Raw genomic sequence first — 55,121 nt, 5'->3', positions numbered from 1 at the left:
AGCCACGCCCAGGTCGACAAGGCGGCCTGGCTGGGCTTTCTCGATCTGCTGAAAAAGCAGCGCGCGCGCCGGCCGATCGATGGCGCTTTCATTGCAATCAGCCTGTCCGACCTGTTGCTGGGCAGCGACGCCGAACGTGCTGCCCATGCTGCGGCCATCCGCTCGCGTATCCAGGAGTTGTACAGCCAGCTGGGCGTGCGTTTTCCGATTTACCTGATGCTGACCAAGCTCGACCTGGTGCCGGGTTTCATGGAGTTCTTCGACACCCTGAGCAAGGAAGAGCGCGCTCAAGTGTGGGGTATGACCTTTGCCCTGGACGACGACAAGTCGGTCGAAGGGCCGCTGGCGCAGTTCCACAGCGAGTTCGCCGGCCTTGAGCAACGCCTCAACGAGCGCCTGGTCGAGCGCCTGCAGCAGGAGCGCGACCCGGCGCGGCGCGATCTGGTTTACGGCTTTGTCCAGCAGTTCGCTGCCTTGCGCTCCAACCTGCAGGGCTTTCTCGACGGCGTGTTCAAGCCCAATGCCTATGAAGAACGCGCCCTGTTGCGCGGCGTGTACTTCACCAGCGGCACCCAGGAAGGCAGCCCGATCGATCGCCTGATCGGCGCCATGGCCCAGAGCATGGGCCTGGACCGTCAGCATCTGGCACGCCAGAGCGGCACCGGGCGCAGCTACTTCATTGAAAAACTGTTCAGCGCCGTGGCGTTTGCCGAGCGCGGGCTGGTCGGGGTCAACCCGCAAGTCGAGCGCCGGCGCAAATGGCTGGCCCGTGCTGCACTCGCCGCCAGCGTTGCCCTGGTAGTGCTGGTCGGCAGCGTGTGGGCGCTGAGCTATCGCGCAAACCAGGCTTACATCGCCCAGGTCGAGCGTAAGCTCGCGCCGCTGGGGCCAGTCCTGCAAACCTTGAGCCCGGCCCAGCGCGATGTACTGGCGGTACTGCCGTTGCTCAATGCCGTGCGCCATCTGGCCGAGGATCCGCCCAGTTGGGCCGAGGGGTTGGGGCTGTACCAGGGCGACATGCTCGAAGCCGAGTCGGCCAGCGTCTACCGCAAGTTGCTGATTGCCGTGTTCGCTCCGCGCCTGGTCACCCGTATCGAAGAGCAACTGCACAGCGGCGGTGGTTCGGACTTTCTCTACGAAGGCCTCAAGGCCTACCTGATGCTGGCTGACGGCGAGCATTACGACCCGGACTTCATCAAGGCCTGGGTCAGCCTCGACTGGGAGCAGAGCCTGCCTCGCGACCTGGCCCCGGAGCAGCGTGCGGCATTGGGCGAGCATCTGCAGGCGCTGTTTGAAAAGCGTCCGCCGAATGCGCGCCTGGATGCCAACCTGATCGAAGACCTGCGTCGCCAATTGCAGCAGTTGCCGGTGGCCCAGCGCGTCTATGACCGGGTCAAACGCCAGCAGTTGCCCAACGGCGTCAGCGATTTTCGCCTGAGCGAAGCGGCTGGCCGCGACGCCGCGCTGGTGTTCAGCCGCAAGAGCGGCAAGCCTTTGGGTGAACCCTTGAGCGGGCTGTTTACCCTTGATGGCTATCGCAAGGCGTTTCTTGCCACCAGCCTGCAACACAGCAATACCCTGGCTGAAGAGCGTTGGGTGCTGGGCCGCGAGCAAGCCGATGAAGGTGATGTGACTAGCCTGGCCGCCGACGTGCGCCGTTTGTATTTCGCCGACTACATCCGCCACTGGGACGCGCTGCTGGCCGATATCGACTTTGTGCCGATCACCAGCGTGGCCCAGGCCGCCGATGTTCTGCGGGTGATTTCCGGGCCGACCTCGCCGCTGAAAAAGCTGCTGAGCGCCGTGGCCAAGGAAACCAACCTGCAACAGCAGGACCCGCTTGCCGCGGCCCAGGCCAAAGCCAGCGAGGCTGGTGTCGACCAGCTCAAGCAGCGCCTGGGTAACTTGCTGGGCCAGGATGCTCCGGCCGATAGCCGCCAGGCGCAGCAAGACCAGGACCCGGTCACTGCGCACTTTGCCGACCTCGCCAGCCTGGTCAGCAAGGGCGAGGGCGAGCCGGCAGCCATCGACGGCCTGCTCACCGACATGAACGCCTTGTACGTGCAGGTCAGTGCCATGGTCGGTGCCAGTGGCGACGCCCTGCTCGGCGAGGCCAAGAACCAGGCCACTGCCGCCGCCAACCGCGTCAGCCTCACCGCGCAGCGCCAGCCGCCGATGGTTCAGGGCCTGGTCAAGTCGGTGGTCAACTCGACCACCAACACCATGATGGGCGGCGTGCGCAATCAACTGAACGCCGCCTGGACCAGCGAAGTGGTCAACGTTTATCGCCAGTCGCTGAGCGGTCGTTATCCGCTGGCAGCGGGCAGCTCGCGGGATGCCACGCTGGACGATTTCGGCCAGTTCTTCGGCGTCGGCGGGGTGATGGACAGCTACTTTCGCAAGTACCTGCAGCCGTATGTCGATACCTCGGCCAACCCTTGGCGCTGGCAGCCGGGCGCGGCGCAGAAGCTCGGCATTGGCTCTGGCGTGTTGCACACCTTTCAGCGTTCGGCGGCGATTCGCGATGCGTTCTTCCGCTCGGGCGGCATGCAGCCGACCGTGCGCTTCGAGCTCAAGCCGGTGGCCATGGACGCCTCGGTCACCCAGTTCTTGCTCGACCTCGATGGCCAGCAGATCAGCTATGACCACGGCCCGAGCCGCCCGGTTGCGATGCAGTGGCCAAACCCCAACAGCATCGGCGTGGTGCGCCTGTCGATCATGCCGCCATCGGCCAGCGGTCGCTCCGGCCTGACCCTGGAAGGGCCGTGGGCCTGGTTCCGCTTGCTCGATCAATCCGACCTGGTGGCCGGCAACGGCCCGGATCGCTTCAGCCTGCGCCTGCGCGTCGATGGCGCCAGCGTGTCGTACGAGCTGCGCGCCAACAGCGCCTTCAACCCGTTCAAGAGCCGCGTGCTCAGCGGCTTCAGCCTGCCGGAGCGGTTGTGATGGCGGGCGTCGGCTTCTACGGCAAGCTGGCCAGCCGCGGCGACTTTGTCAGTCGCGGATTGCCGCAGAGTTTTATCCAGCCCTGGGACCAGTGGCTGGCGGCCGGGCTTGTGGCCAGCCAGCAGCAACTGGCCGAGCGCTGGTTGCCGGCCTATCTGGTCAGCCCCTTGTGGCGCTTCGCCCTGGCCCCGGGAGTATGCGGGCCCGACGCTGTAGTGGGGGTGTTGATGCCCAGCATTGACCGGGTAGGGCGCTATTTCCCTCTTATCCTGGCCCAGGTTCTGGCGCCGGATGAGTCGCTGGCGGCAGTGGTGAGTGGCCCGGATAACTGGTTCGAGCAGTGTGAAGCCCAGTTACTGGCAACCCTCGAGCCGCAAGCCGCTTTTGAGGCGTTCGATGCAGCAGTGCAGGGCATTGATGCCCCTCGTAGTGCTGTTGTTTCAAGCCCGGTTGTGGGTGGGTTGCAACGCTTTGCAGCGGTGACCTCGCAGGCGCGCCAGGCAGCCTTGGCCGAAAGCGCCTGCGCCGGCATGAGCCTGTGGTGGGGGCGCGGCTCGGAGCATATCGAGGCGGGAATGCTGCGCTGTGCGGGCCTGCCGCACAGTGAGGATTTCGCCAGTTTTCTTTTGGGTAGTGAGGCGGCGCGCTAGATGACGGCTTTGCATTACACCGCAGCCAGCTACAGCCATGTCGGCCTGGTGCGCAGCATCAATGAAGACGCTTGCCTGGACCTTGCCAGCGAAGGCCTGTGGGCAGTTGCCGATGGCATGGGCGGGCATGCGGCGGGCGACTACGTCAGTTGCCTGATCGTCGATACTTTGCGCCAGTTGCCGACCACGGCGTCCCTCAATGACTTCGCCCAAGTGCTGCGCCAGCGGCTGTCGGCGGTCAACGCGGCAGTGCGCGAAGAAAGCGCCCGGCGTGGCGTGGCGATGATGGGCAGCACCCTGGTGCTGCTGGCGGTGCGCGCTGACCAGGGTATCTGCCTGTGGGCCGGGGACAGCCGCCTGTATCGCCTGCGCGACGGGCGCCTGGAAGGTATCTCGCGCGATCACAGCTACGTGCAGGAACTGCAGGACAGCGGCCTGCTCAGCGAGGCCGAAGCGCGGGTGCACCCGCGGGCCAACATCGTCACCCGGGCAATTGGCGTCGAGCCCGAGCTCGAACTTGAGGCCGTGCACCTGCAGGTCCTCCCTGGCGATACCTATCTGCTGTGCAGCGATGGTCTGAACAAGACCGCCGAAGACCATGAAATTCGCGAAGTGCTGGGCCACAGCGACCCCTACCAGGTGGTCCGCAGCCTGGTGCACCTGGGCCTGACCCGGGGCGCCCCCGATAACATTACCGCCGTCGTCATCAAGGCCGGTTGAAGACCAAGCACATGGACAAAGTGATCCCCGGATACGACATCGACGGCGAGATTGGCGAAGGCGCCATGGCCACCGTCTACCTTGCCACCCAGCGCTCGCTGGAGCGCAAGGTGGCCTTGAAGGTCATGGCCGCGGCGCTGGCTGCCGACCCGACCTTCTGCGAGCGCTTCCTGCGTGAAGGCCGCACCCTGGCGCGCTTGTCGCACCCGCACACGGTGACCATCCACGACATCGGCAATGTCGGCGAGCTGTACTACATGGCCATGGAGTACCTGCCCAACGGTACGCTCAAGGAGCGTATCGCCGCCGGGGTCACGCCGGAGCAGGGCCTGCTGTACATCCGCCAGATCGCTTCGGCGCTGGGTTATGCCCATGCCCAGGGCCTGGTGCACCGGGATGTGAAACCGGCCAACATTCTTTTTCGCGCTGACGGCACTGCGGTGCTGTCGGACTTCGGCATCGCCAAGTCGCTGGATGACCGCACCCAGTTCACCCAGGCCGGGTTTGCCGTTGGCACCCCCAGCTACATGAGCCCGGAGCAGGCGCGCGGCCAGGAAATCGACGGCCGCGCCGACCTCTATGCCCTGGGCGTGGTGTTTTACGAGATGCTGGTTGGCAAACTGCCCTACAGCGGCAACGACGCGCTGTCGACGGCCTTGGCGCATTTGACCGAGCCGTTGCCGGAGCTGCCGATCGAGCACGGCCGCTATCAGGACATTCTCCGTGGCCTGCTGGCCAAGGACCCGGCCGAGCGCTTTGCCGATGCCGAGACCTTGCTGGCGGCGCTCGACCGGCTACCCGTGCAAGACACCGAAAGCACCCTGATCCAGCCGCTGCCGATTGCAGCGCCGGTGCCACCCCTAGCCGTAGAGCCTGCACCGCCAGCGCCGAAACCAGAACCGGTCACCAAGGCCTCGCCACCTGCAGCTGCGCGCAAGCGCCCGACACCGGCCTTGCTCGCCATCGCCGTTGCTGCCGCGCTGGGCCTGGGCGGGATTGGCTACTGGGCCATCAGTGGCGACGAACAGGTAGTGGAGGCGCAGCCGGTACAAGCCCGCGAGCCAGTAGCGCCGACCGTTGCGACTGCGAGCAACGACAGTGACCGACCATTGCTGATGGCCGGCAAGCGAACCCTGTTTCAGCGCGTGCTGAGCCGGCCGGGCGCGCAGGTCGTCAAGCAGCCGGGCGCCACGCCCAGTGATACCTTGCCGGCCTTTACCGTGCTCTATGTCTACCAGCGCCAGGACGTCAACGGCAGCCCTTGGCTTGAGGTCGGCACCGCCAGTGACGGTCGCCGCGACGGCTGGTTGCCGGCCTCCCAGGTCAGCGACTGGAAGCAGAGCCTGGTATTGAAGTTCACCGAACGCTCGGGGCGTGCGCCGGTGATGTTCCTGCGCCAGGCCGATGAGCTTGAGCGTTTGCTTGGCGACACTTCGGCCGCCCGTGCCGAGCTGCTCAAGGCGCAGAACAACCCCGACGAAGTGCCGCAAGTGATGGCCCTGGAACCCAGCGCCAGCGCCGTGCCCCAGGAGCAGTTCTACCTGATGCCGATCTTCGAGGCGCGCGAGAGCTTCGACGAAAACGGCCAGCCGCTGCAGCTGCTCAATGTCGCCTCCATCGACCCGGGCAACAGCGCACCCGCCGGCGAAGCGAAAGCCGCCGGCATGGCCACCTCAGGCGACGCCTTCCGTACCGCCGTGGTGCTGGTGGTGGATACCTCGGTATCGATGCAGCCTTATATCGATCAGGTCCGCCAGGTGGTGCACGAGCTGCACGGGCAGATTTCGCGCCGTGGCGAGCTGGACAACGTCAGCTTCGGCCTGGTCGGCTTTCGCAACAACACCACGCGCACGCCTGCCCTGGAGTACCTGACCAAGACCCTGGTAACACTCGACGAAGGCCGCGATCCCGAGCGTTTTTTGAAGCTGGCCGAGCAGGTGAAAGCCACCAACGTCTCCAGCCATTCGTTCAACGAAGACGCTTTTGCCGGGATCATGCAAGCGGTCGACGGCATGGACTGGTCCGGCTACGGCGGGCGCCTGATCCTGCTGGTCAGCGACGCCGGCTCCCTGCGCAAGAACGACCGCTACAGCAGCACCCAGATGAACGAAGCCGAAGTACGCCAGGCGGCCTTGAGCAAGCAGATCAAGATCTACGCCCTGCACCTGCGCACCGAGGCCGGCAAGAAGAACCACGCCTACGCCGAGCAGCAGTATCGGGTGCTTACGGCCGATGCCAACCCGCAGATCGGCGACCTGTATGTATCGGTACCCGGTGGCGATGTGCACAAGTTTGGCGAGCGGGTGCGCGAGATCGGTTCGACCTTCGCCGACCTGGTCCACCAGGTGCGCAGCAACACCGCGCAACCGGCGCCGCTGCTGGCGGCTTCGCCGAGCATCGCCGACAAATCCGCCGCCATCGGCTATGCCATGCACATGGATTTTCTTGGCCGCAAGAGCGCCAGCCAGGCGCCGCAACTGGTCAGCGCCTGGACCTCAGATCGCGACCTGACCAACCCGGCGCTGCCGACCCTGCAGGTCTGCGTGATGCTCACCAAGCTGCAACTCAACGACCTGCAGCAGTCGCTGAAGCTGATCGTCGATGCCGCGCGCAAGACCCGCACTTCGCCCAAGGATTTCTTCCAGGAAATCGCCAGCGCCAGTGCCTACATGAGCCGCGACCCGGCCGCCCTGCGCAAAGGCGCCAACCTCGCCGAAGGCGGTGTGCTGGGCGAATACCTGGAGGGCCTGCCGTACCGCAGCAAGTCCCTGAGCATGACCCAGGACCTATGGTTGTCGCTCAGCGTTGGCGAACAGGAAGACTTCATCGACGAGCTCGATTCGAAGATCCGCCTGTACGAAACCTTCCACAACGACATGGCCAACTGGGTGCGCTTCGGCAATGCCGAGCCCGGTGACGCCTTGTACCGTGTGCCGTTGTCGACGCTGCCATGATGATCAACCTGCACGCGCTGCGCAAAACCCGCGGCCTCGGCAACCAGCGCTACAGCCTGGAGATCGAGCGCCTGGAGCTGCGTGCCGGTCAGCAGCTGGCGCTGGTCGGCCCCAGTGGCTGCGGCAAGAGCACCTTGCTCGACCTGCTGGCCTTGGTGCTGCAGCCCGATCAGGCCGAGCGCTTTGTGTTCAGCACCGACTCGCACACCTACGACGTTCAGCAGCTGTGGCGTGAACAACGCCAGGAGCACCTGGCGCACCTGCGCCGCCGGCATCTGGGCTATGTGCTGCAAGCGGGCGGCTTGCTCGGCTTTCTCGATGTGCGCAGCAACATCGCCCTGCCGCGCCAGGTGCTTGGCCTGGGCAATGACGGCAGCGTGCAGCGCCTGGCCGAACAACTGGAGATTGACGATCAGCTCGACAAGCAGCCAGGCGCCTTGTCGGTCGGCCAGCGCCAGCGGGTCAGCTGCGCCCGTGCCCTGGCGCACAACCCTGATTTGCTCCTGGCCGATGAGCCGACCGCGGCCCTGGACCCGCTCAATGCCCAACGGGTAATGCAACTGCTGCTGCGCCAGGCGCAAGCACGGCAGGTGACCTGCCTGATCGCCACCCACGACGAGGCGCTGGCCCGTGATGCCGGCTTGCAGGTGTTGCGCATGGTCTGCCGCCGCGATGCCGACGGTGGTGTCACCGCCACGCTGGAGGGCCAGCCGTAATGCGCCCGATGCTGATCGCAAGCCTGGCCTGGCGCGACTATCGCAACGACGCGCGTCTGTCCGTTTGCAGCGTGCTGGCCCTGGTGGCGGTGATTGCGCCGTTGCTGGTGCTGTTCGGTCTGAAATTCGGCCTGGTCAGCAGCCTTACCGAGCGTTTGCAGCGCGACCCGGCCGTGCGGGAAGTCATCCCCTTGGGTGGCGGTCGTTTCAGTGCCGACTTCGTCGCTGAACTGGCGGCGCGTAACGACGTCGCCTTCGCCTTGCCGCGTACCCGGCAGATTGCCGCGACCGCCGACCTGGTGCTGGCTGCGCGCAAGGTCGTGGTCAATGTCGAGATGATCCCCACTGCACTTAACGACCCGTTGCTGCAAGGGCTGGCCGTTCCCGGTGCGGTCGACCAGATCGTCCTCAGCCGTACGGCGGCAGAAAAGCTTGGCGCGAAGGCGGGTGATCAGCTTGATGCTTCGTTCAGCCGCCAGCTTGCCGGGCAGATCCAGGCCCAGCGCACCACCTTGAAGGTCGTCGCCGTGCTGCCGCTGGAAGCCTTCGAGCGCGATGCCTTGTTTGCGCCGCTGGCGCTGCTGGAAGCCGCCGAAGACTACCGTGATGGTCGCGCCGTGCCCGCTTTCGGCTGGGAAGGTGAGCGCCATACCGGTGAGGTGCAACGGGTTTATCCGGCCTTCCGGCTGTACGCGCGCAACCTCACCGATGTCGAGCCGCTGCGGCGTTTTTTTGCCGATCGCCAGTTGCTGGTCTCGACCCAGGCCCCGGCGATTGCCCAGGTGCAGTCGCTGAGCCGCAACCTGACCCTGGTGTTCTGGATCATTGCCGCGCTGGCCGTGTCGGGCGCGTTTGCGGCGATCTGCGCCGGCGCCCTGGCGGCGGTCGAGCGCAAGCGCCGCGAGCTGTCGGTGTTGCGCCTGCTCGGTTTCAGCACCGTTGCCTTGCTTGCATTTGTCGTGCTGCAGGCGTTGTACAGCGGGGTGTTTGCCGCTGTCATCGGCGCGGCGCTGTACGCCCTGGCCGAAAGTGGCCTCAACCAGTTGTTCATGCAGATGCCCGGCGAGTACGCCAGCCATCTGCTCCCGTCGCATTACCTCGTTGCCTTGCTCGCTGTGCTGCTGGCCAGCGCGGCCGCTGCCGCCCTGGGGGGCTGGCGCGTGGCACGAATAGACGCTTGTGAAGGAATTCGAGATGTTTGACCGCCGCTTACCCGCCCTGGCGCTGATCGTCGCCGCCCTGAGCCTGGTGTCCTGCGCCCAGGCAGAGGACGACAGCAAGCCTGCCAGCAATAAACTGGACAACCCCAAGCCACTGGCCGACGACATCAGCCTGCCGCTGCCGTGCGACGGCGAGATGGTCTTCCGCCACGTCTACGTGCTGGCCCAGGGCAGCCTGGACGACCGTGAGGTGAACCTTGGCTACCCCTTCAGCGAAGGCGAAGCGGGCTACAAGCAGTCGTTCATTTCCGGCTATCGCCGTGACTTTATCAACGGCCAGTTCAGCCTCCAGGACCTGTCTGCCGACTGGAAAAAACGCATTGGTCCGAGTCTGCCGAAGACCGACGCCGGCAGCCCGCTGAAGCCGATGATGTACTTCATCGGCAAGTACGAAGTCACCGCCCGCCAGTACGCTCAGGTGATGGCCCAGGCCCAGTCGCTGGCCAGCGGCGAACCGGCGCCGGCCTGTGAAGCACCGAGCGGCATGGCCGGGCGTTTGCCCAAGGTCAAGCTGTCGCGCTTTGAGGCCGAGCGTTTTTCCGCGGTGTACAGCGCCTGGTTGATGAAGAACCACCGTGACTTGCTGCCGGTCAGTGGCCGTGGCAACAAGGCCGAAGACGGCGGTGTCGGCTTTGTGCGCCTGCCCACCGAAGTGGAGTGGGAGTTCGCTGCCCGTGGCGGCTCCGCCGTCAGCCGCCAGGAGCTGGAAGGGCGGCTGTTCCCGCGCCGCCTCGAGGGCAGCGAAAGCGACGGCCCGCTGGCCGACTGGGCGGTGTTCAACCAGGTCGCCGGCGGCACCGGCCAGGCCGCGCGCCTGACCCCGATCGGCACCAAGCTGCCCAACCCGCTGGGTATGTTCGACGTACTCGGCAACGCCGCAGAGATGGTCCAGGAATCGTTCCAGCTGGTGCACGCCGGGCGGCGCCAGGGCGCTTATGGCGGGTTTGTGGTCAAGGGCGGTAACTACCTTGAAGGCGAGGGCACGCTGTTTACCGGCATGCGCCGCGAGTACCCGCTGTTCGGCGCCGATGGTACCGAGCAAAGCAACGAGACCACAGGTTTTCGTGTCGCCATCGGCGCGCTGTCGGCGCCGCGTTCACGTTATGAAGAACTGTTCGAGCAATGGCAGAAAGAGGGCCGCCTGGCCGCGCTGACCGACGCCATCGACGACGCCCAGGACCCGACCAAGCGCCTGGACAGCATCATCGCCGCCAGCGTCGACCCGCGCCTGCAAGCCGAGCTTGGCCTGGTCAACGAAGAGCTCAAGCGCAACGTCTCGCTGATCGCCCAGCAGCGCGAAGAGGCCGCCGGCAATCTGATCCAGTCGGCGGCGCTGGTGGCCGAAACCATCAATAACTACAACATCCGCCTGACCAACCTGCAGAAAACCCAGCAGCAGGCCAAGGCTTCTGGTGACGACACCAGCGCCAAGCTGTTTGCCGCTGCCATCAACAACGGCCGCAGCGCCCTCGACGGCGCAGTGGCGATCTACATCGACAACCTTGCCACTGGCACGCGCTACACCGACGCGGTGATCCAGGCGCAGTTCCAGCGGGTCAAGGAAGAGCTCAATCGCAAGCCGGTGCTGGGCAAGAGCCTGCTCAGCCGCGCGACCCTGTTCGTCCGTCATGTCGGGGACTATCGCCAGCAACGGCGCGCCGACCCGGCGACGATTTTGAAAGAACTGCTCGCATCAGCCGCCCCGCAACCTTGAGCGGCTGTCGAGCGAGCATCGGAGTGACCGGGGCGACATGAGGTTGTCCCGGGCGTGTTTAAACAAAGAGAGAACCTGACCATGCTTTCAACTCGCAAGCCCTTCTTCACTGCTTCCAACGGCCGGGCCGCGCTGCTGCTGGCGGCCGGTTTCAGCACCGTCCTGCTGACTGGCTGCGCCAGCTCGCCGGCGTCCAAGGTCGGTGCGACGACCAAGGTCGAGTACTACCCGAGCTGCTACGAGCCGGTGCAGCACCTGCGCGCCACCGATTCGGACATGACCAAGTCGGTCGCCACCGGTGCCCTGATCGGTGCCGTCGGCGGCGCGCTGACCGGCGCCCTGACCGGCAACTCCGACAACCGTGGCCGCAATGCTGCCATCGGTGCTGCCGGTGGTGCTCTGGTCGGCGGTGCAGCCGGTTACTACACCGAGCGCCAGAAGCAGATCAGCGACGACAACCAGCGCATCGGCTCCTACGCCACCGACATCAACAAAAGCGCGGCCGACATGGACCGCAGCACCGCTTACGCCAAAGCCTCCCAGGCGTGCTACCAGCGTGAGTTCGCCAACCTGATGGACGGCCGCAAGAGCAACAAGATCAGCGATGGCGAAGGCCGCAAGCGCCTGGCGGAAATCATCGCCGGCCTGCAGGAGTCGAACAACCTGATCACCGCGGTCAACGGCCGTCTGGGTGAGAACCTCAACAACTACACCCAGGCTTACGAGCAAGACCTCAAGCAGGTCGGCGTACCGCGTAACGACGTGGTGATCGTTGCCGAAGCCCAGGCGCCGGTGCTGGCCACCGGTAACGCCAAGAAGACCAACACCGGCAAGACCAAGACCCCGCCACCGGCGAAGAAAAAGTTGCCAGAGGTACCGAAGGAAGCCGTCGCCACCGAGAAGACCCTGCAGGACGCCAACGCCAAGAAGGCTGAAAGCCAGAAGGTTGCCAGCGCCGGCCAGAGCCAGGTCAACAACATGTGCAAGAACCCGGACATGGGTGACTGGGCACCGGTGCCTTGCCCTAACGTGTAAGGCTTGAGCAGCGTGGTTGCCCGCTACCTTTATGCAAGGTGGCGGGTGACCTGCGCTGCAGGTTCAAGGAAGCGAATCAATGAGCAGCGCCATCCCCCGTTTTGGCTACATCGATCCCCAGTACAACGCGCGTCAGCGCATCCAGAGCTCCATCAACCTGCCCAGGTTGTTTGCCGCCATCGACGCCGATCCATCGATTGTCGGTTCTGGTGTTGTGTATATCGACTTGGACTACAACGTCGTGGTCCTGCGCGAATTCCAGCCGATTTGCAGCATCCGCCCCAAGCGCATCATCCTGCGTGAGCTCAAGCGCTACCAGACGCCCGACCAGTACACCCAGCAGCTACAGACCAACCCGCGTGAATCCCAGGCGCTCAAGGAAGGTGCAAACACTACCTTGTCGTGCTTTGGCGCAGTGCTGGGCTGGATGGTGGTGGTCAGCGGCACCATTGCCGCGCCGTTCTCCGGCGGTACCAGCATGGTTGTGACCTATATCGGCGCCGCTGCCGCCACGGCCAGCAGCGTACAGTGCGGCATCGGCATCATGCGTACCGTGCGCGAAGCCAACAACCCTGGTGCCAACGACGCGCTCGACCAGGAAGAGTGGTACCAGAATGTAAGCATGGTGCTGGATGCGGTGTCTTTACTGGGCGTCGGCACCTCAGGGCTGACCACCTTCAAATACCTGCAGATGCACAAGGCCGCCACCGGACGTAAATGGTTGGAGCTGAGCAAGGGCTTGAGCCGTCAGCAGCGCAAGGCGCTTACCACTGAACTGCTGTCGGTCAAGCACCCGTCGCTGACTGCCAAGCAGCTCAAGTTGCAGCAGAGCGCAGGTTTGCTGACCAAGCGCTACACCCCCACCGAAATCAGTCATGCGACCAAAACCTTGCTCAAGGACTCGGTCGGTGCCGGCTTTGGTCTGGCGGGCAGCTCTTCCGTGCAGGGTGTTGTAACCTCCGCGAGCAGCGAGATTAAGACCATCGCCATCGGCCTGTACGAGGAATTCTGAGCATGAGCGCCAGCCAGGATTACGCCGCGTTCATGACGCGTTACTTTCCGACCTTTATCTGCACGTTTTTTCTGTCGTTGATTTCCCTGGCCTGCGCGGTGACCTTGTGGACCGACACACACCTGCGCAACCACCCCGATAACCCGGCCTACAGCGTCGGATTGATGGCCGGTAGTATCGTGCTGCTGTGCCTGGGCAATTTCCTGATCATCCGCGGCAGGGCCTGGAGCATTTGGATTGTCGTGCTGTTGCTGGTGCTGAGCTTGCTGACGGTGATCAGCCTGTTCGATGAGCGAATCAACAAAGGTCTGTTTGCCTTTGCCTTGTTACTGCCGCTGCTTGCCGGGCTGATGCTCAATGGTAAGCGCCAGCGGCAGATGCGCGAGTACCTGGTCGAGCTTCGGCAAAAACGCCAGAACCATTGACCCTGGTTAATATTTGCACAATCACCACCCTCTAAACTGAGGACTCTGCACCCTCAAAGGGGGACATGGCATGACCATTATCGTCACCGGCGCCGCCGGTTTTATCGGTAGCAACCTGGTTCAGGCCCTCAACCAACGCGGCGAAACCGAGATCATCGCGGTCGATGACTTGAGCGATGGCGACAAGTTTCGCAACCTGGCTGACAGCGAAATCGCCGACTACCTGGACAAGGACGACTTTCTTCAGCGCTTTGGCCGCGGCCAGTTTGGCAAGGTGCGCGCCGTGCTGCACCAAGGCGCTTGCTCGAGCACCGTCGAAGGCGACGGGCGCTTGATGATGGACAACAACTACCGCTACAGCCGCGACCTGCTCGACGCCGCTCAAGGCCTTCAGGTGCCGCTGCTGTATGCCTCGTCGGCGGCGGTGTATGGCGCCGGGCGCGACTTTCGCGAACAGCGCGAGTGCGAGCGGCCATTGAACGTATATGGCTACTCGAAATTCCTCTTCGACCAGCGCGTGCGCCGGCAACTGCCCCAGGCGCGCAGCCAGATCGTCGGCCTGCGTTACTTCAACGTCTACGGCCCCCACGAGCAGCACAAGGGCGCCATGGCCTCGGTGGCCCTGCACTGCTTCAACCAGTACCAGGCCAACGGCAAGGTCAGCCTGTTCGGCAGCTATGGCGACTACCCCAGCGGCGGCCACCTGCGCGATTTCGTGGCGGTCGAGGATGTGGTCAAGGTCAACCTGTTCTTCCTCGACCGGCCGCAGCTGAGCGGCCTCTTCAACGTCGGCAGCGGCCGCGCCCAGCCTTTCAATGACGTGGCCTTGGCAGTGATCAACCGCCTGCGCGAGCAGCAGGACCAGCCGCCGCTGTCGCTGGAGATGGCCCTGCTGGAGGGCATTCTGGAATACAGCGAATTCCCCGAGCACCTGCGCGGCAAGTACCAGTGCTACACCTGCGCCGACCTTGAGCGCTTGCGCAGCGTTGGCTATGAGCAGCCAACGCTGACGGTGGAGCAGGGTGTGGCGCGTTACTGCGACTGGTTGCAGCGCGCGCCCTAGTCAGTGCTGGCGCAAGGTCTTCAGGTCGCCCTTGCCCGAGGTCTCGCGCAGGTACTCCTGCAGTGAGTCATCCAGCGCGTTGAGCCAGCGGGTATGGTGCGGCACGGCAGCGGTACCGGTGATCACCGAGCGGTAGGACTTGTCGCGGTAACCCATGATGTCCTGCTTTTTGTCCGACTTCCATTTGAGGAAAATCCGGTTCACTGCGTCGATATCGAAGCTCGGGTAATCGGTCTGCTCGATCAGGTGCTTGATATAGCGGCCCTGGAACTCGTACATCGAGGCGGTCGACTCCAGCGCCAGTTCCTCGGCCCGCCACTGTGCGCTGTCGGCAGCCATTGCCGCCGGTTGCGGCAGCTTGATGCGCCCGAGCATGTAGTCGCGGGCAAACCAGGCCTGAGCGTCGAACAGGTTGAAGCTGTACCAGAGGTCTTGCATGCCGAGGTAGATCAGCTGCGGGTTGTGTTCCCAGACAACCCCTTGGTACAGCCCGGCAGGCCACAGGCGGTTGCTGGTCTTGAGCGTCAGCTCGTCGGGCAGGAACGGGAAGTGATGCTGGTAGCCGGTGCAGAGGATGATCGCATCTACGCGCTTGCTCGAACCGTCGGCAAAGAACGCCATCTCGCCCTCGACCCGCAGCAACTGCGGGCGCTCTTCCCAGCCTTTGGGCCATTTGTAGCCCATGGGCTGGGTGCGGTAGGCACTGGTGATCGAGCGCGCGCCGTACTTGAAGCACTGCGAGCCGATGTCCTCGGCCGAATAGCTGCTGCCGACAATCAGCACATCCTTGCCCTTGAACTCCACTGCCTCACGGAAATCATGAGCGTGAAGGATGCGCCCGGAGAAGCGCTCGAAGCCGTCGAATTCCGGCACATGCGGGGTAGAAAAATGCCCGCTGGCGACCACGACGAAATCGAACACCTGCTCGATGCCCTGGCCGGTGCCGTAGTCATAGGCACTGACGGTAAAGGTGCGGCTGGCCTGATCAAAGCGTACCGCCTTGACGGCGGTATTGAAGCGAATGTAATCACGCACACCGGCCTTTTTTACCCGGCCCTGGATGTAATCCCAGAGCACCTCGCGCGGTGGATAAGACGAAATCGGCCGCCCGAAATGTTCATCAAAGCTGTAGTCGGCGAACTCCAGGCATTCCTTCGGCCCGTTCGACCACAGGTAGCGGTACATACTGCCGTGCACCGGCTCGCCATGCTCGTCCAGGCCGGTGCGCCAGGTGTAGTTCCACATCCCGCCCCAGTCGGCCTGTTTCTCGAAGCACACCACCTCGGGCATCTCGGCACCCTGGGCATGAGCGGATTGAAAGGCACGCAACTGCGCTAGGCCGGACGGGCCTGCGCCGATAATGGCAACACGAATAGTCATAAGATTTCCTGACAGAAAACACTGAAAAAAATGCAAAGCGACTCCAGCCCTGAACGGCAGAACCGAGGGCGAGAGGAAGCGGAAACTTCAGGTGTCAGCTGGCAGGCGGAGGGACAGGGCGCTTGCGCTTGTGCGCGAGCAAGACGTCGCGAGGTGGAATCGACAAGGTGTGGAACAGCGTTGAGAGGGGGGAGCTGGTCAGCGAAGGGCTAGCGACAGCGTTGGGCCCGTAAGGCTTGCCGAACAGCGCGGCAAACGGGCCTGAAGGGCGAAAGATACGTGTGGTCTCGTACATGGCGGGCTGATTCTGCCTCTTTTTGGTTATGGATGCCTTTTTAGCTATAACGGATGGGGGAGAGGATTACAAGGTGGGGGCTTGGCAGAATCTCATACTCGACCGCTGACGGACTTGCGCTTCACCCTCGCGCAGTGGTTCTGCTTTGCATTGCAAGGCGCAGTGCACGTCGGATGTCTGCATTAATATCATCGCTATCTTCCAGGCCAACAGAGATTCGCACCAAGCCGTCCGGCACGCCTATTTTTTCCAGGTCGGTGCTGCCCTCCCTGCTAAAACTACCGTAGTGATAACATAAGGACTCAATATTGCCGAAGGTTGTACCTATTCGGATAAGCTGCAGATGACGAACAAAGCTTGTAGCCGTTTCTCGCGATGGAAAAACAATGGCGATAAGGCCTGTATGCAATGACGGAGAAATTCCGTTGGTTTGCGCACTTTTAGTCGACCAGACTGCACGCCACTCCAGCTTCGGGAACTCCTCACGCAGCATGGCGATTACCGCATGTGCATTATCGGAATGTTTTTTTAATCGCAGTGGCAGTGTCCTTAGTCCTCGTATAGTGAGCCAGGCCGAGAACGGATCTACGATGAGCCCTGCACTGTCCCTGTGATACTTCAATGCCTTGAACAGGTCCGGTTCATTGGTACTGACCATGCCGCCCATCACATCGCCGTGACCGTTGATGTGTTTGGTGATGGAATATATTGTTACTGCAGCCCCCAGGGACAGTGGCTTTTGGCAGGCAGGTGTAAGAAAGGTGTTATCAACAACAAGAAGAATGCCACGCTTGTTGCAAAGCTCTGCCAAGTCGGGAATGTTGATATCTAAAAAAGCCGGGTTGGTGGGGGCTTCGATAAAGATCATTTTCGTGTTGGCTTGGATCGCGCGCTCAAATGCCGCTGCCGGGTATTCGTCGATAAGCGACATTTCAATCCCGCGATGGTTGACTTCATAATTAAGCTGCTCAATGATTTCGTAAAATACACTGTGGGGTACGATGACATGATCGCCTGCGCTCAACAGGGCGCGAAAAGCAAGCAGGCAGGCGGTCATCCCGCTATTGACCGCGAGGCTATAGGAGCAGTGTTCAATGGCACGAAATTTCGCTTCTAAAACTGAAACGGTAGGATTTGCATAACGTTGGTAGGCAAAGTTTTCCTGCTTTGCATTACCTAGCATCTCTCTGCCTTCTTCAATTGAATTCAGGAGTGTTGCAGAGTTACAAATGAGCGCTGGAACTGGAAACTGACCCAGTCCATTCTCATGTTGCCCTAAATGGATCGCCTGGGTAGCGATACCTAAAGAAGGAGAAAGAAAATAGTCACGGCATGGTAATTCGCGTGGGCTCTTTTTTTCTGCTGGGCTCATGAAAGGCCTGGTTCCGAAAGATAATGAGAGACGCTTTGACGGCAATGGTTACGTCAGCCGGGCGTATGGCGAGATTTAAAGCTCGTTTGACAATGACCAGGTCATCATGGCCACGACGGCTTTGCTGTTTACTCGTATTGATAGCAGGGGACAACTTTTCCGCCCAGTGAGACAATCGAAAATCTTTCCATTTTTGGCATGACCGCACAGGCCAGGCTAACCTGGTTGGGGCTGGAATGTAGTTCTTTTAGCCAAAGGGGATGATTGGCTTTAAAACACTCATTTTTTAAATGGGACAAGTGTAGCGCCAGTGGCATTTTTTCCGGGTCTTGAGGCATCGGGTAAGGTACTGTTTTGGCACGCTGGGTGGCCCCAAACGCCATGCGCAAGCAGCGCAGCAACTTTGGGTTTTTGCCCAGGTTGTTTTTTGAATTGGTCCACTCTTGTGTGACGTGCTGCACGCCTTCAGCAACTTTGTATTGCTGCACCAGCTCCTTGATCGCACGTGCTGCGGCATGGCTCGGGTAAAGTGAACAGCCGCCACCAACGACATGAATATCAGCGATCGTCTTCTCCGGGCAGTAGGCAATAAAAACGGGATAGTCTATTTGACTAGAAGCGTCAAATACCTCGATTGAAGCACCTATGGCAGTTTCTGCATCACGCAAGGTGTTTAACAGATGCTCTGGCATTGAATTGTCAATAATCTTTCTTATCGGCTCTTTTGAATCATAAAAGAAATGTTGTGCAATAAAGCGCCCAATGCCATGGCGCTCTATGACTTCGCTCGCGGCATGAATTGCCGCTTCCGTAAATCCCACACCCGCCGCCACACCGGTACCGCAGGAGTATCGGCGCGCAGCGCTATAGTCGGTATCATCGCCGGGAAGCGACTCGTTGGCATACTGATGGTTAATCAGAAATGACGGATAGAGTAACTCAACGCCTGCGGATGCTTCATGCGCCTCGAAGGAAAGTACAGCCATCTGTGATGCGCCGGCGTGGCGAAGCATTTGCATCGGCAGTATGTTTTGCAAGGACGGTTGAGAAACAACCGAATCAAAACAATGCAGTGCGCTATGCTTTCGTAGCTGAAAGGGGCCCATGTAATGCTCATAAGCCTCGAACTTCGCACCCACACGAGCCTCTGCTTCATAGCCTTTGCCACAACCGACACATTCTATGCCGCTACTGTCATAGGGGAGGTGAAGGGTGGCAACAGTGCTGGACAGCGGACTACCGTAACGGCGTAGGGTTAAATGAATTCCTTCGCTGGAAAAGTGCTGATCGATTGCGCTTTCTGCATCGTCCAGTGATAACGTACGCTCTGGGGCAATTGTTTTCATAGGCAGGAAGTTTCCATATAAGCCAAAAAATGAGGCGAAAAAATCGCCTCATTTATTTTCGTTACTCAGCCAGTATGGAGAGCTCTTCCGGGGTGAAATCTTCTTCTGCTATGACAGACTCTACTTCGTCGTCAGTGGGTTGGTCGACTTTGAATTCGTTGATATACATGCAGCACCACATACCCATGGGAATATCCTTTTTTTATTTGATTTAAGTGTGCACTTTTTAACAGGTGCAATGAGAGATTAGTTCGTATGGCTTTGGCTGCACATAGGAAAAATCCCGATTCTATGAGTGATTATGTTTTTTTGAGGGTGCTATTTATTTCTGCACTGCTCAGAAATAAGACACTGGCTTGGGGCATCGGCGTTGACACCGGATCGGGCCAAGTTCTTAGGGGGAGACGCAGTGGCGAATGTGACGAACTGGGTCGATCAGCGGAGGTGATCAAGCGCACAGCGGTTGCGATTTAGACGCCGCCTTCAGCAGCTCATTGCTGGCAAGCCTGCTCCCAACCGGCGGGTGTGCCCACGCAAACAAAAAAGGCCCACCTTGCGGTGAGCCTCTTTTTTACTGCGTATGGTGCCGGCACCAGGAATCGAACCCGGGACCTACTGATTACAAGTCAGTTGCTCTACCATCTGAGCTATACCGGCACAGGGGCGTCATTATAGCGATCAGTTTGCGTCTGTAAACCACTTCTGCAACATTCCTCGCGATACCCGGTTTCAGCGGGCATCGCGGGGTGTTTTGTTACCAGCCGCGGTGCATTGTGGTGGCGCTGGGTTCGGCTTTGGTGGGGTCGAATATCAGCGGTTTGTAGCGGCAATCATGCTTTTTACAGTGCTCTCGGCAGCCGTGCTTTTTCTTGCAGCTGTAGGCCGGGCCGGTGTAGCCCTTGTCGCCGTATATCTGCATCTGCGGGATTTCCCAGCCAGACATCGGGGTGTAGTCGCCGCTGGTGCAGCCGCTCAGGTAGAACGCGCACGCCAGCAGGAGGAAGGATCTGATAATGGCCACAGGCAATTCCGTTTGGTCGAAGTGTCAGTGTTTGTGTGTGTCGAGGTAGTGCTGGATGGCGTGGCGGTCTCTGCTGAAGTCCGGCCCGGGGAAGCTCTGGTTGCCGTACATCTGCATGGGCGGCACTTGCCAGTCGGACCGGGGTGGCGGGACTTGCCAGTCGGACATGAAGGCGCAGCCGCTGAGGTAAAACGCGCACGCAAGCAGGGCGATGGATCTGATGATATCCACAGTCAATTCCGTTTATTCGAGGCGTCAGTCTTTGTTGAGGATGCGCTGGATGGTGCCGCCGCAAGATTGGTAGCAGCTGTCGTAGTCGCTGCCGCAGGAGTAGCTGGAGCCGCTGTTGAACGGGTAGCTGGGGTAGTAGCAGCTTTTGCGCGCTTCTTTTTTGCTCTTGCCGGCCTGGCACAGCTGGTAGTTTCTGTAGTTGGCCTGGTACAGGGCGTGGTCGCTGTTTTCCTGCAGGCGCGCCATCTGTTTGCAGTGGTTGCGTTCCATCGAGCAGGAGTTGATGCAGTTCATGCCCGCCATGCTGGGCGGTGGGGAGTATCTATAGGTATAGCTGGGGCCGCAGCCGCCGAGCAGGCCGACGGCCAGCACTAGCGCAGCGCGCCATTTGAGTGAATTGCTCACGAGTTGCCAGTTCCTTGTTCATTCCTCGCTGAACTCCAGCAGGTCACCTGGCTGGCAGTTCAACGCGCGACAGAGCTTCTCGAGGGTTTCCATCTTGAAACCCTTGATCTTGCCGTTTTTCAGCAACGACAGGTTCGCCTCCGTAATACCGATAATCTCGGCCAGATCCTTGGAGCGGATCTTGTTCTTGGCCATGACTACATCGAGTCGAATAATTATCGGCATAGGGGCAAGCTAGACATAACAGTTGTGTTCATCGCTGATGGTTTTGGCGTCACGCATGAGGAGTGAGAAGGCGCAGAGGAAAATGCCTTTCATGATCTCGTAAACCGCCTGGGATGATACACCGATCGATACGCTGAAGCTTCTCTCGCCTTTGGGCAGGTCGATGGAGAACGCCAGGCCCTGCAAGGTGCCGATCATCGGCCAGACCATCGGCAAGCCGATGCACAGCAAGCCCACCCACCAGAGCATCTTGATGTTTTGCGTCGTCCAGGTTTCACCCCGGGACAGGCGCAGGAAGAACAAGCCGGTCAGGTACAAGGCAAAGGCCGAGAGGCTGGCGGGGATCAGTTCCAGGCCGATCACCAGGCCCAGGGCCAGGTGCGAAGGCTGGTAATCCGGGGCCAGCAGCAGCGGCATGTTTTCACCGAAGCTTTGCAGGTAGGCGCCTTGCACCTGGGCTTTTTCGAACACCCACAATAGTACGTTGCCGCCGAACTCGGCGATCCCTGTACCCCAGGCGAGTACCGCGGCGAATGCACCGATCACTCGCAGACGCGATCTCGCGTAAGCCACTGTCTTACTGTTCATGGTTTCCCTCCGTGCTAGTTGAGCGGGGTGCATTATTTGTGAAAAATTATCGTATTACAATAATTAATTGTGATTTTGCCGGGGGTGCGGCGTTTTGACACGAGGGTGAGGTGGGATCTTACGGGGGATCGCGGGGCAAGCCCGCTCCTACAGGGTGGGCTTGCCCCGCGATGCCTTTATCAGGCCGGGTAATATAATTTACGAACCTTTCTGCAACCTTTAAGGGCTTTCACCTAAATACGGACTGAAAGACGCGAAAATTAATTAGTCATTTTCTATCGATTTGACTTTAGCGATGCCTTGAGCTAATTTGTTGTTCATTATGTTGAACACTAAAGCGTTTCCTCTCTTCACCTCCCGCCTGGTTTCCCGTGAACGTCACTGGACCGGCGACCTCTAGCGCCTCCCCCGACAAACAGCCTCGTTTCTCTTTTTGTCTGCAGCCGTCAGCGCGATTTCGCTCGGCTTGTGTCGCCCGTGGGAGGGCATCATGCGTTCCTGGATCTATCTGTTTATCGCCATCACCGCTGAGGTGATCGGTACCGCGTCGATGAAATTCGCCGCCAGTCATTTCCCCATTCTTGGTCACGGGTTGATGTACCTGATGATCGGCCTGTCGTACTTCTTCCTGGCACTGGCGGTAAAACGCGTGCCGGTGGGCGTGGCCTACGCCTTGTGGGAAGGCATCGGCATCGTGTTGATCACCCTGATCAGCGTCACCTGGCTGGGCGAGAGCCTGGGCCTGCTCAAGGCCGCCGGCCTGGGCGTGATGATCGCCGGTATCCTGCTGATCAAGTCGGGTACCCGCGCCGCACCTGCCCCGCGCAATATGGAGGCCCTGCCATGCTGAGCATGAACTGGATTCCCTTCGCCTGGCTGGGCCTGGCGATCGTGCTGGAAGTGATCGCCAACCTGCTGCTCAAGTATTCCGACGGTTTTAAAAAGCGCGGCCTGGGCATTGCTTCGATTCTCTGTGTGCTGGCCGCCTTTACTGCACTAGCCCAGGCTGTGCGAGATATCGAACTGTCGCTGGCTTACGCCATCTGGGGTGGCTTCGGCATCCTCGCCACCGTGGCCATGGGTTGGGCACTGTTCGGTCAGCGCCTGGTAGGCCGCGGCTGGTTGGGCCTGGCGCTGTTGCTGGTGGGCATGAGCCTGCTGAAACTGGCCTGATTCAACCTGCTTAGCGCTATTCGCGCGAAGGCTTATGCACAAGCCGCATGCCAAACAGGTGCGCATTGCATCGGAGCAACGCCCGCCGTTGGTCTTTGCGCAAATGGCTGTTTTTGCTGGCGATTAATCAGTGAACAAAAAATGACCAGCCTGTGAAAGCGCTTGGATCCACGAATTTGCTGGGGTTCGGCGCAAGGTTGCGCACAGACTTATCCACAGGCTGAGCGCCGTTACCGGCGTTCGGCCAACAGCAGCAGGTTGCGCGGGGTGAGAGGCTGTTCACAAAACACCCCGAGCTGTACTTGATAGGACTGTTCCTCCAGGAACAGTGCGCGATCCAGCACCAGCCATAATTCCAGCGGGCGGCGGAACAGATTGCGCAGCAATTCCAGGTTGCGCACCTGGGCCAGGCGCTGCCAGCCGGCCGCTTCCAATGCTGGCCAATCAGGCTCGGCACCTGGCTGCAATTCCTTGAGTTCGGCAAGGCCCCGGCAGTAGTCGGCGAACGGCTTGTGCAGCCAACTGACCGGCAGCGAGGGTGTCGGCAGGTACTCATCTACGCCACGCAACTGCCGTTGCCACAGATCAAAACCCAGGCGCCTGGCCATGGACTCGTCACGCTGGCGGCGTACCCGCGCACCTGCGGTAACGGTTTCGCTGAGCGGCAAGCCAAGATCATCAATCGACAACTGCAGGCCAGACGCCTTGGCGGCTGTGGATAACGGCTGGTACTGCGGCGCCTGGATGCGGTTGTAGCAGCACGGCGCGATGGCCAGTTGGCGGCAACCCTTGAGGCTTGCCAGTTGCATCAGGCGTACATGCAGGTCGCCACAGGCGTGCAGGGCGACAGCGGTGTGCTCGGCGCTCAGTTGCTGGGCGGCGCTATCGGCCAGTACATCCTGCAGGCGGTGCTCGGCGGGCAGTTGGTGATGCTGGCTGAGGGCGCTGCCGGCTTCGACCAGCGCCGGGTCGTATTCCAGGCAGGTCAGTTGCTGACTATGAGGCTGCAGCAAGCGCCGGCCCAGATGACCTTTGCCGGCGCACCAGTCCAGCCAGTGCCGTGGGCTGTGGATAAAACCCAGGTGGCTGGCGAAGGCTTCGATCTGCTGCCATTTGCGCCCCGGCACGTCGACATTCAGGCGAGGGCCAGCAGCGGGCAGGGCAACGGTGGATAACTCGCCGATGGCAGACAGCGCTGCCGCCCGGCGTGCCAGCTGGGGAAAAGGCGCCGGTGCAGCGAGTTGCTCGGGGTGATTGTGCGCCGCTTCCGCCTCGCTCAACGAGCGCTGGCGCAACCAGTCGGCCAGGGCGCGGTATTCGGTTTCCCACGGCAGTTGCAACTGGGTGAAAGGCCGTGGCCGCCACAGCGCCTGATGCTCGCGCAGAAAGTCGTCCAGCGCCTGGAAGCGGCTGAGCAGTTGGTCGGCGCAGAGGGGGAGGGCAGTGGTCATGAGCGGATACGAAAACGGGGCTGAGATCAGCCCCGTTATACAGGTTTATCGACCCTGGCAGGCGTCGACGCGCAGCCAGCGTTCCAGCTGCTTGAAGGCTTGCACCAGCAAGAAGGAGATCAGCAGGTAGAACAGGCCCGCCGCGAAGAAGATCTCCACCGGCAGGTAGGTCCGGGCGATGATCGTCCGTGCCATGCCGGTCAGTTCCAGCAGGGTAACGGTACTCGCCAGGGCACTGGCCTTGAGCATCAGGATCACTTCGTTGCTGTAGGCCGGCAGGCCGATGCGGGCGGCACGCGGCAGCATGATGTAGAGCATTGCCTTGGCCCGGGACATGCCCAGGGCCCGCGCCGCTTCGATCTCGCCACGGGGGATGGCTTGCAGCGCGCCACGCAGGATTTCTGCGATGTAGGCGGCGGTGTGCAGGGTCATGGTCAGCACCGTGCACCAGAACGGATCGCGCAGGTACGGCCACAAGGCGCTGTTGCGCACGGCATCGAACTGGGCCAGCCCGTAATACACCAAAAACAGCTGCACCAGCAGCGGCGTACCGCGGAAGAAGAAAATGTAGCCGTAAGGCAGGGCCCGTACGTACCAGAGCCGCGAAGAGCGGGCGATACCCAGTGGAATGGCGAGGATCAGCCCGGCGATGACCGCGATGGCGACCAGCTCGAGCGTCAGCGTGGCGCCCTGGGCCAGGCGGGGCAGCCACTTGATGATGACTTCCCAGTTCATTGGTTGGCCCTCGCGAAGCCGCGACCGGCGCGTTTTTCCATGAAGTGCATGCCGGTCATGGCCAGGACGGTAAGGCCCAGGTAAATGATGGCGGCGACCATGTAGAAGGTGAAGGGTTGCTTGCTCACGGTCACGGCGATTTGCGAATGACGCATGATTTCTTCCAGGCCGATTACCGAGACCAGCGCGGTGTCTTTCATCAGGATCATGAACAGATTGCCCAGCCCCGGCAGGGCGATGCGCCACATTTGCGGCAGCACCAGCCTGGAGAAGATCCGCCCCTTGGACAGGCCCAGCGCCAGGCCGGCTTCACGGTGGCCCTTGGGGATCGCCAGCAGCGCACCACGGAACACTTCCGTGGCATAGGCGCCGAAGCACAGGCCCAGGGCAATCACGCCTGCGGCAAAGGCATTGAGCTCAAGGCCGGGAATATTCAGAAGCTCGCCCAGCCGGTTCATCAGGCTGACGGTGCCAAAGTAGATCAACAGCACCCAGAGCAGCTCGGGCACGCCGCGAACCAGTGTGGAGTAGAAACCACCCAGCCATTGCAGGGGTTTGTAGGGTGAGGTCTTGGCCAGGGCGCCAAGCAGTCCCAGTACCAGCCCCAGGAGCAGGGCCGACAATGCGAGTTTGACGGTCATCAGCGTCCCGGCCATCAGGGCCGGACCGAATCCGTAAAGATCAATATTCATGGGCAGGTTTGTTCAAGGGACCGGCATTGCCTGCAGGGCAATGCCGGTCGGGGCGAATCAATAGATGCTGAACGGGAAGTATTTGTTGTTGATCTTCTCGTAGGTGCCGTCGGCAACGATTTCTTTCAGGGCGGCGTTGAGCTTGTTGCGCAGTTCGTTGTCACCTTTGCGCACAGCGATACCAACCTTGTCGCTTTCGTTCACCGGATCGCCTTTGAACTCGTAGTTTTTACCGGCTTCGGACTTGAGCCAGTCGTAGTTGGCGTATTTGTCAGCCAGCAGGGCGTCGACGCGTCCCGAGGTCAGGTCCAGGTAGGCGTTTTCCTGGGTGTCGTACAGGCTGACCTTGAACTTGTTGTCCATGCCGCCGTTATCGTCCAGCCAGATAGCTGCCTGGGTAGCGCGCTGAGTGCCGAGGGTCTTGCCTTCGAGCGACTTGGGATCAGTCTTGAAGTCGACGTTTTTCGGGGCGATGAACTGCTGCTTGTTCGAGTAGTACGGGTCGGTGAAGTCCACCGCCTGCTTGCGCTCGTCGGTGATCGACAGCGAGGAGATGATGAAGTCGGACTTCTTCGCGTTCAGGGCGGGAATGATGCCGTCCCAGTCAGAAACCACCACTTCACACTCGACCTTCATCTTCGCGCACAGGGCGTCGCCGATGTCTTTGTCGAAACCGACGACCTGGCCACTGGCGTCCTTGTTGTTGAACGGCGGGTAGGCCGCCTCGATGCCCATCTTCAGTTTCTCGGCAGCCATGGCATTGGCCGAGAACACCAGCGTGGCGGCAGCGGCCAGGAGGAATTTCTTATAGGTCTGCATGCGTGTTGCTCCGTTAGCGGTTGCTGGACATGAATTGTTTACAACGCGCCGAGGTCGGGTTTTCGAAAACCTGCTGCGGCGTTCCTTGCTCTTCGACCAGCCCCTGGTGCAGGAAGACGACTTCGCTGGACACCTGGCGGGCAAAGCCCATTTCGTGGGTAACCAGTAGCATGGTACGGCCTTCTTCGGCGAGGGCACGGATAACGTTGAGCACTTCCTGGACCATTTCCGGGTCCAGGGCCGAGGTCGGCTCGTCGAACAGGATAACCTTGGGCTTCATTGCCAGGGTGCGGGCAATGGCCGCACGCTGTTGCTGGCCACCGGACAGCTCGGCCGGGTAGCTGTGACGCTTGTTGTGGATGCCAACCTTGTTCAGCAGCGCCTCGGCATGCTCGATGGCCTCGGCCTTGCTCTGGCCGAGCACCCGGCGCGGCGCCTCGATGATGTTGTCGAGGATGCTCATGTGCGGCCACAGGTTGAAATTCTGGAAGACAAAGCCGATCTCGCTGCGCAGGCGATTGATCTGCTTGTTGTCGGCGGCCACCAGTTCACCGTTTTTTGCCGCCTTGAGCCTGAGCTCTTCGCCGGCCACCAGGATCTGGCCCTGGTGCGGGTTTTCCAGCAGGTTGATGCAGCGCAGCAGAGTGGACTTGCCGGAGCCGGAGGATCCCAGGATCGAGATCACGTCGCCATCACGCGCGGTCAGCGAAATTCCCTTGAGGATTTCCTGGTCGCCGTAGCGTTTGTGCAGGTTGCGGATTTCCAGCGCGGGCGTGGCCTCAGCCATGTGCGGTCCTCATGTGTTCTGGTGCGCTCCTGCTGTTAGCGGCCTTCCTGGCGAGGCGCCAAGCTAGCATAGCGGTCCGAAGACAGCCAATAACGTCGGGAGAGGCAATCGGTTGGTGGGAGGGCGGGTGTCGCATCGCTGCAGTGGACTGTCGCGCAGATGTCCGCCTACCCTCGTTTCCAGGGCCGGAGCCTTGATGAAAAAAGGCGCGATGGTGCCAGTTTTGGCCGTTTCTGGGAAGTCGTTTCTGACCTTGTGCACAGGTTCGGGCCTTTATCTAAGGCTTTGGTTGTACCTTTGGGTTGTACCTTTTTGGTCGTAGGAAGTGCATGAGGTGTTACCGGTGACGAAGTGTGGTGCACCCGGGGCATTTGTAAGTGGGTATTTCAGTAATTGGTCTATTCCGCCGGTTTTTCAGGGTCTTTCGGTCAAGTCTTGGCCGAAAGACCTGTAAGCCTTGTTAAACGGGACTGTGAGAATTTTCGAACGAACGGTCATCGGCCTGGCGCGGTAATTGCGTTATCGATCGGCAACAGGATGTAGCACTCTTTTTGAAGAGCGCGACTCGAGTAGCAGGATCAAAACGCCATTTCTCGCAAAGGTAGTTTTATGAGCGGTACGCACAATTCCAATGACCTCGCTCAGGGGCTCAAGCAGCGGCATGTGACCATGCTGTCGATTGCCGGTGTCATCGGCGCCGGGCTGTTCGTCGGCTCCGGCCACGCCATCGCCGAAGCCGGCCCTGCGGTCTTGCTGGCCTATGCCGCGGCCGGGACCCTGGTGGTGCTGGTGATGCGCATGCTGGCCGAAATGGCCGTTGCCTCGCCGGATACCGGTTCGTTTTCGACGTATGCCGACAAAGCCATCGGCCACTGGGCCGGCTTTACTATCGGCTGGCTGTACTGGTGGTTCTGGGTTCTGGTGATTCCGCTGGAGGCCAACGCCGCCGCAACCATTCTGCATGCCTGGTTCCCCGATATCGGCATCTGGGTGTTTACCCTGGTGATCACCTTGCTGCTGACCGCGACCAACCTGTTCAGTGTGAAGAACTACGGTGAATTCGAGTTCTGGTTCGCGTTGCTCAAGGTAGTGGCGATCATTGGCTTCATCATCCTTGGTGTGGCTGCGATCTTCGGCCTGCTGCCCAACAGCCAGGTCAGCGGCGTCAGCCACCTGTTCGACACCCAGGGCTTCATGCCCAACGGCATGGGCGCGGTGCTGGCAGCGATGCTGACCACCATGTTCTCGTTCATGGGGACTGAAATCGTCACCATCGCTGCCGCCGAGTCGAAAGACCCGGGCAAGCAGATCACCAAGGCCACCAACTCGGTGATCTGGCGGATCTTCCTGTTCTACCTGGTGTCGATATTCGTGGTCGTGGCCCTGGTGCCGTGGACTAACAGTGACCTGGCCGAAGTCGGTTCGTACCAGACCGTGCTCAACCTGATGGGCATCCCCAACGCCAAGCTGATCGTCGACATCGTCGTGCTGATCGCCGTGACCAGCTGCCTGAACTCGGCGCTGTACACCTCCTCGCGCATGCTCTTCTCCCTGAGCAAGCGTGGCGATGCGCCGGCCATGGCCCAGCGCACCACTTCCAGCGGTACCCCATACGTGGCAGTGGTGCTGTCGACTGCGGCGGCGTTCCTCACCGTGATCGCCAACTACCTGGCACCTGCCCAGGTATTCGAGTTCCTGCTGGCGAGCTCCGGCGCCATTGCCTTGCTGGTGTACCTGGTGATCGCCGTGTCGCAACTGCGCATGCGTCGTCAGCGTATGCAGCGCGGCGAGAAGATCGCCTTCAAGATGTGGCTGTTCCCGGGCCTGACCTGGGCGACCATTGCCTTCATCGTCGGCATCCTGACGGTGATGCTGATCCGTCCGGACCATCGTATTGAAATCGTCGCGACCGGCTTGTTGTCGATTGCCGTGGTCGCCGCCGGGCTGCTGGTGGCGCGCAAGCGCAAGGCCGAGGCGGCCGGGCGGGCGGTGCTGAACAACTGATGTGATGCGGATGCAATGACAAAGGCCACGATCTGTGAGGATCGCGGCCTTTTTGTTTTGGCCGTAGCGGGCTCATCGCGGCTCACGCGGTGGGCTTTACCAGTGCTCAGGTCGCTCACTGCGCTGATGCAGAAATCGCAATACCTGGACCCGTCCGTCGAGCAAGCGGTACGGGGCAATAAAGGCGATGTGGGCGAGCACCAGCTCACGCACATCCGGCACTGGCGAGGGGCGGCCTGCACCTGGGAAGTGTTCGAGAATTTCCAGGCTGCTCAATATGCCCTGAACCATTGCAAAGGCCGTTTTGCTGCCTGCCTTGAGCTGATAGTGCTCGAAAATCGAATCCAGGTCGCTTTCAGCCTTCGCCGTCAGTGCAATCATCTTCGCGTTTCACCCACTTTGCCTTGACCTCAGAGAGGTCGGTCAGGTTGCCAGTGTCGGCATCGCTGATGCCGGCAGCAATCGCCTGCACGTGCCATGACTCGGCTTCGACATAGCGCAGCAAAGCGCGCTTGAGGTGATATTGGCGATCTCGATCGGTGGCGGCTGCCAGTTGATCGAGCTTTTCGGCGAGGGATGCTTCGACGCGAAACGACAGAACCGGGGAAGCCATGTCTACGCTCCTGACTTTGTATACGTTGTAAACGGTCAACAAAGGTTAGGTGGCGTCGAGGCGATGGTCAATCGGCCAGGGACCTGTGGTCGATGTAGGATTTCTCTTTGAGGGGATCTGGCCCCCGAGGAATCAGGAGCCAGGCAAGCTGTCAGCCAAACTTCTTCTGCTGCTTGGCCACCGCCTCGGACGCGCTGATGTAGGCTTCCTGGAACTCGTCGCTCTCGAGCCAGGCCATGGTCGTGGCTTCGTCGGCGCCGTCCAGCCATTTGCGGTAGGCGGTGAAGACCATGACGATGTAGTCGGTGGCGTGTTCTTCCTTGTGGCCCTTGAGCACCAGGGTCAGCAGCGGGTCGACCAGGAACACCGAGATCAGCGCGACCAGGCCGGTTTCCTGGGCTTGCTTCATTTTTTCGAACAGGGCGGTATAGCTGCCCGACTCCATGGCTTTGTTGAAGACCTGCTCGACGCTGGCGCTGGAGCTTTCGCCCGAGCTCTTGACCGCCTGGCCGCTACGCACCATGCGGTTTTCGCGGGCCTTGTTGGCGGCGCGCTTGGCGCGTTTCTGTTGTTTGCTGCTGGAGGCCATCGGTGAACCCTTGTGCTGAGCCGGATAAATTCTGCGTATTGAATCGCAGTTGGCCGGGAAACCCAAGTGCCGCCGACGGCCTGGAGCAAGCTCAGGCCGGTTGCGCCAGCTCGCCGCGGTCTTCCTCTTCGAGCACGCGCGCGGCGCGGTCTACCAGCAGGGGGTCAGGTTGGTGGGCGACACTCAAGTCCTTGCCGGGGTAGTCCAGCGAGTGCAGGAAGTGGCGGATGCAGTTGATCCGCGCGCGTTTTTTGTCGTCGGATTTGATTACCGTCCACGGTGCATCGGCGGTGTCGGTGTGGAAGAACATTGCCTCCTTGGCAGCGGTGTATTCGTCCCACTTGTCCAGCGACTTGATGTCGATCGGCGACAGCTTCCAGTGCTTGAGCGGGTCGTCGCGGCGGGAGATGAAGCGGCGCAGCTGTTCTTCGCGGTTCACCGAGAACCAGTACTTGAACAGCAAGATGCCGCTGTTGCACAGCATGCGTTCGAGCTCCGGCGCCTGGCGCATGAACTCCAGGTATTGCAGCGGCGAGCAAAAGTCCATGACCCGCTCGACCCCGGCGCGGTTGTACCAGGAGCGGTCGAAGAAGACCATTTCACCGGACGTGGGCAGGTGCTGGACGTAGCGCTGGAAGTACCACTGGCCCTTCTCCTGCTCGGAAGGTTTCTCCAGGGCGACGATCCGTGCGCCACGCGGGTTGAGGTGCTCCATGAAGCGCTTGATGGTGCCACCCTTGCCGGCGGCGTCGCGGCCTTCGAACAGCACGACGATGCGCTGACCGGTTTCCTTGACCCAGCTTTGCACCTTGAGCAGTTCGATCTGCAGTTCGTGCTTGGCCTTTTCGTACTCGGCGCGGCGCATGCGGTTGCTGTACGGGTAGCTGGCCGGCAGCTTGGCCGAGGCGCTGTCCTCGTTGGAGCCGCGCGGCGCCGAGGCGACTTTCAGGGCTGCCGGTTGCTGGCTGATGGCGCTGATTTCGCTTTCGGCAGCGGCGCTGACAGCAGGCTTGCGCGGACGCCGTGGACGGGGGGTGGCAGCTTTGCGTGCCGGGCTTGGGCTGGGGCTCGCAGGTGTTTCAGCGGCAGGCGAGGGCAGGGGCAGGGCAGTGGATTCTTCGCTCATGGGGAGGCCTGTTGGTTCCTTCTAATATCCTCAGAGCATTTTATCGACGCCGGCCAGGGGCATATTGACGGTGGTCAACAGCCCTTGGCATAGCGCCATCAGTACCAGTATTTCGGGTAGCTGTTGGCCTGGCGCGCATTGTTCAGGCACCAGGCCACGGCGACGATCACCAGCGAGCCGGCCAGTACCGGGGTAATCACGAAGCTCAGCGGTGCGTGGCTGGCGATCACCACCAGCGGGTTGGCCCCGGCTGGTGCGTGCAGGGTGCGGGTTTGCTGCATGGCAGCCAGGGCCAGGCCGACGGCCAGGGCTGCGCTCCACCAACTGTCGCCGAGGGTATGCAGCACTGCCAGGCCCACCAGGGTGGCAATTACGTGGCCGCCGATGATGTTGCGCGGCTGCGCCAGCGGCGAGTCGGGCATACCGAAGGCCAGCACGCAGCTGGCGCCAAACGGGGCCATCAGCCACAGCGCGCCGGACACCTGGCTGAGCCAGCCGGTGGCGCCGATCGCCAGGGCCGCGCCAATCAGTGACAGCAGGCTGAAATGCAGGGAAGGGGCGGCGGGCGCCTTGGATTTGAATGGCATGGGTGCAGTCTCTGGCTGGGCAATGTGCGCTGAGGATACCGATCGGTTTACCTGCAAGTCAACCGATCGGTATACACTGCTGGTAACTGTCCTGATCGAAGGTGTGGCATGAGTACGTCCGAGAAAATCGCCGAGTCGGCGCTGCAGCTGTTCTACCGCCAGGGTTACCACGGCACCGGGGTCGAGCAGTTGAGCCAGGAGGCCGGGGTGACCAAGAAAACCCTGTACCGGCATTTCCCCAGCAAGGAGTTGTTGATCGAGGCGGCGCTGGAACGTCGCGATCACGATTTCATGACGCGCCTAGAAGGCGCTCTGGCGGCCGTTGAGGCAAAAGCGCGGCCGTTGGCCTATATCGACTTCATCGAGGCCTGGGCGCGCTCTGAAGACTTTTACGGCTGCGCCTTCATCAACGCCTCGGCCGAGTACGCCGGGCCGGCCGAGCCACCCCATGTGCTGGCCAGATTGCACAAGGACAAGGTCATGGCCGCACTTGAGCAGGCCTGCCAGCAGGCGGGGTGCAAGCAGCCGGCTGCGGCGGGGCAATTGTTTCTGATCGGCGAGGGGTTGATCGTGGCGTCGCAGGTCGGCGGGGTGCAGGTGCCGCTGTTCGAGGCGGCGCGGTTGATAGTGGCTGCGCTGGCCTAGCGCAGCATCCCGCAGATCTGATTGCCTTCGTAACCATGGATGATCGGCGCCAGGATCATCATCGGGCCACAGGCGTACATGGGCGAGCTGATGGTCTGCCTGGCGTTGAACAGCACGACCTGGTCGCCATCGATGTCCGGGCCATAGGCCACTTCACTGTAGGTCCTGCACACCGGCAGTAGCAAAGGCACCGGCACGACCACAGCCCAGAGGGTGACGCCGCACCATTCGCGGGTGACGTCGGATTTCTCCGATTTGCTGACCTTGGGGGTGATGTTCTTCAGGCGCAGGATGCGATGGGCCGCGGTGGGGTAGGTGTCTTTGTGCGGCAACACCACGGTTGCGCCGACACAGCCGGTCAGGCTCAGCAGTATGGCGACGGCAACGGCAATCGATTTCATCCCTGGCTCCGACAAGCTCGCGGCATTTCCGTGCGCGAGCAGGCCTGCGTTCGCTGATAAATCGCAGGCATGAAAAAAGCCCCAAGGAATCACTTCGCTTGGGGCTTTTCGGTATTAGTGGTGCCCAGAGACGGAATCGAACCGCCGACACGGGGATTTTCAATCCCCTGCTCTACCGACTGAGCTATCTGGGCAACGGGGCGCATTAAAAGGGTTTTTCGGATTTACGTCAACGACTTTTTGAAAATTTTTTAAATTAATTCCGTCGCTTACGATTTTCCGGGGTTATTCGCTAGGTGGAACGTAGCCTTCGGCCTTCTCGTAATCCTGGCCGGAGAAGAACTTGTCCATCTCGCCCTGGAGGAATTTGCGGTCCTCGGCGTTCATCATGTTCAGGCGCTTCTCGTTGATCAGCATGGTCTGCTCTTTCTGCCAGTCGGCCCAGGCTTGCTGCGAGATGTTCTCGAAGATGTCCTGGCCCTTGGCGCCCGGGTAGGGGGCACGATCCAGGCCTGGCATTTCTTTATGGTACTTGCGGCACATTACGGTGCGGGTCATCGCGACTCTCCTGTAAGCAATACGTCGGCCGCGCGTTTAAGCAGTTTTTTCACCGGGGCGGCAAGGCCCAGGCGCGGCGGGGTGGCGAGGTTATACCAGAGCCAGTCGGCCTCGGCCACGTGGTCGCTGGTGGCGTCGACGCGCACCAGCCAGGGCTCGATGGCCAGCTGGAAGTGGCTGAAGGTGTGGGTCAGGCCGTCCAGCGCCTGGCTGCCGGCCAGGCTCAGGCCGTGCTGGTCGGCCAGGTCGTCGATCTGTTCGACACTGTCCAGCTCCGGCAGGCTCCACAACCCGCCCCACAGGCCCGTGGAAGGCCGCCGGTAAAGCAGGATGGCGCCTTGGTGGTTGGCCAGCAGTGGCATCAGCGTGCGCTTTTGTGGCAGCTCCTTGCGCGGCTTGGGCACCGGGTAGCGGATCTCCTGGCCGAGCATGTGCGCCTCGCAACCGACCTTGAGCGGGCACAGCAGGCAACTGGGCTTGCTGCGGGTACACAAGGTCGCGCCCAGGTCCATCATCGCCTGGGTATAGTGATTCACCCGGCTGTGCGGGGTATAGCGCTCGGCATTGGCCCATAGCGCCTTGGCCACTTTCGGCTCGCCGGGGTAACCCTCTTGCGCGGTGTAGCGGGCCAGCACGCGCTTGACGTTGCCGTCGAGGATCGGCGCACGCAGGCCCATGCTGATACTGGCAATGGCGCCGGCAGTGGACAGGCCAATGCCGGGCAGGTCGGTGAGTTTCTCGACATCGCGGGGGAATTCGCCGCCATAGTGCTCGACAACGATCTTCGCGGTCTTTTGCAGGTTGCGCGCCCGGGTGTAGTAACCCAGGCCCGTCCACAGGTGCAGCACCTCATCCTCGGGTGCTTCGGCCAGGGCCTGGACCGTCGGCAGCGCCTGCATGAAGCGGTCGAAGTAGTTGAGCACGGTGCTCACCTGGGTCTGCTGCAACATGATCTCCGAGACCCACACCCGGTACGGGGTGATGCCCTGTTGCCAGGGCAGGTCGTGGCGGCCGTTACGGTCGTACCAATCCAGCACGGCGCTGGAAAACTGCTCGGGGCTCATCGCTTGAACAACCCCTTGAGCGCGTCCTTGAGTTCCGGGCTGACCTTGTCACCGAGCTTCTCGTCGATCTTCTCGCTGAGTTTTTCGCTGACCTTGTCGCCAGCCAGCTTGGCCGCGACCTTGCCCAGGCCGTCTTTATCCAGGCGGCAAGCCTTGGCGCCCAGTTCCAGCGGGCCACGGCAGCGCAACGGCAGTTCAAGGCCGACATAGCGCTCGCCGACCTGGCAGGCCGGGTCGGGCATGTCGCGCTTGTCGCCCTCGACGATCACGCCAATGCGGTAGTCCATGCCCAGCACGCGCAGGTCGAGGTCGCCATGGCCGTTGACGGTCAGGCCGGGAATGCGTGCCTTGAGGTCAGGGTTGCTGGCCACGCCGTTACGCATTACCAGGCTGCCCTTGAGCTCCTGGAACGGCGTGTCCTTGCCGCGTGGCTCGCCACTCAGGGCCTTGCGGTTGAGGGTGGCGATGGCCTGGCACAGTTGCTGTTCGAGGTTGGCGTTGACCAGGATACCGTCGTTGATGACGAAGCTGGCGTTGCCGTTGAGGGTGTCGACCAGGGCTTTCTGGCTGTTGCCGGTGGCGGTCAGGTCGCTGTTGAGGGTCAACAGACCCTTGACCGGTGGCGTGCCGGTTTCGCTCTTGATGAAGTGCTCGACCGGCACCCGGTTGATGCGGGTGTTAAGACCAATCTGCGGCACGGCTGGGCGTACATCGAGTGTGCCCTTGCTTTCGAAGTCGCCGTTGTACAGGCCGCCGCGCAGGGTTTCCAGGGTGATCAGGCCGCCTTGGCCCTGGGCCTTGAGGTGGGCGTTTTCGATCGGCAGCTTGTCCAGGGTCAGCTGGCCAAATGTCAGGTCGGCCTGCAGGTCGACCTTGCGCAGGCGGTCAACCGGCAGTAGCTTGTCGTTGCTCCAGGCCACCTGGGTCGGCGCGTCGGGCAGCGGCGTGGTACCGGCACCGGCGAGGGCACCGGCCTCTTTGCTCTGCACTTCGGCCTGGCGTGCGGCCTTGGCGCCCTGGGCTGCCTCGCTCTTGGCCAGCAGGTAGCGGTCGGCGTCGAACTTGTCGGCCTTGAGCTGCACGCGCAGGGCCTGCTTGGCGAAGTCTTCAATGGCCAGGCGGCCGCTGAAGGTGCTGTCGTCGAGCTTGATCGCCAGGTCTTCCAGGGCCAGGCTGTTCGGCGTGCCTTGCAGGCGGGTGACCAGCTCGACCTTGCCCAGGGTGCTGGCGTCGGCCGAGGCCGGCAGCGGGTGGCCGATGCTGTCGAGGAAGTTGCGCAGGTCGAATTGGGCAATCGACAGGCCGCCGCTCAGTTGCGGGGTTTTGTCGAGGTCGCGCAGGTTCAGCTCGCCGAGGGCGCGCAGCTGGTTGGCCGAGAGCTTGAGGCCGTTCCATTCGGCGACGTTGGCCGCCAGATCGACCAGCAACTGGCCCTGGGCGGCGAAGGTCATGGTCTTGCCTTGCAGCGGCTCGCCCGAGGCTTCGCCGCTGAGTTTCATGTCTTCGAACTGGTAGCGCTTGAGCCGGCGATCGAAGCGCAGCTCGCCGTTAAGCTCGGTGCGCGCTTTGACCACTGGCTGGCCGGAACTTAGGAAGGCGGTCATCTTCAGCGGGATGTTCACCCCTTCATGCACCGCGCCGGTGCTCAGCTGGATGCTTTCGGCGCCGAAGCTCTGGCCGCTGCGGGCATCGTTGTACTGCACGCGGGCGTTGTTGACGGTCAGGCTGTCGATATCGAGCTTGACCGGGCGCTCGCTGGCGCTGGCGCTGGCGCTGCTAGCCTGGGCCGGGGCAGTGCTGGCGCTTTCGGCCGGGGCCGGGGTGGCAGCGGGCAGTGGCTTGCCGATGTCTTCCCAGTTACCGTGGCCATTTTCGTCACGGCTCAGGGTCAGGTTCAGGCCCTCGACGCGCACATCGCTCATTTGCACTTCACGGCGCAGCAACGGCAGCACGCGTACCGACAGGCCAAGCATCTGCAGGTCGGCAAACGGCACTTTCGGGTTGTTCAGGGTGGCGATGCTGGCTTCATGCAGCTCAAGGCCCAGCCACGGGAACAGGCTCCAGCCAATGTCGCCATTGAGCGTCAGCTCGACGTGGGCCTTGTCGCGTGCCAGCTGGCGAATCTCGTCTTTGTAGTCGTTGGGATCGAAGAGGTGGGTCAGGGCGAAGCCCAGAGCCACAATGATCAGCAACAACCCGAGAAGCACCAGCCCCAGGATTTTGCCGAACGCTTTCATGGGCGAGTCCTTGTAGTCCGATTTCTAAATTCAGCCGCAGAGTATAGCGCTGCGGTTATCACCGCTGGGTGATATGGGGCGAAGGTTTAGTCCTGCATAAGTGTCGGATTCGACAACGCATGGCATGACAGTTCCTTGCCGGGGGGATCAGTTGCAGAACAAACGACGGTATCAGTTAGCGCTAAGTGACCACGGCAAATGCTACTCTCTCGCCGCTCTCAGGCCCTGCTGCGGCCATTTGTCGCGCAAACGGGGCCGTTCGCCAATAACAACGACCAGTTGCCAAAGCGCCAAGGTCGCGGGCGGTGAGCGCTTCATTCCTACGAGGGGAACACAACAATGAGCAGCAGCATCACGGCCGGAACCGTCGCCAGCGCGCCCGGCTTCCTGTCCAAGGAGCGGATCATCGCCCGTCCGGGCTTCAACCGCTGGTTGGTACCGCCAGCGGCCCTGGCCATCCACCTGTGCATCGGCATGGCCTACGGTTTTTCGGTGTTCTGGTTGCCGCTGTCGCAGGCCATCGGCATCAGTGCGCCGGTTGTCTGCTCGGAACAGACCCACTTCCTGATGCGCATGTTCACCACCGAGTGCGACTGGCCGATCTCGATGCTCAGCTGGATCTACACGCTGTTCTTTGTCTTCCTGGGGTGCTCGGCGGCCATCTGGGGCGGCTGGCTGGAGCACGCCGGGCCGCGCAAGGCCGGGGTGGTCTCGACCCTGTGCTGGTGCGGCGGCCTGCTGATTTCCGCCTTTGGCGTCTATACCCACCAACTGTGGCTGATGTGGCTGGGCTCCGGGGTGATCGGCGGTATTGGCCTGGGGCTTGGCTATATTTCCCCGGTCTCGACCCTGATCAAGTGGTTCCCGGATAAACGCGGCATGGCCACCGGCATGGCGATCATGGGTTTTGGCGGCGGCGCCATGGTCGGCGCGCCGCTGGCGGCAGCGCTGATGAACCACTTCGCTACGCCCGGCGACGTTGGGGTCTGGCAGAGCTTCGTGGTCATGGCGGTGATCTACTTCGTGTTCATGCTCGGCGGCGCCCTGGCCTATCGCGTGCCGCCTACCGGCTGGAAGCCTGAAGGCTGGACTGCGCCGCTGAAAAAAGCCGGCAACGCGATGATCACCCATCGCCATGTGCATGTCAGTGTGGCGTGGAAAACCCCGCAGTTTGTGTTGATCTGGCTGGTTTTGTGCCTGAACGTTTCGGCAGGTATCGGCATTCTCGGCATGGCTTCGCCGCTGCTGCAGGAGGTTTTTGCCGGCAAGCTGCTGGGCAATGACCTGAGTTTCAGCCAGCTCAACGCCGCGCAATTGGGCCAGATCGCCGCGATTGCCGCCGGTTTTACCGGTTTGCTCAGCCTGTTCAACATTGGAGGGCGCTTCTTCTGGGCGTCGTTCTCCGACTATATCGGGCGCAAAAACACCTATTTCGCGTTCTTCGCCCTGGGCGTGGCTCTGTATGCGCTGGTGCCGAACATGGGCCACCTGGGCAACATCGCCCTGTTCGTGGCGGCGTTCTGCATCATCCTGTCGATGTACGGCGGCGGTTTTGCCACGGTGCCGGCGTACCTGGCCGACTTGTTCGGTACGCAGATGGTCGGTGCCATTCACGGTCGCCTGCTGACCGCCTGGGCCGCAGCCGGGGTGCTGGGCCCGGTGCTGATCACCTACCTGCGCGAGTATCAGCTGGCGCTGGGCGTGCCGCGGGCGGCGGCCTATGACATCACTCTGTACATCCTCGCCGGGCTGCTGGTGCTGGGCTTTGTCTGCAATGCGCTGGTGCGGCCGGTGGCCGACAAGTACTTCATGACCGATGCCGAGCTTGCCGCCGAACGGGCCCTGAGCCACGACCAGGGCAGCGCCAGCGAGCGCGTACTGGAGTGGAAGGCCGACCCGGCCAGCAAGCCTTTGGTGCTGGCGGCCTGGCTGGTGGTCGGGGTGCCGCTGGCCTGGGGGATCTGGGTGACGTTGCAGAAGACTGCGGTGTTGTTCAACTAGGTCTGCCCTGTAGGAGCGGGCTTGCCCCGCGATGAACCCGCATTCGATCGCGGGGCAAGCCCGCTCCTACATGAAGTAGCTGAAAATTGCCGGATCGCAGGTAAATTCCCTGCCACGCGTCATCTGCGTTTCAAGCCGCGTGCTTCTGGGCCTATAATGGTCACCTTTTTCGCCCAATGATTTTGCGGAGCTGGTGATGGTCGAACGTAAGGCTTCCGTCGAGCGCAATACTCTGGAGACCCAGATCAAGGCCTCGATCAACCTGGATGGCAGCGGCAAGGCCCGATTCGATATCGGTGTGCCTTTCCTTGAACATATGCTCGACCAGATCGCCCGACATGGGCTGATCGACCTCGATATCGAGTGCAAGGGCGACCTGCATATCGACGATCACCATACTGTCGAAGACGTCGGTATCACCCTCGGCCAGGCCTTCAACCAGGCCATCGGCGACAAGAAGGGCATCCGCCGCTACGGCCATGCCTACGTGCCGCTGGACGAAGCGCTGTCGCGGGTGGTCATCGACTTCTCCGGCCGCCCGGGCCTGCAAATGCATGTGCCATACACCCGCGCTTCGGTGGGCGGCTTCGATGTCGACCTGTTCCAGGAGTTCTTCCAGGGCTTCGTCAACCACGCCAACGTCACCCTGCACATCGACAACCTGCGTGGGCACAACACCCACCACCAGATCGAGACCGTGTTCAAGGCCTTCGGCCGCGCGCTGCGTATGGCCATCGAGCTGGACGAGCGCATGGCCGGGCAGATGCCATCGACCAAGGGTTGCCTGTAATGCAGACGGTTGCCGTTATCGACTATGGCATGGGTAACCTGCACTCGGTGGCCAAGGCCCTCGAGCACGTGGGCGCCGGCAAGGTTCTGATCACCAGCGACGCCGAGGTGATTCGCGAAGCCGACCGCGTGGTGTTCCCCGGTGTTGGCGCGATCCGCGACTGCATGGCCGAAATCCGCCGCCTGGGCTTCGACAGCCTGGTGCGCGAAGTCAGCCAGGACAGGCCGTTCCTCGGCATCTGTGTGGGCATGCAGGCGCTGCTCGATCACAGTGAAGAGAACGACGGCGTCGATTGCATCGGCCTGTTCCCGGGCAATGTGCGCTTTTTCGGCAAAGACCTGCACGAAGACGGCGAGCACCTGAAAGTGCCGCACATGGGCTGGAACGAAGTCGCCCAGAGCATCGATCACCCGCTGTGGCACAACATCCCCGAGCGTGCGCGCTTCTACTTCGTGCACAGCTACTACATCACCGCCGGCAAGCCGGGCCAGGTGGTCGGTAGCGGCCATTACGGCGTCGACTTCGCCGCAGCGCTGGCCGAAGGCTCGCGCTTTGCCGTGCAGTTCCACCCGGAGAAGAGCCATACCCATGGCCTGCAGCTGCTGCAGAACTTCGCCGCCTGGGACGGGCGCTGGTAATGGGCAAGTCCAGGGCCAAGCCGCCGATCCTCACGCTGGCGCCGGAACAGGAGCGTGAAGCGCTCGATACCCTCAAGCGCTTTCTCGAAGACCGTTTCGAGCTGCAGCTGGGGTCGTTCGAGGTGGCCGAGGTCCTGGAACTGTTCACCAAAGAGATTGCCCCGCACTACTACAACAGGGCGATTTTCGATGTGCAGAACCACCTCAAGGAACGGTTCGAGAGTATCGAGAGCGACCTCTGGTCGCTAGAGAAAGGCAGCTGAAAGCGACAAGCTGCAAGAGAACAGACGCGCATGCTTGCAGCTTGTAGCTAGCAACTTGCAGCTCTTTTTTACGAAGGAAAAAAGCATGCTGATTATCCCCGCTATCGATCTCAAGGACGGTGCTTGCGTACGCCTGCGCCAGGGCCGCATGGAAGACTCCACGGTATTCTCCGACGACCCGGTGAGCATGGCCGCCAAATGGGTTGAAGGGGGCTGCCGCCGCCTGCATCTGGTTGACCTCAATGGCGCCTTCGAAGGCCAGCCGGTCAACGGTGAAGTAGTCACCGCGATTGCCAAGCGCTACCCGAACCTGCCGATCCAGATCGGTGGCGGTATCCGTTCGCTGGAAACCATCGAGCACTACGTCAAGGCCGGCGTCAGCTACGTGATCATCGGCACCAAGGCGGTGAAAGAGCCGGAGTTCGTCGCCGAAGCCTGCCGCGCCTTCCCGGGCAAAGTGATCGTCGGCCTGGATGCCAAGGACGGTTTCGTCGCCACCGACGGCTGGGCAGAAGTCAGCTCGGTGCAGGTCATTGACCTGGCCAAGCGTTTCGAAGCCGACGGCGTCTCGGCCATCGTCTACACCGACATCGCCAAAGACGGCATGATGCAGGGCTGCAACGTGCCCTTCACCGCCGCCCTGGCCGCTGCCACCAAGATCCCGGTGATCGCCTCTGGCGGTATCCACAACCTCGGTGACATCAAGGCCCTGCTCGACGCCAAGGCGCCAGGCATCATCGGTGCGATCACCGGCCGCGCCATCTACGAAGGCACCCTGGATGTCGCCGAGGCGCAAGCCTTCTGTGACGCCTATTCGGCTAGCTCCAAGTCGTAAGCTGCAAGCTGCAAGTCAAAAGCGCGACCGAGTCGCTCTTTCTTGCAGCTTGAAGCTTGAAGCTTGCAACTCGAGGTCTACCTATGGCTTTAGCCAAACGCATAATTCCCTGCCTCGACGTCGACAACGGCCGGGTGGTCAAGGGCGTCAAGTTCGAGAACATCCGCGATGCCGGCGACCCGGTGGAAATCGCCCGGCGCTACGATGAACAGGGCGCTGACGAGATCACCTTCCTCGACATCACCGCCAGCGTCGATGGCCGTGACACCACCCTGCATACCGTCGAGCGTATGGCCAGCCAGGTGTTCATCCCGCTGACCGTGGGCGGCGGCGTGCGCACCGTGCAGGACATCCGCAACCTGCTCAACGCCGGTGCCGACAAGGTGTCGATCAACACCGCCGCGGTGTTCAACCCGGAGTTCGTCGGCGAAGCTGCCGCGCACTTCGGCTCGCAGTGCATTGTGGTAGCCATCGATGCCAAGAAGGTCTCGGGCCCGGGCGAAACTCCGCGCTGGGAGATCTTCACCCACGGTGGGCGCAAGCCGACCGGCCTGGACGCGGTGGAGTGGGCGAAGAAGATGGAAGGCCTGGGGGCCGGCGAGATCCTCCTGACCAGCATGGACCAGGACGGCATGAAGAACGGCTTTGACTTGGGCGTGACCCGCGCCATCAGCGATGCCCTGGGCATTCCGGTGATCGCTTCCGGAGGTGTCGGCAACCTGCAGCACCTGGCCGACGGGATCATCGAAGGTCATGCCAGCGCAGTGCTGGCGGCGAGTATCTTCCACTTCGGTGAGTACACCGTGCCCGAGGCCAAGGCGTTCATGGCCAAGCAGGGTATCGTCGTTCGCTGAACTTGAAAGCTGATCGCGGGGCAAGCCCGCTCCTACCGTAGGAGCGGGCTTGCCCCGCGATAGCTTTCAGCCCAGGTTCTTGCCCAGTAGCGCGTGATACAGCTCGCTGTCGCCAAGAATCCCCACCACTTTGTTGCCCTCTTGAAGCACCAGCTTGTTGCCGGTCTGGTAGCGGATCTGCAGGGCTTCGCGCATGCCGATGTTGGCATTCACCAGGGTCGGTTTGCGCCCCAGGCCTTCCACCGCTTCACCCGGTGCCCAGTTTTGCAGGTCCATGCCGTTGGCGCCCTGGCGCGCACCCTTGATGGTGTTGCCTTCGGCCAGGTCCAGCCAGGAGTCGCCACCCGGGTCGAGGCACACCGAGCCGTTGATGCGTTTGCACTTGTCCAGGGTGCGCATCAGGCTGCGGCCGCACAGCACGTTGAGCGGGTTGGTGTGGGCGACGAAGGTGCGCACGTAGTCGTCGGCGGGGTTGAGGACGATTTCTTCCGGCTTGCTGTACTGGATGATCCGCCCGTCTTTCATGATCGCAATACGGCTGCCCAGCTTCAGGGCTTCGTCCAGGTCGTGGCTGACGAAAACGATGGTCTTGTTCAGCTTGCGTTGCAGCTCCAGCAGCTCGTCCTGCAGTCCCTGGCGGATCAGCGGGTCGAGGGCCGAGAAGGGTTCGTCCATCAGCAGGATGTCGGCGTCCATTGCCAGTGCCCGGGCCAGGCCGACGCGTTGCTGCATGCCGCCCGAGAGTTCATCGGGCTTCTTGTTGCGCCATTGGGTCAGGCCCACCAGTTCGAGTTTTTCATCGACCAGCTTGCGCCGTTCCTTCTCCGGGCGGCCCTGCATTTCCAGGCCGAAGCTGATGTTCTCGCGCACCGTCAGCCAGGGCATCAGGGCGAACTTCTGGAACACCATGGCGATGCGCTTGGTGCGCATCATCTTCAGTTCCGCCGGGGTGCAGTGGGCGATGTCGATATGCGAGCCTTCGTGCTCGACGAACAGCTTGCCGCGGCTGACGGTGTTGAGGCCGTTGATACAGCGCAGCAGGCTCGACTTGCCCGAGCCGGACAAGCCCATCAACACGCAGATCTCGCCCTTGTTGATGTCCAGGTTGGCTTTCTCGACACCGACCACCAGGCCGGTCTTCTTCAGGATCTGTTCGCGGGTCATGCCCTGGTCGAGCAGGCTCAGGGCCTCGCGCGGTCGGCTGGAGAAGATAACGTCTACGTCTTCGAAGCGAATAATGCTCATGCTTCACTCCTTACCGGCGCGTCGGGTTGTTTGCAGATACGGTCGAGCATGATTGCCAGCAACACGATCGCCAGGCCCGCTTCAAAACCCAGGGCGATATCGGCGGTGTTCAATGCGTTGACCACAGGTTTGCCCAGGCCGTCGGCACCCACCAGCGCGGCAATCACCACCATCGACAGCGACAGCATGATGCATTGGGTAACGCCGGCGGCGATGCTCGGCATGGCGTGGGGCAGTTCGATGCGCGACAGCAGCTGGCGGCGTGAGCAGCCGAAGGCCTTGCCGGCGTCGAGCAGTTCCTGGGGCACGTCACAGATACCCAGGTAGGTCAGGCGGATCGGTGCGGCGATGGCGAACACCACCGTCGAGATCAACCCGGGGACCACCCCCAGGCCGAACAGGGTCAGGGTCGGGATCAGGTAAACGAAGGTAGGTACCGTTTGCATCAGGTCGAGGACCGGGCGCATGGCGGTGTAGAACATCGGCTTGTGTGCGGCGAGGATGCCCAGCGGCACGCCGATGGCCACGCAGACCAATGTCGCGAACAGCACCTGGGCCAGGGTCTCCATGGTCTCCTGCCAGTAACCGAGGTTGAGGATCAGCAAAAATGACAGTACGCAGAATGCGGTCAGCGCCCATTTGCGCTGGATCAGGTGCGCGATTACTGCAATCAGGCCGATCAGGACGAAAGGATTGAACCAGGTCAGTGCCCCGGTCACGCCATGAATCATGTATTCCAGTGCTGCCGCGAAGGCATCGAAGTAGTTGGCGCCGTGTTGCGTCAACCATTCAACGAAGCCTGCGATGTACTGGCCCAAAGGGAGTTTTTCATCGATCAGCATGATAGCGAGCGTCCACCTGCAAAAGTTTGAAGACAGCCTGCGGCGGGGCCAGCCCGCCGCAGGCAGTGCTTACTGCGTGAGTTTGGCTTTGGCTGCCTCCAGGCCAGGCTTGCCGTCAACGGTGGTGACCCCGGCCAGCCAGGTGTCGAGCACCTGCGGGTTGTTTTTCAGCCAGGCCTTGGCTGCGGCGTCGGGTTTCATCTTGTCGTCCAGGACGTTGCCCATCAGCTTGCTTTCCATGTCGAGGGTAAAGGACAGGTTCTTCAGCAACTGGCCGACGTTGCTGCATTCCTGCACATAGCCCTTGCGGGTGTTGGTGAGGACGGTGGCCTTGCCGTAGTCGGGGCCGAAGAAGTCATCGCCGCCGTCCAGGTATTTCATCTTGAAGCGGGTGTTCATCGGGTGCGGTTCCCAGCCCAGGAACACCACGGCGGTGTCACGGCGCTGGGCACGTTCGACTTGCGAGAGCATGCCGGCCTCGCTGGACTCGACCACCTTGAAACCGGCGTCCTTGAGGCCGAAGGCGTTCTTGTCGATCATGCTCTGGATGGTGCGGTTGCCGTCGTTGCCCGGCTCGATGCCGTAGATCTTGCCGTCCAGCTCCTTCTTGAACTTGGCAATGTCGGCGAAGTTTTTCAGGCCCTTGTCGTACAGCGCCTGGGGCACCGCCAGGGTGTACTTGGCGTTCTCAAGGTTGGCCCGAACGGTTTCCACGGTGCCGGCATCGCGGTACTGCTTGATGTCGTTTTCCATGGTCGGCATCCAGTTGCCGAGGAACACGTCCATGTTCTTGCCATCGGCCAGCGACTTGTAGGTCACCGGTACCGAAATCATCGTGGTCTTGGTCTTGTAGCCCAGCGACTGGAGCACGACGCTGGTGACCGCGGTGGTCACGGTGATGTCGGTCCAGCCGACATCGGAGAAGTTGACGGTGTGACACTGCTCGGGCTCGGCGGCCTGGGCCAGCACCGGCAGACTCAGCACTGCGGCCAGCAATAGCGAGGGTGAACCTTTCATTCGATGGACTCCTGGGTTTTTTTCTCGGATGTCCCACGGGACCGCCGTGCTTTATGGTTTGCATTCGGTCGGGCCTGACTATCGGGCGATAGCGGGACGGCTGCCGTGCAATCGAGTCGATACCGATCATCTAACAGCGAAAATCAAACGCCTACAGGGTGCGTCGTATCCAGTACAGACAGGGTCGCATCCAGTGTCGATGAGGTCGTTTACAGATTTATCCGGCCCTGTAAACGCAGTTTCGGCACTTGTGCACCGCAAAAAAACGGCGCACAAGCGCGGCTGACAGCTGGCGGCGTTGCTGGGCAAGAACGCGTCGGTTGCAGACGTCAGAGGTCCTGGCAAAAGCCTGATGATGCGCGGAATCGGCGGATTGCCGCCTATTCAGCGTAGCAGTTGCGGCGCCCTTGGCTTGGGCTGCGGGGCCGTACATTCAGGAGGTAAATGGCATGGCCATCAGTGTGTTCGACCTGTTCAAGATCGGCGTTGGCCCATCCAGTTCCCATACCGTCGGGCCCATGCGTGCCGCGGCATTGTTCGTCCAGGGCCTGCGCGAGCGCGGCGAGCTTGAACAGGTGCGGCGCGTCGAAGTGCGCCTGTACGGCTCGCTGTCGGCCACCGGTATCGGCCATGGCAGCGACAACGCGGTGATCATGGGCCTGATGGGCGAATGGCCGGACGCCATCGACCCCGCGCAAATCGGCCCGCGCATCGCTGCACTGCGCGAAACAGACACCTTGCTGCTCGATGGCCGGCTGCACGTCGGCTTCGTCTGGGCCCGCGACATGCTGCTGCTCGACGAGAACCTGCCCTACCACCCCAACGCCATGACCCTCATCGCTGAAGGCGCCGCAGGCGAGCTGCACCGCGACACCTATTACTCGGTGGGCGGCGGCTTTGTCGTTGATGCGGCACAGGCTGCCAGCGGCGTGCTGGACGCCGACAACACGGTGCTGCCCTACAATTTCGACAGTGCCGTGGAGTTGCTCGAACTGTGCAAGCAAAACGACCTGCGCGTGTCGCAATTGATGATGGAAAACGAAAAGGTCTGGCGCAGTGAAGCAGAAATTCGCGCCGGGCTGCTGAAGTTGTGGCACGCCATGCAGGCCTGTGTCGAAAACGGCCTCAAATACGAAGGCATCCTGCCTGGCGGGCTCAATGTCAAACGTCGCGCAGCCAAGCTGCACCGCAGCCTGCAGGAACTGAACAAGCCCAATGTCATCGGCTCGACCCTGAGCGCCATGGAATGGGTCAACCTTTATGCCCTGGCGGTCAACGAAGAGAATGCCGCCGGCGGGCGCATGGTCACCGCACCGACCAATGGCGCGGCAGGGATCATCCCTGCGGTGCTGCACTACTACATGCGCTTTAGCGACGAAGTCAGCGAAGCCAACGTCGTCGACTTCTTCCTCGGCGCCGCCGCAGTGGGCATTTTGTGCAAGAAGAATGCTTCGATCTCCGGTGCCGAAGTCGGTTGCCAGGGTGAAGTCGGTTCGGCCTGCGCCATGGCCGCCGCCGGCCTTGCCGAGGTGCTCGGGGCTACCCCGGGGCAACTGGAAAACGCCGCCGAGATCGGTCTTGAGCACAACCTGGGGCTGACCTGCGACCCGGTTGGCGGGCTGGTCCAGGTGCCGTGTATCGAGCGCAACGCGATTGCCGCGGTCAAGGCCATCAATGCCGCGCAGATGGCCCTGCGCGGCGACGGCGAGCACTTCATCTCCCTCGACCGGGTGATCCGCACCATGCGTGACACCGGCGCCGACATGCACGACAAGTACAAGGAAACCTCGCGCGGTGGCCTGGCGGTCAGCGCCATCGAATGTTGAAACGCTGACGCGCCCTGCGCCGTTTTCGCCCACCTTCGGCCTGCGCGCCGCCTTTTGGCGCGCAGGCCTTTCCCGCCTCGAACAATCCGCTGTTACCCCCGTGCCTGGCGCCTTGGGTGACAGTTGCCGATGTCGTTTCTGGGCATCCTTCACACAAGTGCTACCGAATTGCTCACGCGTCCTACAGACCGGCGCTAGGCCGCTGGTTTGCGTTTATAACCGCGCCCGGCAACAAGGGCCATATAGACGCCGCGCGACGTCGTTTTTGGGTTTTGTTGAATGGCCATTCAATTTCAGGCATGGCATTTGCGTTGTGATTGGCAAAGCCCCTGCATCCGAATCGGGGCCGTGACAAAAAAGCCCGTGCCTGCCTGAGGCACAACCTGCATTGTGTGAGGAGATACCGCGATGACGTCGTACAACTCCGGGACCCCAACCCAGAACCGCACGCCCCAATCCATCGGCTTCCTGCTGCTGGACAATTTCACGCTGATTTCCCTGGCCTCCGCTGTTGAGCCGCTGCGCATGGCCAACCAGCTGTCCGGTCGCGAGCTGTATCGCTGGAGCACCCTGAGCGTGGATGGCGGCCAGGTGTGGGCCAGCGACGGCTTGCAGATCACTCCCGATGCGGCAATGCACAAGGCACCGGCCATGGACACCGTGATTGTCTGTGGCGGTATTGGTATCCAGCGCACCGTTACCCGCGAGCACGTCACCTGGCTGCAGAGCCAGGCGCGCCAGTCGCGACGCCTGGGTGCGGTGTGCACCGGCAGCTGGGCCCTGGCCTGTGCCGGCCTGCTCGATGGTTTTGACTGCAGCGTGCACTGGGAATGCCTGGCGGCGATGCAGGAAGCCTTCCCGCGGGTGAGCATGAGCACCCGTTTATTCACCCTCGACCGCAACCGCTTCACCAGCTCCGGCGGCACTGCGCCGCTGGACATGATGCTGCACCTGATCAGCCGTGATCATGGTCGCGAGCTGTCGGCGGCGATTTCGGAGATGTTTGTCTACGAGCGCATCCGCAACGAACAGGACCACCAGCGCGTGCCGCTCAAGCACATGCTCGGCACCAACCAGCCGAAACTGCAGGAAATCGTCGCGTTGATGGAAGCCAACCTCGAAGAGCCGATCGACCTGGATGAACTGGCCGTTTATGTGTCGGTGTCGCGGCGCCAGCTTGAGCGCCTGTTCCAGAAGTACCTGCACTGCTCGCCGTCACGCTACTACCTGAAGCTGCGCCTGATCCGCGCCCGGCAACTGCTCAAGCAGACGCCGATGTCGATCATCGAAGTGGCTTCGGTGTGCGGCTTTGTCTCGACCCCGCATTTCTCCAAGTGCTATCGCGAGTACTTTGGCATTCCGCCGCGTGACGAGCGCGTGGGCTCTAATACTGCCCAGCAGGTGGCGATGATGCCGATCCCGCAGGCGCTGGTGCTGTCGCCGCTGGCCGGGCCGATGTCGGCGTTGAGCCAGGCGCGCAATGAGTCGACCTTTGCCAGTGTGAGACTCTGATTCCGAGCTGAATTCATCGCGGGTCAAGCCCGCTCCCACAGGAGTTAGGTGATCTCTGTGGGAGCGGGCTTGACCCGCGATGCTGTTAACGATTCTGAAATTCGGCCAACGCCGGCAACAACTGCCTTTCGATCGCCTGGCGCACGGCCGGCAGAATGGTCGCATTGCCGGAGTACATCTGTTCGACCATGCCCTTCAGGGCTTTAGCCCGCTGCTCACTCAAACCACGTACCGCACACTCGCAGGCCTGTTCGGCACTGGCCCCGGCCGGCGTCTCGAAACCCAGCGCGCGCAGCTGGCCCAGCAGGTCGTCCTGATCAATCAAATCCGCATGCATCATGGTTGTTGTCCTTGTTTGCAGGTGTGATCGTCAGTCGATTCTGTGGGCCCGGGCGCACTGCGGCAAGGGCAGATTGTCGCAATGGCCGCTTTACCTAAGCACAGGTCGTTTTCGGGTAAATCGGCGGGGGAGGGAGGCTGCACACTGGGGCCATGCACAGAAAAGGAAGGTTTGGTCACCATCCGCTTGAAGCATGTTCATGCTCGCTCTTGGCCCCGGTTGCTTCACGGCTTGTCGGGGTTATTTTTTTGCTTTTGAATCATTGGCAACCTGATCACCCGGCCAACAAACTCGGCCGCCGGCAGATCAACCTGCTCATTCACGACCCCTTGCAAGCGCTCAAGCACCGCCGGTGCAAACGGTGCTGACCTCGGTCCGGCAAGGTCGACATGCAACAGCATCTGTTCACTGGCCGCCAGCGCTTCATCAAACCCCTCGCGATGCAGGCTGTGGTACAGGTGCAGGCGCTTGGGGTCAAAATCGATAACCTGGCTCTGCACCCACACCTGGGTGCCGAGCTTTACCTCATGCAAGTAGTTCAGGTGGCACTCCAGGGTGAACAGCGAGTGGCCGCTGGCGCTGCGGTTGTCGCTGTCCAGGCCGATGCGGTCCATAAACGCATCGGTGGCATAGCTGAAGATCAGCAGGTAGAAGGCATCGCGCAGATGCCCGTTGTAGTCGACCCAGTCTGCCGGAACCTGGGTCTGGTAGGTGATCAATGCGGGCATCGCTGCACTCCGGTCAGTCGCTGAAGGCCATGCCGTGCTTGGCCTTGGTGGTTTTTACTGCAGCCAGCACGGCCAGCAGGCAATCATCACGATAGCGCTCCAGCGCGCTGATGCTGCGCTCGCCCAGTTGTTCGCCGGTGCCTTCGACCACGGCGTCGATCAGGCCGTCGGTCAGCTCGGGCGCGGGCAGGTAGGTCCAGGGCAGTTGCAACGCCGGGCCGAACTGGGCCATGAAGTGGCGCATGCCGGCGTCACCACCGGCCAGGGTGTAGGTGAGGAAGGTGCCCATGAACGACCAGCGCAAACCGGCGCCGAAGCGGATTGCGTCGTCGATCTCACCGGTGGTCGCCACGCCATCGTTGACCAGGTGCAGAGCCTCGCGCCACAGCGCTTCGAGCAAGCGGTCGGCGATAAAGCCGGGCACTTCCTTGCGCACATGCAGCGGGCGCATGCCCAGGCGGGTGTAGACGGTTTTTGCCGCTTCGATGGCCTCGGGCGCGGTCTTGTAGCTGCCGACGATTTCTACCAGCGGCAGCAGGTACACCGGGTTGAACGGATGGCCGACCACGCAGCGTTCGGGGTGGGTCGAAGACTCGTAGAACTCGCTGGGCAGCAGACCTGAAGTACTGGAGCCGATCAGCGCATTGGGCTTGGCTGCGGCGCTGATCTTGCTGTGCAGGTCGAGCTTGAGGTCGAGGCGCTCGGGGGCGCTTTCCTGGATGAAATCGGCATCGCGCACGCATTCCTCGATGGTCGCCACAAAGCGCAGGCGCTGCTGCGAGGCGCCGGGTGCCAAGCCCTGTTGCTCCAGAGCCGGCCAGGCATTGGCGATACGCTTGCGCAAGGCCGCCTCTGCTCCCGGCGCCGGGTCCCAGGCGACTACATCCAGGCCGTGGGCCAGGGCGCGGGCCACCCAGCCGCTGCCGATTACGCCGCTGCCCAGGGCTGCAAAAGTCTTGATCTCGGTGATAAAGCTCATCGGTTTCTCCAGCAGTCAGCGACGGGTCAGGTTCATTTTGGCGCGGCCTTCGGCAGGGCTCAGTACCCGTGCGCCAAGGCGGCTGAGAATCTCGCTGGCGCGTTCCACCAGTTGGCCGTTGCTGGCCAGCACGCCCTTGTCCAGGTACAGGTTGTCTTCCAGGCCGACCCGCAAGTTGCCGCCCAGCAGCACTGCTTGCGCGGCCATCGGCATCTGCATGCGGCCAATGCCGAAGCCGGCCCAGGTCACGCCTGGCGGCAGGTTGTCGACCATGGCTTTCATGGTGGCGGTGTCGGCCGGCGCGCCCCAGGGGATGCCCAGGCACAGCTGGAACAACGGGTCGTCGAGCAGGCCTTCCTTGATCATCTGCTTGGCGAACCACAGGTGGCCGGTGTCGAAGATCTCCAGCTCCGCTTTGACGCCCAGTTCAGTGATGCGCCTGGCCCCAGCGCGCAGTTGCGCTGGGGTCGAGACGTAGATGCTGTTGCCGTCGCCAAAGTTGAGGGTGCCACAGTCCAGGGTGCAGATTTCCGGCAGCAGCGCCTCGACGTGGGCCAGGCGCTCCAGCGGGCCGATCAGGTCGGTGCCGGCGCCGAACTCCAGCGGAGTTTCGCCCGGGCCGATCTCCAGGTCGCCACCCATGCCGGCGGTGAGGTTGACGATGATGTCGACGTCGGATTCGCGGATGCGCTCCATCACCTCGCGGTACAAGTTGACGTCGCGGCTGAAGCGGCCGGTTTGCGGGTCGCGAACGTGGCAGTGGACCACCGTGGCACCGGCTTTGGCGGCTTCTACCGCGGCTGCGGCGATCTGTTTTGGGGTGACCGGGACCAGGTGGCTTTTGCTGGCGGTGTCGCCGGCGCCGGTCAGGGCGCAGGTGATGATGACGTCGTGGTTCATGTGCGGTTTCCTTCGGGCGAGTTGGGGCCATCGCGGGTCAAGCCCGCTCCCACAGGGTCTGTCAGTTAGCGGTCAGTTGCAGGTTTTCGGCGGCCGGTTTGCCGTCAAACGTGGTCACCCCTTCAAGCCAGCGCTTCTGGTCTTGCGGGTGATCCTTGAGCCACTGGCGGGCGGACTCCAGCGCATCCTTGTGCTCGAGTAGCGGCTGCATCATGCGGCTCTCGTCTTCGGCGGTGAATTTCAGGTTGCTCAGCAGGCGATGGGCATTCGGGCAGCGCTGGGCGTAGTCGGGGGCGGTAACGGTCCACACCGTGGCGCGGCCTTCGTCCGGGCCGAGGGCGTCTTCGCTGCCGCTGAGGTAGGCCATGTCGATGTTGACGTTCATCGGGTGCGGTGCCCAGCCGAAGAACACCACCGCCTCCTTGCGCCGTACCGCGCGGTCGACGGCGGCGAGCATGCCGGCCTCGCTGGACTCGACCAGCTGGAATTTGCCGAGGCCGAACTGGTTCTTGCTGATCATCGCCTTGATCTGGGTGTTGGCCCCGGAGCCCGGCTCGATGCCGTAGATCTTGCCGCCCAGCTCCTTCTCGAATTTGGCGATGTCGGCGAAGGTTTTCAGGCCCTTGTCGGCCAGGTACCTGGGCACCGCGAGGGTGGCGCGGGCGTCATCCAGGCTCGGCTGGTCGAGGACCTTGACCTGCTTGGCGTCGATGAACGGGGTGATGGTCTGGGTCATGATCGGGTTCCAGTAGCCGAGGAACATGTCCAGGCGCTGGTCGCGAATGCCGGCGAAAATGATCTGTTGCGAGGCGCTGGTCTGCTTGGTCTTGTAGCCCAGGCCATCGAGCAGCACCTGGGTCATGGCGCTGGTGGCCATCACGTCGGTCCAGTTCACCACGCCGAGGCGCACGTTCTTGCAGGCGGCCGGTTCTGCGGCCATCACGTTGGTGCTGAGGATTGCGGTACCGACGAGCATCAGCAGGCTACGGCTGATCATTCTGTTCATGGTGGCTCCTCCAACGGCAGTTCTAATTGTTATAGGGGGCGGCCTCTGCGTGCCGTGTGATCAAACTACGCGGCTGCTGTGGGAAAAAATCGCACTGTGGCGACCGGCACTTGCACAGTGGCGACCAGCGCGCTATTAACCCTGGATCCGTGGCCGTCGAGTCGTCGCTATGCCCCAGGATTTCCATTTCTTGCTGTTGCCGGGTTTCTCCGCGATCGGTTTTATATCTGCGGTAGAGCCGCTGCGGGTGGCCAACCGCTTTCGCGGCGAGCTGTACCGCTGGCAGGTGCTGAGCATAGATGGCGGCGCGGTGCAGGCCAGCAACGGCATGTCGGTGAATGCTGACGCCGCGCTGCAGCCGTTGGGCAAGGGCGCTACCCTGCTGGTGGTGGCCGGTTTCGAGCCGCTGCGCAGCTTCAGCCCAGCCCTGCAGCACTGGTTGCGCAAGCTCGATCACGAGGGCGTGGTATTGGGCGGCATCGATACCGGCAGCGTGGTGCTGGCCGAGGCCGGTTTGCTTGAGGGTTACCGGGTGACCCTGCACTGGGAAGCGCTGGAGGCCTTCAAGGAAAGTTACCCGCAGTTGCAGGCGACCCAGGAGCTGTTCGAAGTCGATCGCCGGCGCATTACCTCTGCGGGAGGCACCGCTTCGATCGACCTGATGCTCGACCTGATCGCCCAGGCTCATAGCCCGGAGCTGGCGATCCAGGTGTCGGAGCAGTTCGTGCTCGGCCGGATTCGCCCGCGCCAGGATCACCAGCGCATGCAGATCGCCTCACGCTATGGGATCAGCAACAAGAAGCTGGTGCAGGTGATCGGTGAGATGGAGCGCAACACCGAGCAACCGCTCAACACCTTGGTGCTCGCCGAGTCGGTGCAGGTCACCCGGCGCCAGCTGGAGCGCCTGTTCAAGCTTTACCTGCACGACACCCCCAGCGGCTTCTACCTGCGCCTGCGCCTGGACAAGGCCCGGCAATTGCTGCGCCAGACCGACCTCAGCGTGCTGGAGGTGGGCATCGCTTGCGGGTTCGAGTCGGCGTCGTATTTCACCCGTTGTTACCGCGGGCGCTTCCAGCGTTGCCCGCGCGAAGACCGCAAGGCCGCGGCGGTCAGCCTCAGCGGCGCTTGAGCAACAGCGCGCAGGCGCTCTTGTAGGCTTCGTGCTGGTACTTGTTCAGCGACGCCGGCAGTTCAAGGTCGTGTTTCTTCGCTTGGGCGCTGACGGTCTGCGGTGACACCAGCTCCACCTCGCAGTTGTCCAGCAACTGCAGCACGCCCTCGATCTTGAAGGTGGTCGGGCCGCCGGCGAAATCACCTTTCTTGCTGCGCTTTTTGATCGCCAGGTGGCTGATGCCCTGCTCGGCGATAAAGGCCCGGGCCTGGCGGGCAAAGGCTTTGACGCTATCTGCCAGTTCGTCGTCTTCCAGGGCGATTTTTTTCGTCGCCAGGGCAAGGTGCACAGGGCTGGCGCCGTCCAGGGTGGCAACGGCAAGCAGCGCTTCGCTGCCTTTGATTTCAATTCCGCAGATTTTCATGCTGGTCTCAATCGGAGTTCTGCAGCCCCAGGGACTGCAAGTATTCGGAGCGATCATCGCTACGTTGGGCAATGCAGGTGTTCAAGGCCGCGTCGAAAGCCTTGCCGGGTTGCTGGTCATAGGTCTCGACCTTGCAATCGGCGTCGCGCAGTTGCTTCCAGATGGCTTGGGCCTCACGCAGGCGCTTGCTCAGCTCGTCGACCTTGGCTTGCTGGCCGCCGTACTGCTCGCCAATGCGCTGCAACAGGTCGTCGAAAGCGGCATTGAGTTCGCGTTCGGCGGTAGTGCGGCTGTATTGGGCGCACGCATAGCTTTGCTGGTCGGTGTCGACGTTGTCGCACGGGGTGCTTTCGTCGTCCTCGGCATGGGCGCCGAATGCCAGCAATACCAGGGCCAGGCCTACCATCGTTCTCATCTGCGACATCCTCCGAAAGCTTGCGCGAACATGGGCGCCGATTCTCGCTCAGCGCCGCAGCAAAGAACAGGGTAGCCGTTGCGCCTGTCCACTCACCAGGCCCAGGCCAAAACCGCCTGAGGCGCGAAGTGTCGAGTCCTCTACCCAGGGCAGTTCAGATCATCAGGCCGACGATGAATGTTTCGGCCATCTGGCCAAGACGCTCCTGGATCATTTGCTGTATGGCGTAATTTCCCGGGGGATGAAACTGCACCTGGTGAATTTCCAGTTTTACCATGGCTCTGGATTCAAGCCGCTGACGGTCAAGGAGGCTTGTCACTGGCACAGCAGACGAAAGCTCCAGCCTGTGCAACTGGACATCCAATATACCGTTGGCCCGCTCGTTGACAGGGATGAACTGAAAGCTGTTGAACGCATGGTGGTCATTGCCGATTCTGAACACTTCCCGGGCAGCTGTGGATTGCAGGAGCGCCCTGAACGTTCTGTCGACCTGTTGAGCTTGCGTGAGGTCCAGTACGGGCGAGTTCTGTGCAACGGTAGAGAACGCCAGTTCGAGCAATGTCCAATACAGGTGATGCAGCTCGACCTGTTTTTTC

The 55,121-nt window shown here is 61.8% G+C and carries 57 protein-coding genes and 2 tRNA genes (2 of these 59 cut by a window edge); 24 read left to right on the top strand and 35 right to left on the bottom strand.

What is annotated here, in order from left to right:
• The 11 genes from tssM to rfaD form a co-directional block, all read left to right on the top strand.
• Positions 1-2,946, top strand: partial view of a type VI secretion system membrane subunit TssM gene (gene tssM / locus LOY37_RS25735; RefSeq protein WP_258716002.1) — the 3' portion only. The gene continues 558 nt to the left of window position 1, outside the view; 2,946 of the gene's 3,504 nt are visible here — the last part of the coding sequence; the start codon falls outside the window, past its left edge; the stop codon is at positions 2,944-2,946.
• Entirely contained in the window at positions 2,946-3,596 is a 651-nt protein-coding gene (gene tagF, locus LOY37_RS25730) for a type VI secretion system-associated protein TagF (protein WP_195885239.1), read from the top strand. Before tssM ends, tagF begins: the two co-directional genes overlap by 1 nt.
• Positions 3,597-4,316 carry a PP2C family serine/threonine-protein phosphatase gene (locus LOY37_RS25725; protein WP_093378531.1) on the top strand — a complete coding sequence of 240 codons (720 nt, stop codon included), beginning with the start codon at positions 3,597-3,599 and terminating at the stop codon, positions 4,314-4,316. It abuts the gene before it with no gap.
• An 11-nt stretch (positions 4,317-4,327) separates the two neighbouring features.
• A complete protein-coding gene (locus tag LOY37_RS25720; protein ID WP_258716001.1) occupies positions 4,328-7,270 on the top strand; it encodes a serine/threonine-protein kinase in 2,943 nt (980 codons plus the stop codon).
• Complete coding sequence (locus tag LOY37_RS25715; RefSeq protein WP_309475555.1) at positions 7,270-7,986, top strand: ABC transporter ATP-binding protein; 717 nt, start codon at positions 7,270-7,272, stop codon at positions 7,984-7,986. The genes LOY37_RS25720 and LOY37_RS25715 overlap by 1 nt, the downstream gene beginning before the upstream one ends.
• A complete protein-coding gene (locus LOY37_RS25710; protein ID WP_258716000.1) occupies positions 7,986-9,188 on the top strand; it encodes an ABC transporter permease in 1,203 nt (400 codons plus the stop codon). Before LOY37_RS25715 ends, LOY37_RS25710 begins: the two co-directional genes overlap by 1 nt.
• On the top strand, positions 9,181-10,920 hold the full coding sequence (locus LOY37_RS25705; RefSeq protein ID WP_258715999.1) for a formylglycine-generating enzyme family protein: 1,740 nt from the start codon (positions 9,181-9,183) through the stop codon (positions 10,918-10,920). Before LOY37_RS25710 ends, LOY37_RS25705 begins: the two co-directional genes overlap by 8 nt.
• Positions 10,921-11,001: 81 nt before the next feature.
• Positions 11,002-11,955: a type VI secretion system-associated lipoprotein TagQ gene (gene tagQ / locus LOY37_RS25700; protein WP_093378542.1), complete on the top strand. Its 954-nt coding sequence runs from the start codon at positions 11,002-11,004 to the stop codon at positions 11,953-11,955.
• 79 nt (positions 11,956-12,034) lie between these two features.
• Positions 12,035-12,967 (top strand): NAD synthetase, encoded by a 933-nt coding sequence (locus LOY37_RS25695; protein WP_258715998.1) that lies wholly within the window; start codon positions 12,035-12,037, stop codon positions 12,965-12,967.
• Between the two features lie 2 nt (positions 12,968-12,969).
• Positions 12,970-13,392 carry a hypothetical protein gene (locus LOY37_RS25690; RefSeq protein ID WP_258715997.1) on the top strand — a complete coding sequence of 141 codons (423 nt, stop codon included), beginning with the start codon at positions 12,970-12,972 and terminating at the stop codon, positions 13,390-13,392.
• 70 nt (positions 13,393-13,462) lie between these two features.
• Positions 13,463-14,455: an ADP-glyceromanno-heptose 6-epimerase gene (gene rfaD / locus LOY37_RS25685; RefSeq protein ID WP_258608453.1), complete on the top strand. Its 993-nt coding sequence runs from the start codon at positions 13,463-13,465 to the stop codon at positions 14,453-14,455.
• Here the strand turns inward: rfaD and LOY37_RS25680 are convergent, their stop codons facing one another.
• The 9 genes from LOY37_RS25680 to LOY37_RS25640 all read right to left on the bottom strand — a co-directional run bounded on the left by LOY37_RS25680 (position 14,456) and on the right by LOY37_RS25640 (position 21,318).
• Positions 14,456-15,835: an NAD(P)-binding domain-containing protein gene (locus LOY37_RS25680; RefSeq protein ID WP_093378563.1), complete on the bottom strand. Its 1,380-nt coding sequence runs from the start codon at positions 15,833-15,835 to the stop codon at positions 14,456-14,458. It lies immediately after the preceding gene.
• Between the two features lie 416 nt (positions 15,836-16,251).
• On the bottom strand, positions 16,252-17,502 hold the full coding sequence (locus LOY37_RS25675; RefSeq protein ID WP_258715996.1) for a PLP-dependent aspartate aminotransferase family protein: 1,251 nt from the start codon (positions 17,500-17,502) through the stop codon (positions 16,252-16,254).
• A gap of 128 nt (positions 17,503-17,630) precedes the next feature.
• A complete protein-coding gene (locus LOY37_RS25670) occupies positions 17,631-18,848 on the bottom strand; it encodes a YcaO-like family protein (RefSeq protein WP_258715995.1) in 1,218 nt (405 codons plus the stop codon).
• A 581-nt stretch (positions 18,849-19,429) separates the two neighbouring features.
• A tRNA-Thr gene (locus LOY37_RS25665) sits at positions 19,430-19,505 on the bottom strand.
• Between the two features lie 97 nt (positions 19,506-19,602).
• The gene (locus LOY37_RS25660; RefSeq protein ID WP_258715994.1) at positions 19,603-19,869 is read right to left on the bottom strand and encodes a hypothetical protein; all 267 of its coding nucleotides are present in this window, start codon (positions 19,867-19,869) and stop codon (positions 19,603-19,605) included.
• A gap of 24 nt (positions 19,870-19,893) precedes the next feature.
• Positions 19,894-20,100 carry a hypothetical protein gene (locus LOY37_RS25655; RefSeq protein WP_123565275.1) on the bottom strand — a complete coding sequence of 69 codons (207 nt, stop codon included), beginning with the start codon at positions 20,098-20,100 and terminating at the stop codon, positions 19,894-19,896.
• Between the two features lie 24 nt (positions 20,101-20,124).
• Positions 20,125-20,505 (bottom strand): hypothetical protein, encoded by a 381-nt coding sequence (locus LOY37_RS25650; RefSeq protein ID WP_093378578.1) that lies wholly within the window; start codon positions 20,503-20,505, stop codon positions 20,125-20,127.
• An 18-nt stretch (positions 20,506-20,523) separates the two neighbouring features.
• Positions 20,524-20,730, bottom strand: coding sequence for a helix-turn-helix transcriptional regulator (locus LOY37_RS25645; protein WP_010221299.1), 207 nt, complete (start codon positions 20,728-20,730; stop codon positions 20,524-20,526).
• Between the two features lie 9 nt (positions 20,731-20,739).
• Positions 20,740-21,318 carry a hypothetical protein gene (locus LOY37_RS25640; protein WP_258715993.1) on the bottom strand — a complete coding sequence of 193 codons (579 nt, stop codon included), beginning with the start codon at positions 21,316-21,318 and terminating at the stop codon, positions 20,740-20,742.
• 490 nt (positions 21,319-21,808) lie between these two features.
• On the opposite strand from LOY37_RS25640, the gene LOY37_RS25635 reads away from it, so the two are divergent.
• Positions 21,809-22,168, top strand: a complete 360-nt coding sequence (locus tag LOY37_RS25635) for a multidrug/spermidine efflux SMR transporter subunit MdtJ (protein WP_038998273.1) — start codon at positions 21,809-21,811, stop codon at positions 22,166-22,168.
• Positions 22,162-22,491, top strand: coding sequence for a multidrug/spermidine efflux SMR transporter subunit MdtI (gene mdtI, locus LOY37_RS25630; RefSeq protein WP_038998274.1), 330 nt, complete (start codon positions 22,162-22,164; stop codon positions 22,489-22,491). Before LOY37_RS25635 ends, mdtI begins: the two co-directional genes overlap by 7 nt.
• Before the next feature lie 230 nt (positions 22,492-22,721).
• On the opposite strand, the gene LOY37_RS25625 is transcribed toward mdtI, so the two are convergent.
• The 5 genes from LOY37_RS25625 to LOY37_RS25605 are packed head-to-tail and all read right to left on the bottom strand — an operon-like array spanning position 22,722 to position 26,975.
• Positions 22,722-23,942 (bottom strand): SAM-dependent methyltransferase, encoded by a 1,221-nt coding sequence (locus tag LOY37_RS25625; RefSeq protein ID WP_258715992.1) that lies wholly within the window; start codon positions 23,940-23,942, stop codon positions 22,722-22,724.
• 45 nt (positions 23,943-23,987) lie between these two features.
• A complete protein-coding gene (locus LOY37_RS25620; protein ID WP_093378590.1) occupies positions 23,988-24,677 on the bottom strand; it encodes an ABC transporter permease in 690 nt (229 codons plus the stop codon).
• Positions 24,674-25,369, bottom strand: a complete 696-nt coding sequence (locus LOY37_RS25615) for an ABC transporter permease (RefSeq protein WP_045202307.1) — start codon at positions 25,367-25,369, stop codon at positions 24,674-24,676. Before LOY37_RS25615 ends, LOY37_RS25620 begins: the two co-directional genes overlap by 4 nt.
• Before the next feature lie 57 nt (positions 25,370-25,426).
• A complete protein-coding gene (locus tag LOY37_RS25610; RefSeq protein ID WP_123565278.1) occupies positions 25,427-26,188 on the bottom strand; it encodes an ABC transporter substrate-binding protein in 762 nt (253 codons plus the stop codon).
• Between the two features lie 13 nt (positions 26,189-26,201).
• Positions 26,202-26,975 carry an ABC transporter ATP-binding protein gene (locus LOY37_RS25605; RefSeq protein ID WP_038998282.1) on the bottom strand — a complete coding sequence of 258 codons (774 nt, stop codon included), beginning with the start codon at positions 26,973-26,975 and terminating at the stop codon, positions 26,202-26,204.
• 609 nt (positions 26,976-27,584) lie between these two features.
• Here LOY37_RS25605 and gabP point away from each other — a divergent pair.
• On the top strand, positions 27,585-28,979 hold the full coding sequence (gene gabP / locus LOY37_RS25600) for a GABA permease (protein WP_258595238.1): 1,395 nt from the start codon (positions 27,585-27,587) through the stop codon (positions 28,977-28,979).
• 96 nt (positions 28,980-29,075) lie between these two features.
• Here the strand turns inward: gabP and LOY37_RS25595 are convergent, their stop codons facing one another.
• From LOY37_RS25595 to LOY37_RS25575, 5 genes are all read right to left on the bottom strand, one after another.
• On the bottom strand, positions 29,076-29,360 hold the full coding sequence (locus tag LOY37_RS25595; RefSeq protein WP_258715991.1) for a type II toxin-antitoxin system RelE/ParE family toxin: 285 nt from the start codon (positions 29,358-29,360) through the stop codon (positions 29,076-29,078).
• The gene (locus tag LOY37_RS25590) at positions 29,335-29,592 is read right to left on the bottom strand and encodes a CopG family ribbon-helix-helix protein (RefSeq protein WP_045202358.1); all 258 of its coding nucleotides are present in this window, start codon (positions 29,590-29,592) and stop codon (positions 29,335-29,337) included. Before LOY37_RS25590 ends, LOY37_RS25595 begins: the two co-directional genes overlap by 26 nt.
• A 151-nt stretch (positions 29,593-29,743) precedes the next feature.
• Positions 29,744-30,181: a hypothetical protein gene (locus LOY37_RS25585; protein WP_045202356.1), complete on the bottom strand. Its 438-nt coding sequence runs from the start codon at positions 30,179-30,181 to the stop codon at positions 29,744-29,746.
• A gap of 91 nt (positions 30,182-30,272) precedes the next feature.
• Entirely contained in the window at positions 30,273-31,307 is a 1,035-nt protein-coding gene (gene ppk2, locus LOY37_RS25580; RefSeq protein WP_258715990.1) for a polyphosphate kinase 2, read from the bottom strand.
• A 98-nt stretch (positions 31,308-31,405) separates the two neighbouring features.
• A complete protein-coding gene (locus LOY37_RS25575) occupies positions 31,406-31,894 on the bottom strand; it encodes an HPP family protein (RefSeq protein WP_093378607.1) in 489 nt (162 codons plus the stop codon).
• Between the two features lie 108 nt (positions 31,895-32,002).
• On the opposite strand from LOY37_RS25575, the gene LOY37_RS25570 reads away from it, so the two are divergent.
• Positions 32,003-32,539, top strand: coding sequence for a TetR/AcrR family transcriptional regulator (locus tag LOY37_RS25570; RefSeq protein ID WP_258715989.1), 537 nt, complete (start codon positions 32,003-32,005; stop codon positions 32,537-32,539).
• On the opposite strand, the gene LOY37_RS25565 is transcribed toward LOY37_RS25570, so the two are convergent.
• The 5 genes from LOY37_RS25565 to LOY37_RS25545 form a co-directional block, all read right to left on the bottom strand.
• Positions 32,536-32,940 (bottom strand): hypothetical protein, encoded by a 405-nt coding sequence (locus tag LOY37_RS25565; protein ID WP_258715988.1) that lies wholly within the window; start codon positions 32,938-32,940, stop codon positions 32,536-32,538. The two genes, LOY37_RS25570 and LOY37_RS25565, sit on opposite strands and share 4 nt — an antisense overlap.
• 118 nt (positions 32,941-33,058) lie before the next feature.
• Positions 33,059-33,134 (bottom strand) — tRNA-Phe (locus tag LOY37_RS25560).
• A gap of 91 nt (positions 33,135-33,225) precedes the next feature.
• A complete protein-coding gene (locus LOY37_RS25555; RefSeq protein WP_115084908.1) occupies positions 33,226-33,498 on the bottom strand; it encodes an oxidative damage protection protein in 273 nt (90 codons plus the stop codon).
• Entirely contained in the window at positions 33,495-34,562 is a 1,068-nt protein-coding gene (mutY, locus tag LOY37_RS25550; RefSeq protein ID WP_258715987.1) for an A/G-specific adenine glycosylase, read from the bottom strand. The genes LOY37_RS25555 and mutY overlap by 4 nt, the downstream gene beginning before the upstream one ends.
• Positions 34,559-36,799: an AsmA family protein gene (locus LOY37_RS25545; RefSeq protein WP_258715986.1), complete on the bottom strand. Its 2,241-nt coding sequence runs from the start codon at positions 36,797-36,799 to the stop codon at positions 34,559-34,561. Before LOY37_RS25545 ends, mutY begins: the two co-directional genes overlap by 4 nt.
• Before the next feature lie 339 nt (positions 36,800-37,138).
• Here LOY37_RS25545 and LOY37_RS25540 point away from each other — a divergent pair, with 339 nt between their 5' ends.
• From LOY37_RS25540 to hisF, 6 genes are all read left to right on the top strand, one after another.
• A complete protein-coding gene (locus LOY37_RS25540; protein WP_195885213.1) occupies positions 37,139-38,800 on the top strand; it encodes an OFA family MFS transporter in 1,662 nt (553 codons plus the stop codon).
• 196 nt (positions 38,801-38,996) lie between these two features.
• Complete coding sequence (gene hisB, locus LOY37_RS25535; RefSeq protein WP_028942262.1) at positions 38,997-39,590, top strand: imidazoleglycerol-phosphate dehydratase HisB; 594 nt, start codon at positions 38,997-38,999, stop codon at positions 39,588-39,590.
• Complete coding sequence (hisH, locus tag LOY37_RS25530) at positions 39,590-40,228, top strand: imidazole glycerol phosphate synthase subunit HisH (RefSeq protein ID WP_045202336.1); 639 nt, start codon at positions 39,590-39,592, stop codon at positions 40,226-40,228. Before hisB ends, hisH begins: the two co-directional genes overlap by 1 nt.
• Positions 40,228-40,491 carry a DUF2164 domain-containing protein gene (locus LOY37_RS25525; protein WP_036995008.1) on the top strand — a complete coding sequence of 88 codons (264 nt, stop codon included), beginning with the start codon at positions 40,228-40,230 and terminating at the stop codon, positions 40,489-40,491. Before hisH ends, LOY37_RS25525 begins: the two co-directional genes overlap by 1 nt.
• A gap of 85 nt (positions 40,492-40,576) precedes the next feature.
• Positions 40,577-41,326, top strand: coding sequence for a 1-(5-phosphoribosyl)-5-[(5-phosphoribosylamino)methylideneamino]imidazole-4-carboxamide isomerase (gene hisA, locus LOY37_RS25520; RefSeq protein WP_093378627.1), 750 nt, complete (start codon positions 40,577-40,579; stop codon positions 41,324-41,326).
• An 83-nt stretch (positions 41,327-41,409) separates the two neighbouring features.
• Positions 41,410-42,180 carry an imidazole glycerol phosphate synthase subunit HisF gene (hisF, locus tag LOY37_RS25515; protein WP_010221324.1) on the top strand — a complete coding sequence of 257 codons (771 nt, stop codon included), beginning with the start codon at positions 41,410-41,412 and terminating at the stop codon, positions 42,178-42,180.
• Positions 42,181-42,246: 66 nt separating this feature from the next.
• Here the strand turns inward: hisF and choV are convergent, their stop codons facing one another.
• The 3 genes from choV to LOY37_RS25500 all read right to left on the bottom strand — a co-directional run bounded on the left by choV (position 42,247) and on the right by LOY37_RS25500 (position 45,284).
• The gene (gene choV, locus LOY37_RS25510) at positions 42,247-43,425 is read right to left on the bottom strand and encodes a choline ABC transporter ATP-binding protein (protein ID WP_093378632.1); all 1,179 of its coding nucleotides are present in this window, start codon (positions 43,423-43,425) and stop codon (positions 42,247-42,249) included.
• Positions 43,422-44,270 (bottom strand): choline ABC transporter permease subunit, encoded by an 849-nt coding sequence (choW, locus tag LOY37_RS25505; protein WP_176794313.1) that lies wholly within the window; start codon positions 44,268-44,270, stop codon positions 43,422-43,424. The genes choV and choW overlap by 4 nt, the downstream gene beginning before the upstream one ends.
• Positions 44,271-44,336: 66 nt before the next feature.
• Positions 44,337-45,284 (bottom strand): choline ABC transporter substrate-binding protein, encoded by a 948-nt coding sequence (locus tag LOY37_RS25500; RefSeq protein ID WP_093378641.1) that lies wholly within the window; start codon positions 45,282-45,284, stop codon positions 44,337-44,339.
• Between the two features lie 449 nt (positions 45,285-45,733).
• Between LOY37_RS25500 and LOY37_RS25495 the strand changes: the two genes are divergently transcribed.
• Positions 45,734-47,110: an L-serine ammonia-lyase gene (locus tag LOY37_RS25495; protein ID WP_258715985.1), complete on the top strand. Its 1,377-nt coding sequence runs from the start codon at positions 45,734-45,736 to the stop codon at positions 47,108-47,110.
• Between the two features lie 408 nt (positions 47,111-47,518).
• Positions 47,519-48,622, top strand: coding sequence for a GlxA family transcriptional regulator (locus LOY37_RS25490; RefSeq protein WP_093378649.1), 1,104 nt, complete (start codon positions 47,519-47,521; stop codon positions 48,620-48,622).
• An 85-nt stretch (positions 48,623-48,707) separates the two neighbouring features.
• On the opposite strand, the gene LOY37_RS25485 is transcribed toward LOY37_RS25490, so the two are convergent.
• The 5 genes from LOY37_RS25485 to LOY37_RS25465 all read right to left on the bottom strand — a co-directional run bounded on the left by LOY37_RS25485 (position 48,708) and on the right by LOY37_RS25465 (position 52,575).
• Positions 48,708-48,962, bottom strand: a complete 255-nt coding sequence (locus LOY37_RS25485) for a hypothetical protein (protein ID WP_258715984.1) — start codon at positions 48,960-48,962, stop codon at positions 48,708-48,710.
• A 224-nt stretch (positions 48,963-49,186) separates the two neighbouring features.
• Positions 49,187-49,690: a thioesterase family protein gene (locus LOY37_RS25480; protein WP_258715983.1), complete on the bottom strand. Its 504-nt coding sequence runs from the start codon at positions 49,688-49,690 to the stop codon at positions 49,187-49,189.
• Positions 49,691-49,703: 13 nt separating this feature from the next.
• A complete protein-coding gene (locus LOY37_RS25475) occupies positions 49,704-50,669 on the bottom strand; it encodes an L-carnitine dehydrogenase (RefSeq protein ID WP_258715982.1) in 966 nt (321 codons plus the stop codon).
• Between the two features lie 15 nt (positions 50,670-50,684).
• Positions 50,685-51,569, bottom strand: a complete 885-nt coding sequence (locus tag LOY37_RS25470; RefSeq protein WP_258715981.1) for a 3-keto-5-aminohexanoate cleavage protein — start codon at positions 51,567-51,569, stop codon at positions 50,685-50,687.
• Positions 51,570-51,630: 61 nt separating this feature from the next.
• Positions 51,631-52,575 (bottom strand): choline ABC transporter substrate-binding protein, encoded by a 945-nt coding sequence (locus tag LOY37_RS25465; RefSeq protein WP_258715980.1) that lies wholly within the window; start codon positions 52,573-52,575, stop codon positions 51,631-51,633.
• 169 nt (positions 52,576-52,744) lie between these two features.
• On the opposite strand from LOY37_RS25465, the gene LOY37_RS25460 reads away from it, so the two are divergent.
• Positions 52,745-53,704, top strand: a complete 960-nt coding sequence (locus tag LOY37_RS25460) for a GlxA family transcriptional regulator (RefSeq protein ID WP_258715979.1) — start codon at positions 52,745-52,747, stop codon at positions 53,702-53,704.
• Here the strand turns inward: LOY37_RS25460 and LOY37_RS25455 are convergent.
• From LOY37_RS25455 to LOY37_RS25445, 3 genes are all read right to left on the bottom strand, one after another.
• A complete protein-coding gene (locus LOY37_RS25455) occupies positions 53,691-54,110 on the bottom strand; it encodes a DUF3010 family protein (protein WP_258715978.1) in 420 nt (139 codons plus the stop codon). The genes LOY37_RS25460 and LOY37_RS25455 overlap by 14 nt on opposite strands.
• A gap of 7 nt (positions 54,111-54,117) precedes the next feature.
• On the bottom strand, positions 54,118-54,525 hold the full coding sequence (locus tag LOY37_RS25450; RefSeq protein ID WP_093378685.1) for a lysozyme inhibitor LprI family protein: 408 nt from the start codon (positions 54,523-54,525) through the stop codon (positions 54,118-54,120).
• 154 nt (positions 54,526-54,679) lie between these two features.
• Positions 54,680-55,121 carry the 3' portion of a hypothetical protein gene (locus tag LOY37_RS25445; protein WP_258715977.1) on the bottom strand. The gene runs 296 nt beyond the window's last position, so 442 of the gene's 738 nt are visible here — the last part of the coding sequence; its start codon lies beyond the right edge, outside the window; its stop codon occupies positions 54,680-54,682.

Origin of the sequence: Pseudomonas sp. B21-012 (assembly GCF_024749305.1) — a bacterium.
Lineage (GTDB): Bacteria > Pseudomonadota > Gammaproteobacteria > Pseudomonadales > Pseudomonadaceae > Aquipseudomonas.
This window is presented reverse-complemented; position numbering and strand designations above follow the sequence as displayed.

Coding starts and splice junctions, on each gene's coding strand:
- LOY37_RS25625 (WP_258715992.1), bottom strand. CDS start 23,942: ATGACCACTGCCCTCCCCCTCTGCGCCGACCAACTGCTCAGCCGCTTC.
- LOY37_RS25575 (WP_093378607.1), bottom strand. CDS start 31,894: ATGCCATTCAAATCCAAGGCGCCCGCCGCCCCTTCCCTGCATTTCAGC.
- LOY37_RS25585 (WP_045202356.1), bottom strand. CDS start 30,181: ATGGCCTCCAGCAGCAAACAACAGAAACGCGCCAAGCGCGCCGCCAAC.
- LOY37_RS25480 (WP_258715983.1), bottom strand. CDS start 49,690: ATGCCCGCATTGATCACCTACCAGACCCAGGTTCCGGCAGACTGGGTC.
- LOY37_RS25620 (WP_093378590.1), bottom strand. CDS start 24,677: ATGAACTGGGAAGTCATCATCAAGTGGCTGCCCCGCCTGGCCCAGGGC.
- LOY37_RS25695 (WP_258715998.1), top strand. CDS start 12,035: ATGAGCAGCGCCATCCCCCGTTTTGGCTACATCGATCCCCAGTACAAC.
- LOY37_RS25705 (WP_258715999.1), top strand. CDS start 9,181: ATGTTTGACCGCCGCTTACCCGCCCTGGCGCTGATCGTCGCCGCCCTG.
- hisB (WP_028942262.1), top strand. CDS start 38,997: ATGGTCGAACGTAAGGCTTCCGTCGAGCGCAATACTCTGGAGACCCAG.
- LOY37_RS25450 (WP_093378685.1), bottom strand. CDS start 54,525: ATGAGAACGATGGTAGGCCTGGCCCTGGTATTGCTGGCATTCGGCGCC.
- LOY37_RS25675 (WP_258715996.1), bottom strand. CDS start 17,502: ATGAGCCCAGCAGAAAAAAAGAGCCCACGCGAATTACCATGCCGTGAC.
- hisF (WP_010221324.1), top strand. CDS start 41,410: ATGGCTTTAGCCAAACGCATAATTCCCTGCCTCGACGTCGACAACGGC.
- LOY37_RS25590 (WP_045202358.1), bottom strand. CDS start 29,592: ATGGCTTCCCCGGTTCTGTCGTTTCGCGTCGAAGCATCCCTCGCCGAA.
- tagF (WP_195885239.1), top strand. CDS start 2,946: ATGGCGGGCGTCGGCTTCTACGGCAAGCTGGCCAGCCGCGGCGACTTT.
- LOY37_RS25475 (WP_258715982.1), bottom strand. CDS start 50,669: ATGAGCTTTATCACCGAGATCAAGACTTTTGCAGCCCTGGGCAGCGGC.
- hisA (WP_093378627.1), top strand. CDS start 40,577: ATGCTGATTATCCCCGCTATCGATCTCAAGGACGGTGCTTGCGTACGC.
- rfaD (WP_258608453.1), top strand. CDS start 13,463: ATGACCATTATCGTCACCGGCGCCGCCGGTTTTATCGGTAGCAACCTG.
- choV (WP_093378632.1), bottom strand. CDS start 43,425: ATGAGCATTATTCGCTTCGAAGACGTAGACGTTATCTTCTCCAGCCGA.
- LOY37_RS25595 (WP_258715991.1), bottom strand. CDS start 29,360: ATGATTGCACTGACGGCGAAGGCTGAAAGCGACCTGGATTCGATTTTC.
- LOY37_RS25710 (WP_258716000.1), top strand. CDS start 7,986: ATGCGCCCGATGCTGATCGCAAGCCTGGCCTGGCGCGACTATCGCAAC.
- LOY37_RS25460 (WP_258715979.1), top strand. CDS start 52,745: ATGCCCCAGGATTTCCATTTCTTGCTGTTGCCGGGTTTCTCCGCGATC.
- LOY37_RS25570 (WP_258715989.1), top strand. CDS start 32,003: ATGAGTACGTCCGAGAAAATCGCCGAGTCGGCGCTGCAGCTGTTCTAC.
- LOY37_RS25615 (WP_045202307.1), bottom strand. CDS start 25,369: ATGAATATTGATCTTTACGGATTCGGTCCGGCCCTGATGGCCGGGACG.
- LOY37_RS25725 (WP_093378531.1), top strand. CDS start 3,597: ATGACGGCTTTGCATTACACCGCAGCCAGCTACAGCCATGTCGGCCTG.
- tagQ (WP_093378542.1), top strand. CDS start 11,002: ATGCTTTCAACTCGCAAGCCCTTCTTCACTGCTTCCAACGGCCGGGCC.
- hisH (WP_045202336.1), top strand. CDS start 39,590: ATGCAGACGGTTGCCGTTATCGACTATGGCATGGGTAACCTGCACTCG.
- LOY37_RS25555 (WP_115084908.1), bottom strand. CDS start 33,498: ATGACCCGCACCGTAATGTGCCGCAAGTACCATAAAGAAATGCCAGGC.
- LOY37_RS25525 (WP_036995008.1), top strand. CDS start 40,228: ATGGGCAAGTCCAGGGCCAAGCCGCCGATCCTCACGCTGGCGCCGGAA.
- LOY37_RS25470 (WP_258715981.1), bottom strand. CDS start 51,569: ATGAACCACGACGTCATCATCACCTGCGCCCTGACCGGCGCCGGCGAC.
- LOY37_RS25495 (WP_258715985.1), top strand. CDS start 45,734: ATGGCCATCAGTGTGTTCGACCTGTTCAAGATCGGCGTTGGCCCATCC.
- ppk2 (WP_258715990.1), bottom strand. CDS start 31,307: ATGAGCGAAGAATCCACTGCCCTGCCCCTGCCCTCGCCTGCCGCTGAA.
- LOY37_RS25565 (WP_258715988.1), bottom strand. CDS start 32,940: ATGAAATCGATTGCCGTTGCCGTCGCCATACTGCTGAGCCTGACCGGC.
- LOY37_RS25720 (WP_258716001.1), top strand. CDS start 4,328: ATGGACAAAGTGATCCCCGGATACGACATCGACGGCGAGATTGGCGAA.
- mdtI (WP_038998274.1), top strand. CDS start 22,162: ATGCTGAGCATGAACTGGATTCCCTTCGCCTGGCTGGGCCTGGCGATC.
- LOY37_RS25605 (WP_038998282.1), bottom strand. CDS start 26,975: ATGGCTGAGGCCACGCCCGCGCTGGAAATCCGCAACCTGCACAAACGC.
- gabP (WP_258595238.1), top strand. CDS start 27,585: ATGAGCGGTACGCACAATTCCAATGACCTCGCTCAGGGGCTCAAGCAG.
- LOY37_RS25645 (WP_010221299.1), bottom strand. CDS start 20,730: ATGCCGATAATTATTCGACTCGATGTAGTCATGGCCAAGAACAAGATC.
- LOY37_RS25540 (WP_195885213.1), top strand. CDS start 37,139: ATGAGCAGCAGCATCACGGCCGGAACCGTCGCCAGCGCGCCCGGCTTC.
- mutY (WP_258715987.1), bottom strand. CDS start 34,562: ATGAGCCCCGAGCAGTTTTCCAGCGCCGTGCTGGATTGGTACGACCGT.
- LOY37_RS25465 (WP_258715980.1), bottom strand. CDS start 52,575: ATGAACAGAATGATCAGCCGTAGCCTGCTGATGCTCGTCGGTACCGCA.
- LOY37_RS25680 (WP_093378563.1), bottom strand. CDS start 15,835: ATGACTATTCGTGTTGCCATTATCGGCGCAGGCCCGTCCGGCCTAGCG.
- LOY37_RS25545 (WP_258715986.1), bottom strand. CDS start 36,799: ATGAAAGCGTTCGGCAAAATCCTGGGGCTGGTGCTTCTCGGGTTGTTG.
- LOY37_RS25715 (WP_309475555.1), top strand. CDS start 7,270: ATGATCAACCTGCACGCGCTGCGCAAAACCCGCGGCCTCGGCAACCAG.
- LOY37_RS25610 (WP_123565278.1), bottom strand. CDS start 26,188: ATGCAGACCTATAAGAAATTCCTCCTGGCCGCTGCCGCCACGCTGGTG.
- LOY37_RS25500 (WP_093378641.1), bottom strand. CDS start 45,284: ATGAAAGGTTCACCCTCGCTATTGCTGGCCGCAGTGCTGAGTCTGCCG.
- LOY37_RS25690 (WP_258715997.1), top strand. CDS start 12,970: ATGAGCGCCAGCCAGGATTACGCCGCGTTCATGACGCGTTACTTTCCG.
- LOY37_RS25485 (WP_258715984.1), bottom strand. CDS start 48,962: ATGATGCATGCGGATTTGATTGATCAGGACGACCTGCTGGGCCAGCTG.
- LOY37_RS25455 (WP_258715978.1), bottom strand. CDS start 54,110: ATGAAAATCTGCGGAATTGAAATCAAAGGCAGCGAAGCGCTGCTTGCC.
- LOY37_RS25640 (WP_258715993.1), bottom strand. CDS start 21,318: ATGAACAGTAAGACAGTGGCTTACGCGAGATCGCGTCTGCGAGTGATC.
- LOY37_RS25490 (WP_093378649.1), top strand. CDS start 47,519: ATGACGTCGTACAACTCCGGGACCCCAACCCAGAACCGCACGCCCCAA.
- LOY37_RS25670 (WP_258715995.1), bottom strand. CDS start 18,848: ATGAAAACAATTGCCCCAGAGCGTACGTTATCACTGGACGATGCAGAA.
- LOY37_RS25635 (WP_038998273.1), top strand. CDS start 21,809: ATGCGTTCCTGGATCTATCTGTTTATCGCCATCACCGCTGAGGTGATC.